This window comes from Pseudomonas sp. D3-27, assembly GCF_051132165.1.
Classification (GTDB): domain Bacteria; phylum Pseudomonadota; class Gammaproteobacteria; order Pseudomonadales; family Pseudomonadaceae; genus Aquipseudomonas.
Genome location: NZ_CP071667.1, coordinates 5205608 through 5263278 on the forward strand (window position 1 = coordinate 5205608; position 57671 = coordinate 5263278).

51 protein-coding genes and 3 pseudogenes (2 of these 54 running past the window's edge) are annotated in these 57671 nt (G+C 61.3%); 26 read left to right on the forward strand and 28 right to left on the reverse strand.

Annotated features, from left to right (window positions below; all coding sequences use genetic code 11):
- The 8 genes from J3P92_RS23310 to J3P92_RS23345 form a co-directional block, all read left to right on the forward strand.
- Positions 1-635 carry the 3' portion of an SPOR domain-containing protein gene (locus J3P92_RS23310; RefSeq protein ID WP_420767034.1) on the forward strand. 70 nt of this gene lie to the left of the window's left edge, so 635 of the gene's 705 nt are visible here — the last part of the coding sequence; its start codon lies beyond the left edge, outside the window; the stop codon is at positions 633-635.
- Between the two features lie 258 nt (positions 636-893).
- Positions 894-1424, forward strand: a complete 531-nt coding sequence (hslV, locus tag J3P92_RS23315) for an ATP-dependent protease subunit HslV (RefSeq protein ID WP_007968352.1) — start codon at positions 894-896, stop codon at positions 1422-1424.
- A gap of 43 nt (positions 1425-1467) precedes the next feature.
- Positions 1468-2805, forward strand: coding sequence for an ATP-dependent protease ATPase subunit HslU (gene hslU, locus J3P92_RS23320; protein WP_039592417.1), 1338 nt, complete (start codon positions 1468-1470; stop codon positions 2803-2805).
- A gap of 167 nt (positions 2806-2972) precedes the next feature.
- Positions 2973-3350, forward strand: coding sequence for a gamma-butyrobetaine hydroxylase-like domain-containing protein (locus J3P92_RS23325; protein ID WP_420767033.1), 378 nt, complete (start codon positions 2973-2975; stop codon positions 3348-3350).
- A gap of 278 nt (positions 3351-3628) precedes the next feature.
- Complete coding sequence (phaC, locus tag J3P92_RS23330) at positions 3629-5308, forward strand: class II poly(R)-hydroxyalkanoic acid synthase (RefSeq protein WP_434649210.1); 1680 nt, start codon at positions 3629-3631, stop codon at positions 5306-5308.
- A gap of 100 nt (positions 5309-5408) precedes the next feature.
- Complete coding sequence (phaZ, locus tag J3P92_RS23335; RefSeq protein WP_039592414.1) at positions 5409-6266, forward strand: poly(3-hydroxyalkanoate) depolymerase; 858 nt, start codon at positions 5409-5411, stop codon at positions 6264-6266.
- Between the two features lie 111 nt (positions 6267-6377).
- Positions 6378-8060: a class II poly(R)-hydroxyalkanoic acid synthase gene (gene phaC, locus J3P92_RS23340; protein ID WP_434649212.1), complete on the forward strand. Its 1683-nt coding sequence runs from the start codon at positions 6378-6380 to the stop codon at positions 8058-8060.
- Positions 8061-8117: 57 nt separating this feature from the next.
- Positions 8118-8738 carry a TetR/AcrR family transcriptional regulator gene (locus tag J3P92_RS23345; protein WP_434649214.1) on the forward strand — a complete coding sequence of 207 codons (621 nt, stop codon included), beginning with the start codon at positions 8118-8120 and terminating at the stop codon, positions 8736-8738.
- 202 nt (positions 8739-8940) lie between these two features.
- Here the strand turns inward: J3P92_RS23345 and J3P92_RS23350 are convergent, their stop codons facing one another.
- From J3P92_RS23350 to J3P92_RS23360, 3 genes are all read right to left on the reverse strand, one after another.
- On the reverse strand, positions 8941-9858 hold the full coding sequence (locus tag J3P92_RS23350) for a phasin family protein (protein ID WP_420767097.1): 918 nt from the start codon (positions 9856-9858) through the stop codon (positions 8941-8943).
- 10 nt (positions 9859-9868) lie between these two features.
- The gene (locus tag J3P92_RS23355; protein ID WP_420767029.1) at positions 9869-10291 is read right to left on the reverse strand and encodes a phasin family protein; all 423 of its coding nucleotides are present in this window, start codon (positions 10289-10291) and stop codon (positions 9869-9871) included.
- A gap of 258 nt (positions 10292-10549) precedes the next feature.
- Positions 10550-10825 carry a polyhydroxyalkanoic acid system family protein gene (locus J3P92_RS23360; RefSeq protein ID WP_420767028.1) on the reverse strand — a complete coding sequence of 92 codons (276 nt, stop codon included), beginning with the start codon at positions 10823-10825 and terminating at the stop codon, positions 10550-10552.
- Between the two features lie 154 nt (positions 10826-10979).
- Between J3P92_RS23360 and ubiE the strand changes: the two genes are divergently transcribed.
- From ubiE to J3P92_RS23420, 12 genes and pseudogenes are all read left to right on the forward strand, one after another.
- The gene (gene ubiE / locus J3P92_RS23365) at positions 10980-11750 is read left to right on the forward strand and encodes a bifunctional demethylmenaquinone methyltransferase/2-methoxy-6-polyprenyl-1,4-benzoquinol methylase UbiE (protein ID WP_420767027.1); all 771 of its coding nucleotides are present in this window, start codon (positions 10980-10982) and stop codon (positions 11748-11750) included.
- Positions 11750-12374: pseudogene (locus J3P92_RS23370) on the forward strand (ubiquinone biosynthesis accessory factor UbiJ). The gene ubiE and the pseudogene J3P92_RS23370 overlap by 1 nt, the downstream one beginning before the upstream one ends.
- Positions 12371-13975, forward strand: coding sequence for a ubiquinone biosynthesis regulatory protein kinase UbiB (gene ubiB, locus J3P92_RS23375; RefSeq protein ID WP_434649216.1), 1605 nt, complete (start codon positions 12371-12373; stop codon positions 13973-13975). The pseudogene J3P92_RS23370 and the gene ubiB overlap by 4 nt, the downstream one beginning before the upstream one ends.
- A 125-nt stretch (positions 13976-14100) precedes the next feature.
- On the forward strand, positions 14101-14499 hold the full coding sequence (gene hisI / locus J3P92_RS23380) for a phosphoribosyl-AMP cyclohydrolase (RefSeq protein WP_434649218.1): 399 nt from the start codon (positions 14101-14103) through the stop codon (positions 14497-14499).
- Positions 14492-14824, forward strand: a complete 333-nt coding sequence (locus J3P92_RS23385) for a phosphoribosyl-ATP diphosphatase (protein ID WP_047699744.1) — start codon at positions 14492-14494, stop codon at positions 14822-14824. The genes hisI and J3P92_RS23385 overlap by 8 nt, the downstream gene beginning before the upstream one ends.
- Before the next feature lie 24 nt (positions 14825-14848).
- On the forward strand, positions 14849-15136 hold the full coding sequence (locus J3P92_RS23390; protein ID WP_420767024.1) for a twin-arginine translocase TatA/TatE family subunit: 288 nt from the start codon (positions 14849-14851) through the stop codon (positions 15134-15136).
- A 10-nt stretch (positions 15137-15146) separates the two neighbouring features.
- On the forward strand, positions 15147-15560 hold the full coding sequence (tatB, locus tag J3P92_RS23395; protein ID WP_434649220.1) for a Sec-independent protein translocase protein TatB: 414 nt from the start codon (positions 15147-15149) through the stop codon (positions 15558-15560).
- Positions 15557-16351 carry a twin-arginine translocase subunit TatC gene (gene tatC, locus J3P92_RS23400; RefSeq protein ID WP_434649222.1) on the forward strand — a complete coding sequence of 265 codons (795 nt, stop codon included), beginning with the start codon at positions 15557-15559 and terminating at the stop codon, positions 16349-16351. The genes tatB and tatC overlap by 4 nt, the downstream gene beginning before the upstream one ends.
- Entirely contained in the window at positions 16348-17055 is a 708-nt protein-coding gene (locus J3P92_RS23405; RefSeq protein ID WP_434649224.1) for a 16S rRNA (uracil(1498)-N(3))-methyltransferase, read from the forward strand. Before tatC ends, J3P92_RS23405 begins: the two co-directional genes overlap by 4 nt.
- A gap of 119 nt (positions 17056-17174) precedes the next feature.
- Positions 17175-19091: a methyl-accepting chemotaxis protein gene (locus J3P92_RS23410; protein WP_434649226.1), complete on the forward strand. Its 1917-nt coding sequence runs from the start codon at positions 17175-17177 to the stop codon at positions 19089-19091.
- 740 nt (positions 19092-19831) lie between these two features.
- Complete coding sequence (locus tag J3P92_RS23415; protein ID WP_014717988.1) at positions 19832-20134, forward strand: transposase; 303 nt, start codon at positions 19832-19834, stop codon at positions 20132-20134.
- Positions 20135-20142: 8 nt separating this feature from the next.
- The gene (locus J3P92_RS23420; protein ID WP_434611621.1) at positions 20143-20967 is read left to right on the forward strand and encodes an IS3 family transposase; all 825 of its coding nucleotides are present in this window, start codon (positions 20143-20145) and stop codon (positions 20965-20967) included.
- 777 nt (positions 20968-21744) lie between these two features.
- On the opposite strand, the gene mdoH is transcribed toward J3P92_RS23420, so the two are convergent.
- From mdoH to hutC, 17 genes are all read right to left on the reverse strand, one after another.
- Positions 21745-24315 (reverse strand): glucans biosynthesis glucosyltransferase MdoH, encoded by a 2571-nt coding sequence (gene mdoH, locus J3P92_RS23425; RefSeq protein ID WP_434649228.1) that lies wholly within the window; start codon positions 24313-24315, stop codon positions 21745-21747.
- Positions 24308-26050 carry a glucan biosynthesis protein gene (locus J3P92_RS23430; RefSeq protein ID WP_434649230.1) on the reverse strand — a complete coding sequence of 581 codons (1743 nt, stop codon included), beginning with the start codon at positions 26048-26050 and terminating at the stop codon, positions 24308-24310. Before J3P92_RS23430 ends, mdoH begins: the two co-directional genes overlap by 8 nt.
- A gap of 350 nt (positions 26051-26400) precedes the next feature.
- Positions 26401-26838, reverse strand: a complete 438-nt coding sequence (dtd, locus tag J3P92_RS23435; RefSeq protein ID WP_434649232.1) for a D-aminoacyl-tRNA deacylase — start codon at positions 26836-26838, stop codon at positions 26401-26403.
- The gene (gene pip / locus J3P92_RS23440) at positions 26835-27806 is read right to left on the reverse strand and encodes a prolyl aminopeptidase (RefSeq protein WP_003196909.1); all 972 of its coding nucleotides are present in this window, start codon (positions 27804-27806) and stop codon (positions 26835-26837) included. Before pip ends, dtd begins: the two co-directional genes overlap by 4 nt.
- A 104-nt stretch (positions 27807-27910) precedes the next feature.
- A complete protein-coding gene (locus tag J3P92_RS23445) occupies positions 27911-28798 on the reverse strand; it encodes an alpha/beta hydrolase (RefSeq protein WP_434651192.1) in 888 nt (295 codons plus the stop codon).
- Positions 28799-28849: 51 nt separating this feature from the next.
- Positions 28850-29797 (reverse strand): choline ABC transporter substrate-binding protein, encoded by a 948-nt coding sequence (locus tag J3P92_RS23450; protein ID WP_434649234.1) that lies wholly within the window; start codon positions 29795-29797, stop codon positions 28850-28852.
- Positions 29798-30091: 294 nt separating this feature from the next.
- The gene (gene hutG, locus J3P92_RS23455; protein WP_434649236.1) at positions 30092-30895 is read right to left on the reverse strand and encodes an N-formylglutamate deformylase; all 804 of its coding nucleotides are present in this window, start codon (positions 30893-30895) and stop codon (positions 30092-30094) included.
- A gap of 11 nt (positions 30896-30906) precedes the next feature.
- Positions 30907-32109 carry an imidazolonepropionase gene (hutI, locus tag J3P92_RS23460; protein ID WP_434649238.1) on the reverse strand — a complete coding sequence of 401 codons (1203 nt, stop codon included), beginning with the start codon at positions 32107-32109 and terminating at the stop codon, positions 30907-30909.
- Between the two features lie 125 nt (positions 32110-32234).
- Positions 32235-33767, reverse strand: a complete 1533-nt coding sequence (gene hutH, locus J3P92_RS23465; protein ID WP_434649240.1) for a histidine ammonia-lyase — start codon at positions 33765-33767, stop codon at positions 32235-32237.
- 130 nt (positions 33768-33897) lie between these two features.
- The gene (gene hutH / locus J3P92_RS23470; protein ID WP_434649242.1) at positions 33898-35421 is read right to left on the reverse strand and encodes a histidine ammonia-lyase; all 1524 of its coding nucleotides are present in this window, start codon (positions 35419-35421) and stop codon (positions 33898-33900) included.
- Between the two features lie 210 nt (positions 35422-35631).
- A complete protein-coding gene (locus tag J3P92_RS23475; RefSeq protein WP_434649244.1) occupies positions 35632-36462 on the reverse strand; it encodes a quaternary amine ABC transporter ATP-binding protein in 831 nt (276 codons plus the stop codon).
- Positions 36459-37310: an ABC transporter permease gene (locus J3P92_RS23480; RefSeq protein ID WP_420767009.1), complete on the reverse strand. Its 852-nt coding sequence runs from the start codon at positions 37308-37310 to the stop codon at positions 36459-36461. The genes J3P92_RS23475 and J3P92_RS23480 overlap by 4 nt, the downstream gene beginning before the upstream one ends.
- 71 nt (positions 37311-37381) lie before the next feature.
- Complete coding sequence (locus J3P92_RS23485; RefSeq protein WP_434627985.1) at positions 37382-38350, reverse strand: ABC transporter substrate-binding protein; 969 nt, start codon at positions 38348-38350, stop codon at positions 37382-37384.
- Between the two features lie 70 nt (positions 38351-38420).
- On the reverse strand, positions 38421-39887 hold the full coding sequence (locus tag J3P92_RS23490) for a purine-cytosine permease family protein (RefSeq protein WP_420767007.1): 1467 nt from the start codon (positions 39885-39887) through the stop codon (positions 38421-38423).
- Between the two features lie 145 nt (positions 39888-40032).
- A complete protein-coding gene (gene hutU, locus J3P92_RS23495; RefSeq protein WP_420767006.1) occupies positions 40033-41721 on the reverse strand; it encodes a urocanate hydratase in 1689 nt (562 codons plus the stop codon).
- A gap of 345 nt (positions 41722-42066) precedes the next feature.
- Complete coding sequence (locus J3P92_RS23500) at positions 42067-42636, reverse strand: HutD/Ves family protein (RefSeq protein WP_434649247.1); 570 nt, start codon at positions 42634-42636, stop codon at positions 42067-42069.
- The gene (gene hutC / locus J3P92_RS23505; RefSeq protein ID WP_305501386.1) at positions 42633-43343 is read right to left on the reverse strand and encodes a histidine utilization repressor; all 711 of its coding nucleotides are present in this window, start codon (positions 43341-43343) and stop codon (positions 42633-42635) included. The genes J3P92_RS23500 and hutC overlap by 4 nt, the downstream gene beginning before the upstream one ends.
- A gap of 145 nt (positions 43344-43488) precedes the next feature.
- Here hutC and J3P92_RS23510 point away from each other — a divergent pair, with 145 nt between their 5' ends.
- Positions 43489-44853 carry a formimidoylglutamate deiminase gene (locus tag J3P92_RS23510; protein WP_434649249.1) on the forward strand — a complete coding sequence of 455 codons (1365 nt, stop codon included), beginning with the start codon at positions 43489-43491 and terminating at the stop codon, positions 44851-44853.
- Positions 44854-44968: 115 nt separating this feature from the next.
- On the opposite strand, the gene J3P92_RS23515 is transcribed toward J3P92_RS23510, so the two are convergent.
- Both J3P92_RS23515 and J3P92_RS23520 read right to left on the reverse strand, forming a co-directional pair.
- Positions 44969-45538: a lipocalin family protein gene (locus J3P92_RS23515; RefSeq protein WP_420767003.1), complete on the reverse strand. Its 570-nt coding sequence runs from the start codon at positions 45536-45538 to the stop codon at positions 44969-44971.
- 43 nt (positions 45539-45581) lie between these two features.
- Positions 45582-45836: a hypothetical protein gene (locus tag J3P92_RS23520; RefSeq protein ID WP_003186715.1), complete on the reverse strand. Its 255-nt coding sequence runs from the start codon at positions 45834-45836 to the stop codon at positions 45582-45584.
- Between the two features lie 285 nt (positions 45837-46121).
- On the opposite strand from J3P92_RS23520, the pseudogene J3P92_RS23525 reads away from it, so the two are divergent.
- Positions 46122-46730 (forward strand): annotated as a pseudogene (locus J3P92_RS23525) (cache domain-containing protein); the annotation flags it as partial.
- Here J3P92_RS23525 and J3P92_RS23530 read toward each other — a convergent pair.
- The 4 genes and pseudogenes from J3P92_RS23530 to J3P92_RS23545 form a co-directional block, all read right to left on the reverse strand.
- A pseudogene (locus tag J3P92_RS23530) lies at positions 46728-47201 on the reverse strand (taurine ABC transporter substrate-binding protein); the annotation flags it as partial. The pseudogenes J3P92_RS23525 and J3P92_RS23530 sit on opposite strands and share 3 nt — an antisense overlap.
- Before the next feature lie 183 nt (positions 47202-47384).
- Positions 47385-48968, reverse strand: coding sequence for a glutamate--cysteine ligase (gene gshA / locus J3P92_RS23535; protein WP_434649250.1), 1584 nt, complete (start codon positions 48966-48968; stop codon positions 47385-47387).
- Positions 48969-49237: 269 nt separating this feature from the next.
- A complete protein-coding gene (locus J3P92_RS23540) occupies positions 49238-49621 on the reverse strand; it encodes a PaaI family thioesterase (protein WP_420766434.1) in 384 nt (127 codons plus the stop codon).
- Positions 49621-51945 (reverse strand): Tex family protein, encoded by a 2325-nt coding sequence (locus J3P92_RS23545; protein WP_434649252.1) that lies wholly within the window; start codon positions 51943-51945, stop codon positions 49621-49623. The genes J3P92_RS23540 and J3P92_RS23545 overlap by 1 nt, the downstream gene beginning before the upstream one ends.
- A 356-nt stretch (positions 51946-52301) precedes the next feature.
- On the opposite strand from J3P92_RS23545, the gene ompR reads away from it, so the two are divergent.
- Both ompR and J3P92_RS23555 read left to right on the forward strand, forming a co-directional pair.
- Positions 52302-53042: an osmolarity response regulator transcription factor OmpR gene (ompR, locus tag J3P92_RS23550; RefSeq protein ID WP_003196691.1), complete on the forward strand. Its 741-nt coding sequence runs from the start codon at positions 52302-52304 to the stop codon at positions 53040-53042.
- Positions 53043-53153: 111 nt separating this feature from the next.
- Positions 53154-54467: an ATP-binding protein gene (locus tag J3P92_RS23555; RefSeq protein WP_039592640.1), complete on the forward strand. Its 1314-nt coding sequence runs from the start codon at positions 53154-53156 to the stop codon at positions 54465-54467.
- Between the two features lie 130 nt (positions 54468-54597).
- Here the strand turns inward: J3P92_RS23555 and rimK are convergent, their stop codons facing one another.
- Both rimK and J3P92_RS23565 read right to left on the reverse strand, forming a co-directional pair.
- Positions 54598-55503, reverse strand: coding sequence for a 30S ribosomal protein S6--L-glutamate ligase (gene rimK / locus J3P92_RS23560; protein ID WP_215003541.1), 906 nt, complete (start codon positions 55501-55503; stop codon positions 54598-54600).
- On the reverse strand, positions 55500-55922 hold the full coding sequence (locus J3P92_RS23565; RefSeq protein ID WP_230633425.1) for an ATP-dependent zinc protease family protein: 423 nt from the start codon (positions 55920-55922) through the stop codon (positions 55500-55502). The genes rimK and J3P92_RS23565 overlap by 4 nt, the downstream gene beginning before the upstream one ends.
- Before the next feature lie 296 nt (positions 55923-56218).
- On the opposite strand from J3P92_RS23565, the gene J3P92_RS23570 reads away from it, so the two are divergent.
- On the forward strand, positions 56219-56623 hold the full coding sequence (locus J3P92_RS23570) for an RNA-binding S4 domain-containing protein (protein WP_420766432.1): 405 nt from the start codon (positions 56219-56221) through the stop codon (positions 56621-56623).
- 227 nt (positions 56624-56850) lie between these two features.
- Positions 56851-57671: the 5' portion of an Hsp33 family molecular chaperone HslO gene (hslO, locus tag J3P92_RS23575; protein ID WP_420766431.1), read on the forward strand. It continues 82 nt past the right edge of the window; the window shows 821 of its 903 coding nt (coding positions 1-821); it begins with the start codon at positions 56851-56853; its stop codon lies off the right edge, out of view.

Here is a 57671-nt window from a genome sequence, read left to right on the forward strand (position 1 = left end):
TTCCGGGCTGGTTGTGGATGGCCATCGGCCTGACCGTCGGCGCTTTCATTGTCTTTCTGATGAAGCTGGAGCCGGGCCAGGGCGATGACGTCAAGCGCGTGCGGCAAGAGCAGCAGAAAGCCACGCGGATCGCCGAGGCCAACAAGACCCCGCCGAGCCCGACGCAACCGGTGAAGCCGAAGTACGACTTCTATACCCTGCTGCCGGAATCGGAAGTCATCGTGCCGCCCGATGCCGTGCCGGAGAAAACCCTGCCGACACCACAAGTGCCTCAGGTGCCGGCCACACCGGTGACCCCGGCCGAAGCCGCCAAGATCGACACCGCCCGCGCCCAGGCGGCCCTGGCCGGCATCACGCCGCCACCCGCGCCGCCCGTACAAAAGGCTGCGCCAGTGACGAAGTTCTTCTTGCAAGCCGGCTCGTTCCGCAAGGAAGCCGATGCCGACAAGGTCCGGGCACAGATCATTTTGCTGGGCCAGTCGGTGTCGGTGGAATCCGGCACGGTGAAGGACGAAACCTGGTACCGGGTACTGGTTGGCCCGTTCAGCAATCGGGAAGAGCTGACCAAGGCCCAGAAACAACTGGCCGGCAGCGGCTTCAGCAACCTGTTGTTACAACAACGCCAGAGCCGCTGATTCCAACGAAGGCATTTATGGCTGCGAGGCTTTTCGTGGCGAGGGAGCTTGCTCCCGCTGGGCTGCGTAGCAGCCCTAAAAGCTTGGGGCCACTGCGCGGTCCAGCGGGAGCAAGCTCCCTCGCCACAAAGAAGTCCTCTGCCAAAAACAGCGAGGGACCACTCATCCCCTCCGCACCCTTGCAGTTGAAAAACCCCACGCCACCCCCATATGAGTTCCATCCGGGCATTTTCGCCCCGCTGCGTGGAGACTCTTCCCTTGACCACCATCGTTTCAGTCCGCCGTCACGGCAAAGTCGTCATGGGCGGCGACGGCCAGGTTTCACTGGGCAACACCGTGATGAAAGGCAACGCGAAGAAAGTCCGCCGCCTGTACCACGGCCAGGTCATCGCCGGTTTCGCCGGGGCCACCGCCGATGCCTTCACCCTGTTCGAACGTTTTGAAGGCCAGCTTGAAAAACACCAGGGCCACCTGATCCGCGCCGCCGTCGAGCTGGCGAAGGAATGGCGTACCGACCGCTCCCTGAGCCGCCTCGAAGCGATGCTCGCGGTCGCCAACAAGGATGCCTCGCTGATCATCACCGGCAACGGTGACGTCGTTGAGCCTGAAGACGGCTTGATCGCCATGGGTTCCGGTGGCGCCTACGCCCAGGCCGCCGCCAGCGCCCTGTTGAAAAAAACCGACCTGTCGGCCCGGGAAATCGTTGAGACAGCCCTTGGCATTGCCGGCGACATCTGTGTCTTCACCAACCACACCCAGACCATTGAGGAGCAGGACCTCGCGGAGTGAGCCCATCCAGGCCCAGACTTCCGCTTGAGGACCGCCAATTATTATGTCCATGACTCCCCGCGAAATCGTCCACGAACTCAATCGCCATATCATCGGCCAGGACGATGCCAAGCGCGCCGTCGCCATTGCCCTGCGCAACCGCTGGCGCCGGATGCAGTTGCCTGAAGAACTGCGCGTTGAAGTAACACCCAAGAACATCCTGATGATCGGCCCGACCGGTGTCGGCAAGACCGAGATCGCCCGTCGCCTGGCCAAGCTCGCCAATGCGCCATTCATCAAGGTCGAGGCCACCAAGTTCACCGAGGTGGGCTACGTGGGCCGCGACGTCGAGTCGATCATTCGCGACCTGGCCGATGCCGCTATCAAGCTGCTGCGCGAGCAGGAAATTACCAAGGTTCGCCATCGCGCCGAAGACGCCGCCGAAGAACGCATCCTCGATGCGCTTCTGCCGCCTGCGCGCATGGGCTTCAACGCCGACTCCGCCGCGACCCAGGATTCCAACACCCGCCAACTGTTCCGCAAGCGCCTGCGCGAAGGCCAGCTGGACGACAAGGAGATCGAGATCGAAGTGGCCGAGATGGCCGGTGTCGACATCTCCGCGCCGCCGGGCATGGAAGAGATGACCAACCAGCTGCAGAGCCTGTTCGCCAACATGGGCAAGGGCAAGAAGAAAAGCCGCAAGCTCAAGGTCAAGGAAGCGCTGAAGCTGGTGCGCGATGAAGAGGCCAGCCGCCTGGTCAACGAAGAAGAATTGAAGGCCAAGGCCCTGGAAGCGGTCGAGCAGCATGGCATCGTGTTCATCGACGAGATCGACAAGGTCGCCAAGCGCGGCAACGTCGGCGGCGCCGATGTGTCCCGCGAAGGCGTGCAACGCGACCTGCTGCCGCTGATCGAAGGCTGCACGGTCAATACCAAGCTGGGCATGGTCAAGACCGACCACATCCTGTTCATCGCTTCCGGCGCGTTCCACCTGAGCAAGCCGAGCGACCTGGTTCCTGAGTTGCAGGGCCGCTTGCCGATTCGTGTTGAACTCAAGGCGCTGTCGCCGGAAGATTTCGAACGCATCCTGAGCGAGCCCCATGCGTCGCTGACCGAGCAATACTGCGCGCTGCTCAAGACCGAAGGCCTGAACATCGAGTTCGCGCCCGAAGGCATCAAGCGCCTGGCGCAGATCGCTTGGCAGGTCAACGAAAAGACCGAGAACATCGGTGCCCGCCGCCTGCACACGCTGCTTGAGCGTCTGCTCGAGGAAGTCTCGTTCAGCGCCGGCGACCTGGCCAGCGCCCACAACGAAGCGCCGATCCGCATCGACGCCGAGTACGTCAACAGCCACCTGGGTGAGTTGGCGCAGAACGAAGACCTGTCGCGCTATATCCTGTAAGCCACCGACAGGTTTCCCCGGACCTGTGGGAGCGAGCTTGCTCGCGATGGCGGCACAACATTCAATCCATGTATTGACTGTCAAACCGCTATCGCGAGCAAGCTCGCTCCCACATGAACCGCGTCGTTTTGCAGATCAACGCGTCCTTCAGAGACGGATCATAGGCCATGACCAAACTCCCCACCGCCATCAACCTGCACAAAGCCTCCAAGACCCTGACGCTCAAGTACGCGCCAGACGAGGAATACCACCTGCCAGCGGAATTCCTGCGGGTGCACTCGCCCTCCGCCGAGGTCCAGGGCCACGGCAAGCCCATCCTGCAATACGGCAAGCTCGGCGTCGGCCTGACCAAGGTTGAACCGGCCGGCCAGTACGCACTGAAATTGACCTTCGACGACGGCCATGACAGCGGATTGTTCACCTGGGACTACCTGTATCAGTTGGCAGTGCGCCAGGAAGTCCTGTGGAACGATTATCTCGCCGAGCTCAAGGCCGCCGGAAAAACCCGCGATCCGAACGAGTCCGTCGTCAAGCTGATGCTCTAGCTCACGGGCTGGCGCTTTAGGGCGAATTTTCTAGACTCATCTGCTTGAATGCCTGCGCAGCATCGTCAATGACTGGCCTGCTTGCGAAAAAAATTAAACTCGGGTAACCAATGGAGCTGGCAAGTTCCCTGCAAAGGAACCGGCGAGTTCCTGGCACACGTTTCCTCATTGCCCTCGATGCGGAATTAATGGTCACCCCGAGCAGCGTACCTGGTATTGGCCTTGCGGCTTCACGGCACGGCCCCGGTACTCGTCTGAAGGACAATGGAGCGTCGTAGATGAGCAACAAGAACAACGATGAGTTGAAATACCAAGCCTCGGAAAACACCCTGGGCTTGAATCCCGTCGTCGGCTTGCGCAGGAAGGACCTGCTGGCCTCTGCCCGGATGGTGCTGACCCAGACCATCAGACAACCCCTTCACAGCGTCAAGCATGTGGCCCATTTCGGCGCTGAGCTGAGGAAGGTCCTGTTCGGCAAGTCCGAGTTGCAGCCCACCAGCGACGACCGTCGTTTCGCCGATCCGGCCTGGAGACAGAACCCGCTCTACAAACGCTACCTGCAAACCTACCTGGCGTGGCGCAAGGAGCTGCACGCCTGGATCGACGACAGCAGCCTCTCGCCCCAGGACATCAGCCGCGGGCATTTCGTGATCAACCTGATGACCGAGGCGATGGCCCCGACCAACTCGGCGGCCAACCCCGCGGCGGTCAAGCGCTTCTTCGAAACCGGCGGCAAGAGCCTGCTCGACGGTTTGTCCCACCTGGCAAAAGACTTGGTACACAACGGCGGTATGCCAAGCCAGGTCGACATGGGCGCCTTCGAAGTCGGCAAGAGCCTGGGCGTGACGGAAGGCGCCGTGGTGTTTCGCAACGATGTGCTGGAGCTGATCCAGTACCGCCCCATCACCGAGCAGGTGCATGAGCGGCCGCTGCTGGTGGTCCCGCCGCAAATCAACAAGTTCTATGTATTCGACCTGAGCCCGGATAAGAGCCTGGCGCGCTTCTGCCTGCGCAGCAACGTGCAGACATTCATCATCAGTTGGCGCAACCCCACCAAGGCGCAGCGCGAGTGGGGCCTGTCGACTTATATCGAAGCGCTCAAGGAAGCGGTGGACGTTGTCACGGCCATCACCGGCAGCAAGGACGTCAACATGCTGGGCGCCTGCTCGGGCGGCATCACCTGCACCGCGCTGCTGGGCCATTACGCCGCGCTCGGCGAGAAGAAGGTCAATGCCCTGACGCTGCTGGTGAGTGTGCTGGACACGACCCTGGACACCGACGTGGCCCTGTTCGTCGACGAGCAGACCCTGGAAGCGGCCAAGCGCCATTCCTACCAGGCCGGCGTACTGGAAGGCCGCGACATGGCCAAGGTCTTCGCCTGGATGCGTCCCAACGACCTGATCTGGAATTACTGGGTCAACAACTACCTGCTGGGCAACGAACCACCGGTGTTCGACATTCTCTTCTGGAACAACGACACCACGCGACTGCCGGCGGCGTTCCATGGCGACCTCATCGAGATGTTCAAGAACAACCCGCTGACCCGCCCCAATGCACTGGAAGTATGCGGCACGCCGATCGACCTCAAGCAGGTCACTGCCGACATCTTTTCCCTGGCCGGCACCAACGACCACATCACGCCGTGGAAGTCCTGCTACAAGTCGGCGCAGCTGTTTGGAGGCAAGGTTGATTTCGTGTTGTCGAGCAGCGGCCACATCCAGAGCATCCTCAACCCGCCGGGCAACCCCAAGTCGCGCTACATGACCAGCGAGGACATGCCGGCCAAGGCCGAGGACTGGATGGAAAACTCCACCAAGCACACCGACTCCTGGTGGCTGCACTGGCAAGCCTGGCAGGCCGAGCGCTCGGGCAAGCTGAAGAAAGCGCCCTCGGTGCTGGGCAACAAGACCTACGTGGCCGGTGAGGCGGCGCCGGGCACTTACGTGCATGAAAGATAGCTGTGAGCCGCAAGCTACAAGCGCCTTAACTTGAAGCTTGAAGCTTGAAGCTTGAAGCTTGAAGCTGCCATTCTGCTTTTTTAACCCCAGGGCTTGAAGCATGCCGCAACCGTACATCTTCCGTACCGTCGACCTGGATGGCCAGACCTTGCGCACCGCGGTACGTCCCGGCAAGCCCCATTTGACCCCGCTGCTGATTTTCAACGGCATCGGCGCCAACCTGGAGCTGGTCTTCCCATTCATCGAGGCCCTGGACCCGGACCTGGAAGTGATCGCCTTCGATGTGCCCGGGGTCGGCGGTTCGTCTACACCGAGCCGGCCGTATCGCTTTCCCGGCCTGGCCAAGCTCACCGCGCGGATGCTCGATTACCTGGACTACGGGCAGGTGAACGTGATCGGCGTGTCCTGGGGCGGCGCCCTGGCGCAGCAGTTCGCCCACGACTATCCGGAGCGCTGCAAGAAGCTGGTGCTCGCCGCCACGGCCGCCGGCGCGGTCATGGTGCCCGGCAAGCCGAAGGTGCTGTGGATGATGGCCAGCCCCCGGCGCTACGTGCAGCCGTCACATGTCATGCGCATCGCTCCACTGATCTACGGCGGCTCGTTCCGCCGCGACCCAAGCCTGGCGGCCCGTCACGCGGCCAAGGTGCGTTCGGCCGGCAAGCTCGGTTATTACTGGCAGCTTTTCGCGGGCCTTGGCTGGACCAGCATCCACTGGCTGCACAAGATCCACCAGCCAACGCTGATCCTGGCCGGAGACGACGACCCGCTGATTCCCCTGATCAACATGCGCATGCTGGCCTGGCGCATTCCCAATTCTCAGTTGCACATCATCGATGACGGCCATCTGTTCCTGATCACCCGGGCCGAGGCCGTGGCACCGATCATCATGAAATTCCTGGAGGAAGAACGTCAGCGCGCGGTCATGCACCCACATCCCGCACCGCTGGGTGGCGGCTGACACCGCCCATTGCGCCTGGCAGGACGCCGGATCACGCAACTACCCGAAACAGCGTCTATGTTGTCTGGTTCGGTGTGTTTGTTTTTAGCCTGATGACGAAGGAGTTGACTCATGCGCGACAAACCGGCGAAGGGCTCCACGCCCGCCCCTGCCAGTTTCATCAATGCACAGAGCGCGGTCACCGGCCTGCGCGGCAGGGACCTGCTTTCTACCTTGCGCAACGTCGCCGCTCATGGCTTGCGCAATCCGGTGCACAGCGCCCGGCATGCGTTGCGGCTGGGCAGTCAACTGGGGCGCGTGCTGCTGGGCGAAACGCTGCACCCCACCAACCCCAACGACAAGCGCTTCGCCGACCCGACCTGGCAGCTCAATCCATTCTATCGTCGTAGCCTGCAAGCCTATCTGAGCTGGCAAAAGCAGGTCAGGAGCTGGATCGACGAAAGCGACATGAGCGAGGACGATCGCGCCCGTGCCCATTTCACCTTCTCCCTGCTCAACGACGCGGTGTCGCCCTCCAATACGTTGCTCAATCCGCTGGCGATCAAGGAACTGTTCAACTCCGGCGGCACCAGCCTGATTCGTGGCATCAGCCACCTGGTGGACGACCTGCTGCACAACGATGGGCTGCCCCGGCAGGTCACGCCCCAGGCTTTCGAAGTCGGCAAGACCCTGGCAACCACACCCGGTGCGGTGGTGTTTCGCAACGAGCTGCTGGAACTGATCCAGTACAAACCGATGAGCGAAAAGCAATTCGCCACGCCAGTGCTGATCGTGCCGCCGCAGATCAACAAGTTCTACATCTTCGACCTCAGCCCCTCAAATAGCCTCGTCCAATACGCCCTGAAAAACGGCTTGCAGGTCTTCATCATCAGTTGGCGCAACCCCGACATTCGCCATCGTGAATGGGGCCTGTCCAGCTATGTCGAGGCGACGCAAGAAGCCATGAACGTCTGCCGGGCGATCACCGGCGCACGGGAAGTCAACCTGTTGGGCGCCTGCGCCGGCGGCATGACCATCGCCGCCTTGCAAGGCCATTTGCAGGCCAAGCGCCAGCTGCGCCGGGTCGCCAGTGCGACGTACCTGGTCAGCCTGCTGGACAGCGAGATGGAAAGCCCGGCAACGTTGTTCATCGATGAACAGACTCTCGAAGCCGCCAAGCGTCGCTCCTACCAGCGAGGCATTCTCGACGGGCGCGACATGGCCCGCGTATTCGCCTGGATGCGCCCCAACGACCTGATATGGAGTTATTTCGTCAATAACTACTTGCTGGGCAAGGAGCCGCCGGCGTTCGACATCCTGTACTGGAACAACGACTGCACTCGGCTTCCGGCGGCGTACCACGGCGATCTGCTGGACTTTTTCAAGCACAACCCGCTGACCCGCCCGGGCGCGCTGGAGGTGTGCGGCACGCCGATCGATTTGCAAAAAGTCACGGTGGACAGCTTCAGCGTGGCGGGCATCAACGACCACATCACCCCATGGGACGCGGTGTACCGCTCCACGCTGCTGCTGGGGGGCGACCGCCGTTTCGTGCTGTCCAACAGCGGTCACGTGCAGAGCATTCTCAACCCGCCGGGCAACCCCAAGGCCAACTACATCGAGAACCCGAAGCTGAGCAGCGACCCCAGGGCTTGGTACTACGACGCCAAGCACGTCGAGGGGAGTTGGTGGCCCCAGTGGCTGGGCTGGATCCAGGAACGCTCCGGCGAACAGCGCGAAACGGTCATGGCGCTGGGCAACAGCAAATATCCGCCTCTGGAAGCCGCGCCCGGAAACTATGTACGGGTGCGCTGAAGGCCTCACCACGGCCGCATCGCGGACCGTGGCACGACTCACCATAAAGAAGACCGGATGAAGACCCGCGACCGTATCCTTGAATGTGCCCTGCAGTTATTCAACGAAAAGGGCGAGCCGAACGTTTCCACCATGGAAGTCGCCAACGAAATGGGCATCAGCCCCGGCAACCTGTATTACCACTTCCACGGCAAGGAACCGCTGATACTCGGATTGTTCGAGCGATTCCGGGCCGAGCTGGCGCCACTGTTGGACCCACCTGCCGATGCACAGCTGGCGCCGGAGGACTATTGGCTGTTCCTGCACCTGATCATTGAACGCCTCGCTCAGTACCGGTTCTTGTTCCAGGACCTGTCGAACCTGGCCGGGCGCCTGCCGAAGCTGGCCAAGGGTATTCGCCAGTTGCTCAACGCGCTGAAGCGAACCCTGGCCTCATTGCTGGCGCAACTCAAGGCCCAGGGGTTGTTGGTCAGCGACACCCAGGCGTTGGGGCAACTGGTGGAACAGGTCACCATGACCCTGCTGTTTTCCCTGGACTACCAGCGGATCCTGGATCGCGAAGGCGACGTTCGCCTGGTGGTCTATCAGGTCATGATGCTGGTGGCGCCACACCTGCCGCCGGCGATCAAGGTCGCCACCGAGCAAATGGCGTTGCGGTATCTGGAAGAGCACGAATAACGAACGGCAGTGGCAGTGGCAGTGGCAGTGGCAGTGGCATACCCATTGTGGGAGCGAGCCTGCTCGCGATGGCTGCGGCACATTCAACGACAATGTGTACCGGCACACCGCCATCGCGAGCAAGCTCGTTCCCACAGTAGGGTTCTATGGCGCAAAAAAAACCCGGCCATTACAGGCCGGGCGTTTTTTTCAGCTCTGTAGATCAGGACTGGGTGGGAGGCGTCGATGGAGTCGGCGTAGATGTTGGCGTGGCCACCGGGGTTGGAGCCGAGGCGGAGTTCGCCGTGCTCACCGGAGCTGTTGCCGGTTTGGCGGCGGCGGTTGGCGCCTTCGGTGCAGCCGCTTTTGGTGCAGCCGGTTTCTTCACGGCCGGCTTCTTGGCCGCTGCGGGTTTCGCTGCTGCCTTGGCCGCAGGTTTGGCCGCCGCTTTTGCCGCTGGCTTGGCTGCCGGTTTGGCGGTAGCCGGTTTGGCTGCGGCGGTTTTCGCCGCCGGTTTAGCTGCGGGTTTAGCCGCAGCCTTGGTTGCTACCGGCTTGGCCGCTGCCTTCGCAGCTGGTTTGGCCGCTGCGGTTTTGGCCGCAGGCTTGGCCGCCACTTTTGCCACAGGCTTGGCCGCCGCCTTGACCAGTGGCTTGGCCGCCGCCTTCGCCGCAGGCTTGGCCGCCGCCGTCTTGGTTGCCGTAGCCTTGGTCGCAACCGGTGTAACCTTGGCCCCGGTGAGTTTTTCGATCTGCCTGGTCAGGGTGTCGACCTTGTTGTGCAGTTCCTTGACTTCATTGCGGCTGGGCACGCCCAGACGGGAGATCGCGCTGTTCAGGCGCTTGTCAAAAGCCCCTTCCAGCTCACCCCATGTGCCCAACGCACGGTCCTTCGCGCCGCTGATGCGCGACTTGGCGGACTCGGCAGAGTCCTTGGCTGCGTCGACTTGCTTGCCGACTGCCGTCTTGGTGAGTTTTTCGGCTTTCTCGCCGTCCTTTACCAGGGACTCGAAGAGTTTGCTGCCGTCAGTGTCGATCTTCGAGTACACGCCTAAACCAGCAAGCCAGATTTTGCGGGAGTACTTTTCAATCTTCCCGGCCCACGAGCTGCCTTCTTTTTCGGTGATTTTTTTGCCAGCCATCCCGTTCTCCTTAATGTTTACGCGCGACACGTTCGAGCAATGCCGTCAGCTCATCGAGCTTAGCAGAGAGTGCCTCAACGTCATGTTTAGACGGAATGCCGATACGATTCAAGGCACTTGCAACACGCGCGTCGAATACTTTCTCGACTTTGTCGAGTTGAACTTCGACCCTGGCCTTGAACGTATTGACCTCGGACTTGGCTTCGATCAGTTCGCTATTGGCCGCTTCAAGTTTCCCGGCAATCTTCTTTTTGCCTTTGGTTTCAACTACTTCGCCAGCCTTTACCAACTCCTGGAAGTACTCGCTGCCTTCCTGGCCGACCTTTGTATAGGCGCCCAGGCCCGCTAGCCAGATCTTGCGCGCATACGTTTTCACGTCGCTCAGCGTGGAAGATTCAACGTCCGTTTTTTTCTTCAGGATAACTTTGGCCATGGTGCACCTCACTCGAAAAAGGTTTGAGGAACTGCCCGCACACGGACGGGCTCAGGCACAAAGTAGTGGCAATAATTAGAAACGGCACCCTAACAACCGACACAAATCCCGAGACATCTGATTTCCAATGTGGGAGCGAGCCTGCTCGCGAATGCAGGGTATCAGCGACATCAGTATTGAATGGCACACCGCTTTCGCGAGCAGGCTCGCTCCCACAGGAGATTTTGCTCAACTTAAGTTTTGCGCGTTTCCAATCAATCAAGCCAACGCCTTATCCAGCGCCTTTTCGATTTCCCCCTTGATCGTGCCGCTCATGGCCGACATCAACATGCCCAACTCCACATCGACGCGAATCGAATCCTCGCCTACATGCACTTCGCCCTTGACCCCGGAGCGCTTGAGCTTCAGCGTGTCGCCTTCCCACGTGGGCTCCAGGCCATAGCTGTCGGACAGTTTCTGCGCCAACTTCTCAGCCTTTTCACGGGCCGCTTCCTTGCCCAAGCCATGTTCACGTTCAACCGTTATACGGGCCATCTGATAACTCCTGCTTGATCGAGACTTGCCTGAACGTTCAGACCCTGCCTGCGTCAAAACGTCCGGGCGATGGTTCATCTTACCTGCAGCCTTGCCAAGACAAAGCCCTCCACCGGGATTAGAATGTCCCGCATTCTTTTTTGGTGACAGCGATATGACTGATCAGCGCAAAGGCAGCGATGCCGAACCCACCACTCACTTCGGCTTCAAGAACGTGCCGGAAAGCCAGAAGGCGGAAAAAGTCGCTGAGGTTTTCCACTCGGTGGCGGCCAAGTATGACTTGATGAACGACTTGCTTTCGGGCGGCATGCATCGTCTCTGGAAGCGTTTCGCGATCGAGCTGTCGGGCGTGCGCAGCGGCAACCGCGTGCTGGATATCGCCGGTGGCACGGGCGACCTGACCAGGAAGTTCTCCCACATCGTCGGCCCGACCGGCCACGTGGTGCTCGCCGACATCAACGAGTCCATGCTCAAGGTCGGCCGCGACCGCCTGCTGGACCTGGGTGTGGCCGGCAACGTCGAGTTCGTCCAGGCCGATGCCGAAAAGCTGCCTTTCCCGGATAACCACTTCGACTGCGTGACGATCGCCTTCGGCCTGCGCAACGTGACCCACAAGGAAGACGCCCTGCGCTCGATGTTGCGCGTGCTCAAGCCTGGTGGCCGGTTGCTGGTGCTAGAATTCTCCAAGCCGACCAATGCGCTGATGTCCAAGGCCTATGACGCCTATTCGTTCGCCTTCATGCCGCTGATGGGCAAGCTGATCACCAACGATGCGGAAAGCTATCGCTACCTGGCCGAATCGATCCGCATGCATCCGGACCAGGAAACACTGAAGTCGATGATGGTCGAGGCCGGTTTCGACCGGGTGACCTATCACAACATGACTTCAGGCATCGTCGCCCTGCACCGCGGTATCAAGCCCTGATGTTGCTCACCGGCCTGCTCGCCAGCGTGGAACTCGGGATCAACCGAGTCCTGCGCCTGGACAGTACGGCGCCGGTGCGCCTGGCGCGCTTGAGTGGCAAGGTGATCGCTGTCGACTGCCGCAACCCGGCATTGCAACTGTTTATCCTGCCCAGCGATGAAGGCCTGATGCTCGCCGCCCATTGGGAAGCCGAAGCCGATTGCACGCTGCGAGCCCCGGCATCGAGCCTGCTGGAGCTAGCGCTGAGCAAGAACAAGACCGCCGTGCTGCACGGCCCGGACGTCGAGCTCGACGGCGACAGCGGTGTGCTGCTGGAGCTGGCGGCGATCCTTCAGGACCTGGAGCTGGACTGGGAATACGAAGTGTCCCGCTGGATCGGTCCGGTGGCGACCCAATTGCTCAGCGGTCACCTGCGCAGCCGCAGCCGCTGGTACCGCCAGGGCTTTGCCAGCCTGGGACAGAATCTGAGTGAATACCTGGCCGAAGAATCGCGTACCCTCGTGGGCCAACGCGAGGCCCAGGCCCGTTTTGATGAACTGGACCAGGTCAAGCTTGACCTGGAACGTCTCGAGGCGCGTTTCGAGCGCCTTTCCCGATCCCTTGAATCCAAGCGATAACGCATGAAGCTGCTTGCCGTCCGCCGTCTGTTGCGCATCCAGCGCGTCGTGATCCGCTACCGCCTCGATGACCTGCTGTTCGCCTTGCCGCTGCCCTGGTTCCTCCTGGCGCTGCGCTTTGTGTTGCCATGGCGCTGGTTCCCCCGGCGTACCCTGGACCTGACTCGCGGCGCACGCTTGCGCCTGGCCTTGCAGGACCTGGGGCCAATCTTCATCAAGTTCGGGCAGATCCTCTCGACCCGTCGCGACCTGCTGCCCGAAGACATCGCCGATGAGCTGATGCTCCTGCAAGACCGCGTGCCGCCGTTCGACTCGAAGTTATCGGTGGCGCTGATCGAAGGGCAATTGGGCAAGAAGATCAGCGAGGTCTTCAGTCGCTTCGATGTCGAGCCCCTGGCCTCGGCGTCGGTCGCCCAGGTCCACGCCGCCCAGCTCAAGACGGGTGAAGAAGTGGTGGTCAAGGTGATTCGTCCTGGCCTGAAGCCGATCATCGCCCAGGACCTGGCGTGGCTGTTCATTCTTGCCCGCGCCGCCGAGCGGTTGTCTGCCGACGCGCGCCTGCTACACCCGGTGGACGTCGTCCAGGATTACGAAAAGACCATCTACGACGAACTCGACCTGCTGCGCGAGGCCGCCAACGCAAGCCAACTGCGTCGCAACTTCGAAGGCTCGCCGCTGCTCTATGTGCCGCAAGTCTATTGGGACTGGTGCCGGCCGAAAGTCTTGGTGATGGAGCGCATCTACGGCATCCAGGTCACCGACCTGGCGACCCTGGCCGACCAGCGCACCGACATGAAACTGCTTGCCGAGCGCGGTGTGGAAATTTTCTTCACCCAGGTGTTTCGCGACAGTTTCTTCCACGCCGACATGCACCCAGGCAACATTTTCGTCAGTACGGTGCAGCCGTGGAGCCCGCAGTACATTGCGATCGACTGCGGCATCGTCGGCAGCCTCACCCCCGAGGACCAGGACTACCTGGCCCGCAACCTGTTCGCCTTCTTCAAGCGCGATTATCGCCGCGTCGCGCAGTTGCACATCGACTCGGGCTGGGTGCCCGCCGAAACCAAGCTCAACGAATTCGAAGCGGCGATACGCACTGTATGCGAGCCGATCTTTGAAAAACCATTAAAGGATATTTCCTTCGGCCAGGTCCTGATGCGCCTGTTCCAGACCGCGCGACGCTTCAACATGGAAGTTCAGCCGCAGCTGGTACTGCTGCAAAAAACGCTGTTGAACATCGAAGGCCTCGGCCGCCAGCTGTACCCGGACCTGGACCTTTGGAACACCGCCCAGCCCTTCCTCGAACGCTGGATGCGCGAGCGGATGAGCCCGAAAGCCTTGCTGGACAACGTCCAGAGCCAATTCGAACAGCTCCCGCACCTGGCCAACATGACCCGCGACCTGCTCGAACGCATGTCCCAACCCCACGCCAACGATCCCGCTCCACCATGGAAACGCCGTCGGGACGACTGGTTCCTGCGTTTGCTCGGCGCGGCCCACCTGGGTGGCGGCGCGGTGCTGGCGGCCGGTGGGCCGTTGAGCCAACTGGGCCATTGGCCCGCCGGCGTCATGGTGGCCGTTGGTTTGTATCTGGTCGTTCGCCGATAGCACGAAACAGCTGCAAGCGATAAGCTGCAAGCCGCGAGCTCAAACGGTTGGACCTATCACTCAACCCCTACACAGAATCGCTTTTACTTGCAGCTGGAAGCTTGAAGCTGCCGTCAGGACCAAAGATGAAAAACTGGCAGGACGAGATCAAATGGGACGCCGACGGCCTGGTGCCGGCCATCGCCCAGGATCACAAGACCGGGCGCGTGTTGATGATGGCCTGGATGAACCGCGAGGCACTGGCGCTGACCGCTGCCCAGAACCGCGCCATCTATTGGTCACGTTCCCGTGGCAAGCTGTGGCGCAAGGGCGAAGAGTCCGGGCATGTGCAGCACCTGCATGAGATGCGCCTGGATTGCGACGGTGACGTCATCATCCTGATGGTCGAGCAGGTCGGAGAAATTGCCTGCCATACCGGCCGTCAAAGCTGCTTCTATCGAGTCTTCGAGAACGGCGACTGGAAAACCGTCGACCCGGTGCTCAAGGACCCGCATGCCATCTATTCAGGACATACCCATGAGTGACACCCTGACCCGCCTGGCCCAGGTGCTGGAAGAGCGCAAGGGCGCAGCGGCCGACAGCTCCTATGTCGCCAGCCTGTACCACAAGGGCTTGAACAAGATTCTGGAAAAGGTCGGCGAAGAATCGGTCGAGACCATCATCGCCGCCAAGGACGCCGCCGTCAGCGGAGACTGCAGCGACGTGATCTACGAGACCGCCGACCTTTGGTTTCACAGCCTGGTGATGCTGGCCCAGCTGGGGCAGCATCCCCAGGCCGTACTGGATGAACTGGACCGTCGCTTCGGTCTGTCCGGGCACGTCGAGAAAGCCTCGCGCCCATCCGCCTGATCAATTCTTGAGAGGAATAACCACATGGGTATTTTTGATTGGAAACACTGGGTCGTCATTCTGGTGGTCGTGGTGCTGGTGTTCGGCACCAAGAAATTGAAGAACCTCGGCACCGATGTCGGTGAGTCGATCAAGGGTTTTCGCAAGGCCATGAACGATGACGAGAAACCGGCCGACACCACGACCAACCAGGCACAACCCGTGCCACCGGCCCAACCGGTCCACCCGCAGGCCACACAGCCTGTGAATGCACCGAACACCATCGACGTGCAGGCCCAGAAAGTCGAAGAGCCAACCCGCAAAGACTCGTGAGCACTGACTAATGTTTGGGATCAGCTTCACTGAACTGCTGCTCGTCGGCCTCGTTGCCCTGCTGGTGCTGGGTCCCGAGCGCCTGCCGGGCGCTGCGCGTACCGCCGGCCTGTGGATCGGCCGCCTGAAGCGCAGCTTCAATGCGATCAAACAAGAAGTTGAACGTGAAATCGGTGCCGACGACATCCGTCGGCAACTGCACAACGAACACATCCTGTCGCTGGAACAGGAAGCGCGAAAAATCTTCACGCCGACCCAGCAGGAGCCGACGCCGGTCCAGCCTGTGGCCGAGCCGACGACCGCACCCCAGGCACCGGCTGTCGAAGCCTCGCCAACGGTGGCTGAACCGGTTAAACCGGTCGATCCGGCGCCTGCGACGACACCGACTCCCAACGATCCCACTTTGCCGCCGCGAGCCCCATGAGCGATATCCCTGAAAACGACCAGCCAATGCCGCTGGTATCGCACCTCACCGAGTTGCGCACCCGCCTGCTGCGTTGCGTCGCGGCGGTTTTCGTTATCTTCGCCGGGCTGTTTGCCTTCACCCAGCAGATCTACACCTTCGTCTCCACGCCGCTGCGCGAGTACCTGCCGGTGGGTGCGACGATGATCGCCACCGACGTGTCGTCGCCGTTCCTGACGCCGCTGAAGTTGACGATGATGGTCTCGCTGTTCCTGGCGATCCCGGTGATCCTGCATCAGATCTGGGGCTTCATCGCACCGGGCCTGTACAAGCACGAAAAACGCATCGCCGTGCCGCTGCTGGTGTCGAGCATCCTGCTGTTCTACACGGGCATGGCCTTCGCCTACTTCTTCGTGTTCCCGCTGATCTTCAAATTCTTCGCCGCCGCCACCCCGGCGGGCGTGGAAATGATGACCGACATCACCAGCTACCTGGATTTCGTCATGACGCTGTTCTTCGCCTTCGGCGTGGCGTTCGAGATCCCCGTGGCGGTGGTGCTGCTGGTGTGGATCGGCGTGGTCGATGTCGCCTACCTGAAGAAGATCCGCCCGTACGTGATCATCGGCTGCTTTGTGGTCGGCATGATCCTCACACCACCGGACATCTTCTCCCAGACCTTGCTGGCGGTACCGATGTGGCTGCTGTTTGAAATCGGCATCCTGTTCGGCGGCCTGGTGCGCAAGCGCCGGGAAGAGCCTGAGGACCAGCACGTCGATGATCACAACGACCAGCCGCCAGCGACCCAAGCGTGAACCTGCTGCTGCTCGAAGAGGCCGATTTCATCGGGCCTGACCGCGTCGTCCTGAGCGACCGTCGGTTGACCCATATGCAGGAAGTCCATCGCTGTATTGTCGGCGACAGCCTGCGGGTCGGCCGCATCGACGGCTTGATGGGCTCCGCCCAGGTGCTGCGCCTGGACCCTCGCGAGGCCGAACTGCAAGTGACCCTCGACCAGCCACCGCCGGCCAAATTGCCGCTGACGCTGGTACTGGCATTGCCGCGGCCGAAGATGCTCAGGCGAGTGTTCCAGACCGTGGCGACCATGGGCGTGCCGCGTGTGGTACTGGTCAACAGTTACCGCGTGGAGAAAAGCTTTTGGCAGACGCCATTCCTGGAGCCCGAAGCCATTCGCGAACAATTGATCCTGGGCCTCGAGCAGGCCCGGGACAGCGTGCTGCCTGAGATCGTCATCGAAAAGCGCTTCAAGCCCTTCGTCGAGGATCGCCTGCCGGCCATCGTCGATGGCACCCTCGGGTTGGTCGGCCACCCCGGCAATCATCCGCCTTGCCCCCGGGCACTGACGGAACCGGTGACCCTGGCAATCGGCCCGGAAGGTGGCTGGATCCCTTACGAGATCGACGTGCTGGGCAAGGCCGGCCTGCAGCCGGTGCAGCTGGGCGACCGGATCCTGCGGGTCGAGACCGCCGTCACTGCCCTGCTGGCGCGGTTGTTCTGACCCTGCAACACGCTGACAGACACCTCGCCACGAAATCTCGGCAAACGCCTACAGAACCCACCAAAGCCGCCGATACAGTCCCCATAAAACCAATATAAACGCTCCAAGGGAGTATCAGCATGTTCCGGTGGCTTGCCCAGGGTCTGGGAAATGTAAGCGTCAATCGCAAACTCGGCGCGGGCTTCGGCCTCGTGCTGTTCCTCACCTTGATGATTGCATTCACCGGTTGGTCCGGCCTGGGCAATGTCATCAGCCGGGGCGACAAGCTGGGGTTCATTGCCAGTCTCAATGACTTGAGCAAGGACCTGAACCTGGCCAGCACCGACTACAACAACACCCGAGGCGAGAAAGGGCCGCAACAGGTCAACGACCTGCTCGGCAAACTCGAAGCCGGGCTGAAGACTGCTCGCGAGTTGATTGAACGGCCGGCGGACGTTGCGCTGGTCGACCAGCAATTGGCCGCCGTCGCCGAATACAGAAGTGCTTTCGAGCTGATGACCAGCGCCACCGTCAGCCGCGAAGATGCCCGCAGCAAACTGGGCGCCAGCGCCGACAACACCGTGGCCCGCGTCGCCGAGGTAGAAAAATCGCTGCTGCAAGGCGGCGATATTGCCCAGTTCAACAACATAGTGACCCTGAGCAAGGCGATCCAGCAGGCGCGCTATCAGGTTCGCGGCTACACCTACAGCGGCAAAAGCGAGGCCCAGCAACCGGCCATCGACGCAATCACCGATGTCCTGAAACTGCTGGCACGCTTGCCAGCCCAGTTGCCCGAGGAGCACGCCGACAAACTTCAGCAGGCCAGCGACTCGATGAATGTCTATCGAGCGGCGGTCAGCCAGTTTCGTGATTCCCAGCTCGACAACGGCGCTGCGCTGCAGCGCATGATCGAGCAAGGCCAGGTATTGATCGATTCCAGCCAGAAACTCACCGTGTCCCAGACCGCCGTGCGCGACCACGACACCGCTCAAGCCAAGACCGTCCTGATCGCAGCCGCCGCCCTGGCCCTGTTGTTTGGCGTGGTCGCTGCCCTGGTCATTACCCGCCAGATTGTCGGCCCGCTGGATGAGACGCTGAAGGTGGCGGAACGCGTCGCCGCAGGCGACCTCACCCACAACCTCACGTCTGACCGCCGCGACGAACTCGGCCAACTGCAACGGGCCATGCAACGCATGACCGTGGGCTTGCGGCAGCTGATCGGTGGCATCGGTGAAGGCGTCACCCAGATTGCCAGCGCTGCTGACCAACTCTCCGCCGTGACCGAGCAGACAAGCGCCGGGGTCAACAGTCAAAAAGTGGAAACCGATCAGGTTGCCACGGCCATGCATGAGATGACCGCCACGGTGCAGGAAGTGGCCCGCAACGCCGAGGAAGCTTCCGAAGCCGCCGTCGCAGCCGACCAACAGGCCCGTGAAGGCGACAAGGTGGTTGGCGAAGCCATCGCTCAGATCGAGCGCCTGGCTAAAGAGGTGGGCAACTCCACCGCTGCCATGGGCGATCTGAAGCGTGAAAGCGACAAGATCGGCAGCGTCCTGGACGTGATCAAGTCCGTGGCCCAGCAAACCAACCTGCTGGCCCTCAACGCAGCCATCGAGGCAGCCCGTGCTGGTGAAGCCGGGCGAGGCTTCGCCGTGGTGGCTGACGAGGTTCGCAGCCTGGCCCAACGCACCCAGAAATCCACCGAAGAAATCGAAGAGCTGATCGTCGGTTTGCAAAACGGTACCGAACAGGTCGCGACCATCATGGACAACAGCCGCAGCCTGACCGACAGCAGCGTCGAACTGACCCGCCGCGCCGGGGGCTCACTGGCGAACATCACGCGCACGGTGTCGGCGATCCAGTCGATGAACCAACAGATCGCCGCGGCTGCCGAACAGCAAAGCGCCGTCGCTGAGGAGATCAACCGCAGCGTGCTGAATGTGCGTGATGTGTCGGAGCAGACAGCGTCGTCCAGCGAGGAAACCGCAGCTTCGAGCGCTGAACTGGCGCGGCTGGGGGTTCACTTGCAAACGTTGGTGGGGCGGTTCAGGGTTTAACTTGGACTAGAGGGCTTGCTCGCGAAAGAAGATATCGAATGTGCCGGCCTCATCGCGAGCAGGCTCGCTCCCACATTTGATCTTCAACGCCGCAGCTCTCACCTACACCGCAAACCCACTGTGGGAGCGAGCCTGCTCGCGATAGCGGTGTCACGGCCAGTGGAGATGTTGAATATGCCGGCCTCATCGCGAGCAGGCTCGCTCCCACATTCAATCTTCAGCGCCGCAGCTCTCACGTACACCGCAAACCCATTGTGGGAGCGAGCCTGCTCGCGATAGCGGTGTCACGGCCAGTGAAGATATCGAATGTGCCGGCCTCATCGCGAGCAAGCTCGCTCCCACATTCAATCTTCAGCGCCGCAGCTCTCACGTACACCGCAAACCCATTGTGGGAGCGAGCCTGCTCGCGATAGCGGTGTCACGGCCAGTGAAGATGTCGAACGTGCCGGCCTCATCGCGAGCAGGCTCGCTCCCACATTTGATCTTCAGCGCCGCAGCTCTCACGTACACCGCAAACCCACTGTAGGAGCGAGCCTGCTCGCGATAGCCGTGTCACGGCCGATAAAGATGTTGAACGTGCCGGCCTCATCGCGAGCAAGCTCGCTCCCACAGTTGATCTTCAGCGCCGCAGCTCTCACGTACACCGCAAATCCACTGTGGGAGCGAGCCTGAACTGGCCTAATGATTTTGGACACTTCAATCGGGCGCTATGATAGCGCCCAAATCTGAGGTGTTTGGATATGCGTAAATCTTATTCGAGTGAGTTCAAGCTCAAGGCTGCCAGCATGGTGCTGGATGAAGGCCAGCCGGTTACCGAGGTCTGTGCCAGCCTAGATATCGGCCCCACTGCTCTGCGCCGCTGGGTCGATCAAGTGCAAAAAGAACGCCTGGGTTCGACCCCGGTAGGGGCCAAGGCGATTACCGCTGATCAGCGAGAAATCCAGAGGCTCAAAGCCCTACTCAGGGAGAAAGACCTGGACATTGAAATCCTAAAAAAGGCCAGTGCTCTCCTGCTTTTGGACGCCAAAGATCATTCACGCTGATCGATGAGCTGGACGAGCAATACGGCGTTAAAAGGTGTTGCCGGGCGTTTGGGATCAACCGCAGTAGTTTCTACGCCTGGCGCCAGCGCCAAGGCAGAGCAAATCCTGAACGGGACAAGCTCAAAGCCGCGCTGGTCAGGCACCACAGGGCGTCCAGAGAGTCGGCCGGCGCACGTACTTTGTCCAAGGAGCTAAAAGCCAAAGGGCATCGTATCGGACGTTATATGGCTCGCAGTTTGATGCGCGAAGCTGGCATCGCTAGTCGTCAGCGCAGGCGCCATAAGTACAAGTCGCCGGGCGTTGAGGCATTGGTGGCGCCGCACGTGCTCAAGCGAAAATTTGATGTAACGGCGGTTAACCAGGTGTGGTGTGGCGACGTGACTTACATCAAGGTCGGCAAGCGGTGGATGTACTTCGCCGCCGTTCTGGATCTGTACGCTCGGAGGATCGTGGGTTGGTCGTTCTCGATGATTTCTGATGCCAACCTGACCTGCGAAGCGCTACGCATGGCGGTTGAGCTACGCGGCCACCCCCAGGATGTGTTGTTTCATTCAGACCAAGGTTGTCAGTACACCAGTCATAAATTCCGAAACGAGCTTGTGAAACACGGGTTTAGGCAAAGTATGAGCCGTAAAGGCGAGTGCTGGGACAACGCCCCCATGGAGCGTTTCTTTGGTAGTTTGAAATCAGAGTGGGTTCCTGAAACGGGCTACAAACTGGAACATGAGGCCCGGGCAGACGTGCAGCGCTATGTCTCGCGCTACAACATCAGCAGGCCTCACAGCTACAACGACTACCGGTCGCCGGTCGCGAAGGAAAGGTTGGCGGCGTGAACCTTAATCGGTGTCCAAGATTACTTGACCAGTTCAGCCTGCTCGCGATAGCGGTGTCACGGCCAGTGAAGATGTCGAACGTGCCGGCCTTATCGCGAGCAGGCTCGCTCCCACATTTGATCTTCAACGCCGCAGCTCTCATCTACACCGCAAACCCATTGTGGGAGCGAGCCTGCTCGCGATAGCGGTGTCACGGCCAGTGAAGATGTCGAACGTGCCGGCCTTATCGCGAGCAGGCTCGCTCCCACATTTGATCTTCAGCGCCGCAGCTCTCACCTACACCGCAAACCCATTGTGAGAGCGAGCCTGCTCGCGATAGCGGTGTCACGGCCAGTGGAGATGTTGAATATGCCGGCCTCATCGCGAGCAGGCTCGCTCCCACATTTGATCTTCAGCGCCGCAGCTCTCACGTACACCGCAAACCCATTGTGGGAGCGAGCCTGCTCGCGATAGCGGTGTCACGGCCAGTGAAGATGTCGAACGTGCCGGCCCCATCGCGAGCGGGCTCGCTCCCACATTTGATCTTCAGCGCCGCAGCTCTCACGTACACCGCAAATCCATTGTGGGAGCGAGCCTGCTCGCGATGGCGGGGTCACGGCCAGTGGAGATGTTGAATATGCCGGCCTCATCGCGAGCAGGCTCGCTCCCACATTTGATCTTCAACGCCGCAGCAGTCATGTACACAGCAAGGCAATTGTGGGGGCGGGCTGCTGGAAAAACTGAGTTTGCGCCCAACAAAAAGCCCCGCTTCCTTTCAGAAGCGGGGCTTTTTGTTTATCAGGCCAACTGAGGCTGTACGCTAACCGGCTGAAGCGGCAGCAACGGTGCATGCGGATCGGCCTTGACCGACTCACGCCATGCCGCCAGCCACTCGGGATGCGCCTCGTTCCAGACCTGCTCATGCAGGCGGGACAAGGCCACCGGGTCGCTCAGCAGCGCCAGTCGCTCGGCATTGCTGAGACCGGCCGGGCCAGCCTTCAGTGCGTGACGGACGCGTTCGACCCGTAGCCATTCAATCGGTTCGGCCTGGCCGTGACGGGAAGTCGCCAATGCACACGCCAAGGCATTCTGTTGCGGATCGACCACCGCCCGGATGAAGCCGTCGTTCAGCGCGTGCCAACGGTTTTCGTGGGTGTACTGGTCAGTCGACAGCAGCTCCTGAGGCGGTGCGTATTCCTCGGGGATCAGGAACAGGCTTTCATCACGGGACTTCAAGCCCAGGCCCACGCGACTGGAAATCACCGAGACCGGGATCGACAGCATCAGCGAGCCGACGATCGGCACGAGCCACCACAGGAAGCTTGGGTTCAGCCAGATCACCAGCAGTGCCCAGAAGAAGCCCAGTAAGGTCTGCGGGCCGTGGCGCTTGATGGCTTCGCTCCATGGCGTGGAGTCGTCGTCGCGCTTGGGCGAGTTCCAGGTCGCGGCCCAGCCCAGGAAAGCGGCAAGGACGAAGCGGGTATGAAAGATCATGCGCACCGGCGCCAGCAACATGGAGAACAGCATCTCCAGCAGCATCGACATCGTGACCTTGAACTTGCCACCGAACTCTTTCGCGCCTTTTGCCCAGATCAGCACGATACTCAAGAGCTTGGGCAGGAACAGCAGCACGATGGTGGTCGAGAACAGGGCGATGGCCTTCTCCGGGTGCCATTGCGGCCAGAGCGGATATAGCTGGCGCGGCTCCAGGAAGTATTGCGGCTCCATCAGCGTGTTCACGGCCAATAGCGCGGTGGACAGCACCAGGAAGAAGAACCACAGCGGCGCCGACAGGTAGGACATCACGCCCGTCAGGAATACCGCGCGGTGCACCGGGTGCATGCCCTTGACCAGGAACAGCCGGAAGTTCATCAGGTTGCCGTGGCACCAGCGACGGTCACGCTTGAGTTCGTCCAGCAGGTTCGGCGGCAACTCCTCATAGCTGCCTGGCAAGTCATAGGCAATCCACACGCCCCAACCGGCGCGGCGCATCAGCGCCGCTTCAACGAAGTCGTGGGAAAGGATCGCACCCGAGAACGCCCCTTTACCCGGCAACGGCGCCAGGGCGCAGTGGTCGATGAACGGCTTCATGCGGATGATCGCGTTGTGGCCCCAATAGTGCGACTCACCCAACTGCCAGAAGTGCAGGCCGGCGGTGAACAGTGGACCATAGACGCGGGTGGCGAACTGCTGCATGCGTGCATACAGCGTGTCCATGCCCGAGGCTTTTGGCGCGGTCTGGATGATGCCGGCGTCCGGCGTGGCTTCCATCAGACGCACCAGGCTGGTCAGGCATTCGCCGCTCATCACGGAGTCTGCATCGAGCACGACCATGTACTTGTAGTCACTGCCCCAACGACGGCAGAAGTCGTCGAGGTTGCCGCTCTTGCGCTTCACGCGGCGACGGCGACGGCGATAGAAGATCTTGCCGAAGCCGCCGGCTTCCCGGCAGACATCCAGCCAGGCTTGCTGTTCGGCGACGCAGATATCGGTCTCGTTGCTGTCGCTGAGCACGAAGAAGTCGAAGCGATCCAGGTCACCGGTGGCCGCGACGGATTCGAAGGTGGCGCGCAGCCCGGCGAATACCCGTGGCACATCCTCGTTACAGATCGGCATCACCAGCGCGGTGCGAGCGTCTTTCGGAATCGGCTCGTTGCCGGCGCTGGCACCGGAGATACGGTACTTGTCATGACCGGTGAGCAGTTCGAGAAAGCCCATCAGCGCGGTCCAGAAACCGGCCGACACCCAGCAGAACAAGATCCCGAACATGATCAGGATGCTGGTTTGCAGCGCATACGGCAGCACTTGCGTGGCCGTTTGCAACAACGGCTGGTGCAGCACTTCGTCCAGGTCCACCAGCGACCAGCCCTGGTACGGCATGATGCCTTTCATGTACCAGCCGGCGACGATGGTCTGGCCGAGCATCAGTATCAGCAGGATATAACGACGGATCGACCCCACGGTGCGCCAGCGAGCGTGCGGCAAAACGCGCTCGTCCTGGGGCGGCTTCGGCGGGTTGGTGCGACCGGTCAGGCGGCGCCATGCACGCACCAGGATATTGGTACGCCATGGCTCCGGCACGACCTTGGTCCGGCGAATCGGCGGCGTTGCTTTCAAGCACACCCGACCACTGGAATCGAGCGCCAGCATTTCGGCGTCCTCGAGTTCCTCGGCGGTGCTCAGCGTCAGGCGACGGCCTACCGAGGCTTGGGCCGCCTCGGTGGGTGCATCGAATGTCGGCGAAGCCAGGCGTTCATGCAGTTCGCTGAAGGACTTGCAGCCCGCCAGCTCGGCGCGCTGCTCGTCGGTCATCGGCAAATGGGCCAGATACTCGCGAAGAGATTCTGGTTGTACGGGAGTATTACTCATCGGCAGGCAACTGATAGCTCCAGGTCTCGGTCAGGACTTGCTCAGTCTGTTCCGGTTCCTGCGGGGTTGGGGTCGGCTCGGCGGCGGCGGTGGACGCCTTGACGGCCTTGGCTTCTTTTTGCTCGTTGGCTTGCTCGTTGGTTTTTTCTTTCTCGCTCTGCTGCTTGGCAACCTTGTCGGCCTTGGCCAAGGTGGTCACGGAATGCGAGGCGGCCGGCAGTTCGACCGGCACAAGCGGCCGGACCAGGGCGGCACGCATTTCGGTGGCCTTGCTCGGGTCCTTGATCTTCAGGCGCAGCGTCAAGCGCCAGCCCTTGGTTTCCGGGTTGTAGCGCACGCTGTTTTCAACGATCTCGGCGTTGTCGCCGACGCTCACCTGGCTACGCACTTCTGCGTTTTCCGGCAGCGCTTGCAGGGACGGGCCTTCAAAATCGACCAGGTAGGCCACGCTGCCATCCGGCTGGCGGATCAGGTTGGACTGTTTGACGTCGCCGGTGGAACGCAGGGTCTGTTTGACCCAGGCGCTGTCTGGCGAGTGCAGGCTGGCTTCATCGAGGGTCCAGTGCAGGCGATAGGCGAAGTCCAGAGGCTGGCCTGGCTCAGGCAGCTTTTCCGGGCTCCAGAACGCAACGATGTTGTCGTTGGTTTCATCGGCAGTCGGGATCTCGACCAGGTTCACGGTGCCCTTGCCCCAATCGCCTTTCGGCTCGATCCAGGCGCTTGGACGCTTGTCGTAACGGTCGTCCAGGTCCTCGTAGTGGCTGAAGTCACGGCCACGTTGCAGCAAGCCGAAACCACGCGGGTTTTCCACCGAGAAGCTGCTCACGGCCAGGTGTTTCGGGTTGTTCAAGGCTCGCCAGATCCACTCGCCGTTGCCGGCATGAATGGACAGGCCGCTCGAGTCGTGGAGCTCGCGACGGTAGTTCAGCACTTTGGACGGCTGGTTGGCGCCGAACAGGAACATGCTGGTCAACGGGGCGATGCCCAGCTTGTTGACGCGATCACGCAGGAATACGCGCGATTTCACGTCGACCACGGTGTCGGTGCCTGGACGCAGCGTCAGGCGATAGGCGCCGGTAGCCCGTGGCGAATCCAGCAAGGCGAAGATCACCAGATGCTTGTCGGTCGGTTTCGGGCGCTGGATCCAGAATTCGCGAAAGCGTGGGAACTCTTCACCCGACGGCAGTGCGGTGTCGATGGCCATGCCACGCGCGGACAAGCCGTAAACCTGGCCTTTGCCGATGACGCGGAAGTAGCTCGCGCCCAGCATGGTCATGATCTCGTCTTGCTTGTCGGCCTTGTTGATCGGGTACAGCACACGGAATCCCGCGTAGCCCAGCTGTTCGGTCGCCTTGGGATCGAACTTGACGTCACCGAAATCAAAGCGCTCCGGGTCATATTTGATCTCATCGACGGTGGTCGCGGTGATCTCATTGATTTTCACCGGCGTGTCGAAGTGCATGCCCTGGTGATAGAACGACAGCCGGAACGGCGTCTTCTGGTCGGCCCATTCAGCTTTTTCAGTGCGGAAACGAATTTTCTGATAATCGGCGAACTTCATTTCGCGGAATTCATTCGGCAAATTGCTGCGCGGGGCTTCGAACTTCTGCCCGGCCAGTTCTTGTGCCTTCGCCGATACATCATCCAGGCTGAATGCCCACAGTTGGCCGGCGCCAAACAGGCACAACAGGGCCGAGCCCGCTACCAGAGCGTTTCTAAACCGTTTGGCAGTCATTTTTGGTGCATTACAGGGACTAACAATCACGAGCAACCCTCGCCGAAAACTGATCAAAAAACCAACGGCCAGATAAAGTATCTACACGGTAACGGCGCTGAAAAACCGTTCCTGCGGACCACTCTTGCCAAGTTGGCGAGCATTGTTCCGACTCCGACGGGGCAAAATGATTCCCCAAACGGTTCAGGACAAGTCTCTACCTAAGTCAAATGGACCAGCGAACGCTGGTCCCCCGTAGCGCGCGATTATCTAGTAGGCCGCGTGACAACGCATCAGGGCTAGCAAAGTATTTATCGAGAAAACATCCTGTTTTGCCTCGAAACCGGACCGAAAAGATGTTTCAAACGCTTTCAGGCCTGTAACAGAAAGGTTACCGGGCCATCATTGACCAGATGCACTTGCATGTCGGCGCCGAATCTACCTGATGCCACGGTGCCATGCACCTGTTTCGCCTGGCTGAGCAAATAGTCGAACAACTCTTCACCGAGAGCGGGAGGCGCGGCGGTCGAAAAACTCGGGCGCAAGCCGCTCCTGGTGTCCGCCGCCAGGGTGAATTGCGACACCAACAGCAAATCGCCCTGCACATCCACCAGGGACAGGTTCATCTTCCCGTCGGCGTCGCTGAACACCCGGTAGTTAAGCAGCTTATGCAGGAGTTTGTCGGCGTGGGCAGGGGTATCCCCGGGCTCGACAGCCACCAGCACCAGCAAACCATGGTCCACCGCACCGACAATTTCCCCCGCGACTTCTACCCGGGCGCCGCGAACCCGTTGCAGCAACCCTTTCATGCTTCTTCGGGCGGCAGATCAAGCAGGCGTCGGGCCATTTGCGCGGCCGCGCGTACCAGCGCATCGGTGATCCCTGGCTCCGAGGCTGCATGGCCGGCGTCGCGAATCACCTGCAACTCGCTGTTGGGCCAGTTCTGGTGCAGCTCCCAGGCGTTGTCCAGTGGGCAGATCACATCGTAGCGGCCATGCACGATGACGCCGGGCAAATGGGCGATCTTGCCCATGTCGCGGATCAACTGGTTGGGTTCAAGAAATGCATTGTTGGTGAAGTAGTGGCATTCGATCCGGGCAATCGACAGCGCGCGCTGTGGCTCGGAGAAGCGGTCGACCACCAGCGGGTTCGGGCGCAGGGTCGCGGTACGGCCCTCCCACGTCGACCAGGCCTTGGCCGCGTGCATCTGGGCGATCTGGTCGTTACCGGTCAGGCGCTTGTGAAAGGCGCTGAGCAGGTCGTCGCGCTCATCCAGTGGGATCGGCGCGATGTAGTCCTGCCAGTAATCCGGAAACAGGCGGCTGGCGCCGGCCTGGTAGAACCACTCGATTTCCTGGGGACGGCAGAGAAAGATCCCACGCAAGATCAAGCCATGCACCCGCTCCGGATGGGTCTGGGCGTAGGCCAGGGCCAACGTTGACCCCCAGGAGCCGCCGAACAGCACCCACTTCTCGATGCCCAGGTGTTTGCGGATGCGCTCCAGGTCCTCGACCAGATCCCAGGTGGTGTTGTTTTCCAGGCTGGCGTGAGGCGTGGAACGACCACAACCGCGCTGGTCGAACGTGACGATGCGATACAGGTTCGGATCGAAATAGCGGCGGCTTTGCGCATCGCAACCGGCCCCCGGGCCACCATGAATGAACACCACCGGCAGGCCTTCTGGCGAGCCGCTTTCATCGACGTAGAGCGTGTGGGTGTCATCGACAGCCAGATCGTGCCGGGCATGGGGTTTGATCTGCGGGTACAAAGTCTGCATTGCGCGCTCCGTAAGGGGTCGAGTCATCCCTGTGGGGACTTCTATTTAGTCTGCCGTCCGGCATCATAAACCCGAATCACCTCAATGAGCATGCCCCCGCACAGTCAAAGCGTGTCAGCCAGGTATGCCAGCAGTGTGCGATACATCTGATCGACCTCTGGCACCAGCCCACGTGCGCGCAGGCAACCGTGGACCAGCCCTTCCCCCCGATACAGGACCGACACGCCCCCTGCGACATTCAATCGCTCGTGATAAAGAACGCCGTCATCACGCAGGGGGTCCCATTGCGCGACGGCGACAAAGGCAGGCGCCAAACCGCTCAGATCGTCGGCAAGCAACGGGGCGGCGTAGGGCATGGGGGCGGCACCGTGCAGGTACATGGCGTCGTAGCGTTGCAGGTCGCTGCTGCTCAAGAGAGGTGCGTCGAAACACTCCTGGCGCGACGGCAAATGCGCGGGGCCGCCTAGCGCCGGGTAAATCAGCACTTGGGTTCGCGGCTGAGGCTGGCCTGCATCACGCAGGGCCAGGCACAACGCGGCGGCGAGATTGCCTCCAGCGCTGTCGCCAGCCAGCGCTTTGCGTCGTGGATCAATGGCGAATGGGACGTCTGCCAAGTGATGCCACACCGCGAGGCAGTCTTCGAAACCGGCCGGATAGGGATGCTCCGGGGCGAGCCGGTAGTCCACCGCCACGACCAGCACATCAAGGCTTTCAGCCAGCTCCATGCAAATGAAGTCATGGGAATCCAGGTCCCCTACCACCCAACCACCACCGTGCAGGTAAAGGATGCACGGCCAGCCGGCCAATGGTGGCGCGACGCGCGCGTGATAGGCGCGGATGGCCACGCCAGCCAATTGCAGGTCCTCGACCGCAAGCGTTGACGGGCGCGACGGGGTGAACGCCCGACACATCTGGCTGTAGGCCTCGCGCGAGCCGGCGAGGCTGTCGTCCGGGCTCGTGAAGCTCAGGGTCTTGTCGACGAAGGCAGTCATTGCCTGGGAAAGTGGGTAGGCCACGGGGTTCTCAATGTCCAGGAGCTTGCATCAGTTCTTGAGACTCGCCTGCACCGCTGCAATTCCATCCTTGCCGTCGAAGCTGGTCACGGCGGCCAGCCAACGCTGCAGATCCTCGGGGTGCTCGCGCAGCCATTGCCTTGCGACGTCCTGGGGAGTCTTGCGCTCCATGATCGGCACCATCAGCTGACTTTCCTGGGCAGCGGTAAACGTCAGGTTTTCCAGCAGCCGCTGGACGTTGGGGCAACGCTGGGCGTAGTCCGGCGCGGTCACGGTGGAGACAGTCGCGGCACCTTCGTTCGGGCCATACACGTCTTCGCTGCCCGTCAGGTAGGCGATGTTCATGTTGATGTTCATCGGGTGCGGGGTCCAGCCAACGAAGACCACGAACTCCTTGCGATTCACCGCCCGTTGCACCGCCGCCAACATCCCCGCCTCGCCGGATTCGATCAGTTTGAAATCCTTGAGGCCAAAGTGATTGGTCTCGATCATGGTCTTGATGGTGGTGTTGGCGCCACTGCCCGGCTCGATGCCGTAGATCTTGCCGCCGAGCTCATCCTTGAACCGGGCGATATCGGCAAAGCTCTTGAGCCCTGCCGCCGCCACGTAATCGGGCACGGCCAGCGTGGCCTGGGCGTCGGCCAGGCTAGGTTTGTCCAGGACCTTCACTTGGTTGGCCGCCAGGAACGGGGCGATGTTCTTGTCCATCGCCGGTTTCCAATAGCCCAGGAAGATATCGAGTCGCTTGTCGCGGATGCCGGCGAAGATGATCTGTTGCACGGCGCTGGTCTGCTTGCTTTCGTAGCCAAGGCCGGTGAGCAGTACGTCCGCCATGCCACTGGTGGCAATGACGTCGGTCCAGTTGACCACGCCCATGCGCACGATCTGGCAAGACGCAGGCTCGGCGGCCATCGCGCCGGAGCTTAATAGAACGGTACCGCAGAGGAACGATAGACAGCGTTTGGACAGTCTTTTCATCGCGTGGGTCTCGTGCGGCAGTGGATTGTTGTAGGTCGGCGTCTAGATGCACCGTGCCTGGAACATTACGCAGCGTCGAGGGGGCGAAGGTGAACTGTGGCGACTTGGTTTTGCACGGTGGCGACAGTCCCCATTCCAGGGAGTCAGCGCCCATAAACCTGTGGCGAGGGGATTTATCCCCGCTGGACTGCGTAGCAGTCCCAAAATTCTGAATCCGTGTGGATCATCTATCTTTGGGGCCGCTTCGCGACCCAGCGGGGATAAATCCCCTCGCCACAGGTATTGGGTAGGTCTTTATTTCTTGTAGGCCTGCCGCCCCCACGCCAGGAAACCTTCGAGCAATTCCCTGAGCACCACCTGGGTCGGCGCCGCCAGGTCGGGCCGATAGTTGAACGGTTCGAACTCTTCCATGTAGGTGCTCTGGCATAGCTCCAGTTGCACCGCATGGATGTCCTGGGCCGGGTTGCCGTAATGGCGGGTGATGTGCCCGCCCTTGAAACGCCCGTTCAGCACGTGGGTGAACTGATCATGGCGGGCGCAAATGCCTTCGAGTTCGCTCGCCAGCGTCGGATTGCAACTGGCGCCGTTGAAGGTGCCCAGGTTGAAATCCGGCAGCTTGCCGTCGAACAGGTGCGGGATCACCGAGCGGATCGAGTGGGCATCGAACAGCAAGGCATAGCCGAACTCGGCCTTGAGCCGCGCCAGTTCTTGCTGCAGTGCTTGGTGATAGGGCATCCAGACCTGTTGCAGGTACGTCGCCCGCTCTTCGGCGGATGGCTCCAGACCTTCACGAAACAACGGCACGCCATCAAACAGCGTCGCCGGGTACAAGCCGGTGGTGGCACCGACGTACATCGGTTTGTCATCGGAGGGCCGGTTCAGGTCAACGACGAACCGTGAGTATTCGGCGGCCAGGGTGCTGGCGCCAAGCTCATCGGCAAACTCATAGAGCCGCGGAATGTGCCAATCGGTGTCCGGCAGGCTTTGGGCTTGCGGGATCAATCCGGCCTGTACCGCCGGGGTCAGGCGCAGGCCGGCATGAGGCATGCTGATCAACAGCGGCACGCGCCCTTGCTTGAAATTCAGAACCTTCTCCACAACCGTTCTCCTCAATCGATTTCCACGCCGTGACGCACGACGCGTTTTTCCAGCTCGCCACCGAGCCAATAGGACAGGTCAGCGGGGCGATCGATGTCCCAGGCGACAAAGTCCGCTACCTTGCCCGCTTCCAGCGAACCATGGGTCCCGGCCATGCCCAAGGCTTGAGCCGCGTGGATCGTCGCCCCAGCCAGGGCTTCTTCCGGGGTCATACGCAAACAGGTGCACGCCATGTTCAACATCAAGCGCAACGACAATGCCGGCGAGGTGCCGGGGTTGAGGTCGCTGGCCACGGCGATTTTCACGCCGTGCTTGCGCAGGGCATCCATGGGCGGCAGCTGGGTTTCACGCAGGAAATAAAACGCCCCTGGCAACAACACCGCCACGGTGCCGGACGCGGCCATGGCCTTGGCGTCGTCCTCGGTCATGAACTCCAGGTGATCGGCCGACAGCGCCTGGTAGCGCGCCGCCAGGCTGGAGCCATTGAGCGACGACAATTGTTCAGCGTGCAGCTTCACCGGCAGGCCCAATTGCTGCGCGGTGATAAACACCCGCTCGACCTGCGCCGGGGAAAAGGCCAGGTACTCGCAAAAAGCGTCAACGGCGTCCACCAGCCCTTCAGCCGCCAACGCGGGCAGCATTTCAGCGCAAATGTGCTCGATGTAGTCATCGGCGCGATCCTGGTATTCCGGCGGCAAGGCATGGGCCGCCAGGCACGTGCTGCGCACACTGACCGGAAGCTCGGCACCGAGGCGGCGGATGACGCGCAGGATCTTGCGCTCGCTGGCCAGGTCCAGGCCGTAGCCGGACTTGATTTCCACCGTGGTCACGCCATCGCGCATCAGGCTCTTCAGGCGTCTGGCGGCGCTGGCGAACAGCTCGTCCTCACTGGCGGCGCGGGTGGCGCGCACGGTGCTGGCGATGCCACCGCCGGCCGCCGCTATTTCGGCGTAGCTGACGCCTTGCAGGCGCTGTTCGAATTCACCGCTGCGGTTGCCGCCAAACACCGTGTGGGTGTGGCAGTCGATCAGCCCCGGCGTGACCCAGGCGCCCTTGAGGTCGTTGACCGCCGGATAGTCGCCCATCGGCAGTTCGGCACGGGGCCCGATCCATTGAATGTGCTCGCCCTGGGTGACGATGGCGGCGTCTTCTATGATCGAGTAGACGCCCTGGGCCATGGTGGCGGCGTGGCAGTTTTGCCAGAGGGTTTTCATCCCGGTTTCCTCGTCGCGTTCAAAATCGAATCGCGAGCAGGCTCGCTCCCACAAGGGTCAGGGTGTACCCAAATGAATGTTCAACCCCTACCCCTGTGGGAGCGAGCTTGCTCGCGATGAGGCCCTTACAGACTCGGCAACAACTGCGCCGTGACCAGCTCGTTCAGGCAGCGACTCGCCAACAATTCACTCGCTGCATTGATATCCGGGGCAAAGAATCGGTCCTTCTCATAGAACGGCACTTCTGCACGCAACAGACCCCGGGCCTGTTCCAGCTTGGCGGAGGTCTTCAAACCGCCGCGCAGGTCCAGCCCTTGGCACGCCGCCAGCCATTCCACCGCCAGGATCCCGCGGGTGTTCTCGGCCATTTCCCACAGGCGCTTGCCAGCGGCCGGGGCCATGGAGACGTGGTCTTCCTGGTTGGCCGAGGTCGGCAGGCTATCCACCGAATGAGGATGGGACAGCGCTTTGTTTTCACTCGCCAGCGCCGCCGCTGTCACCTGGGCAATCATGAACCCGGAGTTCACACCGCCATTGGCCACCAAAAACGGCGGCAGCTGCGACATGTGCTTGTCCATCATCAGCGAAATGCGTCGCTCGCTCAGGGAGCCAATTTCGGCAATCGCCAGGGCCATGTTGTCCGCCGCCATCGCCACCGGTTCGGCGTGGAAGTTGCCACCGGAAATCACATCGCCCTCGGCGGCGAACACCAGCGGGTTATCCGACACGGCGTTGGCCTCGATCACCAGCACCTCGGCAGCCTGGCGGAACTGGGTCAGGCAGGCGCCCATCACTTGCGGTTGGCAACGCAGGGAGTACGGGTCCTGGACCTTGTCACAGTTCTGGTGCGAATCGGAAACTTCGCTGCGCTCGCCCAGCAGGTCTCGATAGGCCGCGGCGGCATCGATCTGGCCTTTCTGGCCGCGAGCCGCATGGATGCGCGCATCGAATGGCGAACGCGAACCGAGCACCGCTTCGACAGTGAGGCTACCCAGGGCCAGGGCGCCAGCGAACAGGTCTTCGCCTTCGAAAAGGCCGCGCAAGGCAAACGCGGTGGACACCTGGGTGCCGTTGAGCAGCGCCAAGCCTTCCTTCGCGGCCAGGGTCAGCGGCGCGAGGCCAGCAACTTTCAAGGCGTCGACGGCCGGCAGCCATTCGCCCTTGTAGCGGGCCTTGCCTTCGCCCAGCAGCACCAGGGACATGTGCGCCAGCGGTGCCAGGTCACCGGATGCGCCCACCGAACCTTTCAACGGAATGTGTGGATAAACCTCGGCGTTGATCAGCGCGATCAGCGCATCGATCACCTGCCGACGAATGCCCGAGAAACCTCGGCTCAGGCTGTTGACCTTGAGCACCATGACCAACCGCACCAGCGCATCGCTGATCGGCTCGCCCACACCGGCGGCATGGGACAGCACCAGGGAACGCTGCAGGTTTTCCAGGTCCTCGCTTGCGATGCGAGTCGAGGCCAGCAGGCCGAAACCGGTGTTGATGCCATAGGCGGTGCGGTTCTCGGCAAGAATCTGTTCCACGCACGCAACGCTGGCTTTGATCTGCGCCGACGCACTGGCATCAAGGCTCAGGGTGACCGGTTGCTGGTAGATGTCGCGCAATTGAGCCAGGCTCAATTGGCCGGGAATCAGGTTTAAGGCAGTCATTTATTGCTCCTTTTGAGAGTTTTGTTTTTTCATTCGCCAGTCGCTCCGGAATGCTCCGTTATCCGTCACCTTCGCTTTTTGGGCGATGCCTAGGGGCTATAGGTGCCTTGGCACGCTGGCGCTTTTTTGATCAATGCAAATTCGGTAATACGTTTTTCAGGAGGTGCGGGTCGCTGAGCAGCCCGGCGGCACTGGCGATGTCCGGCGCCAGCCAGCGGTCCTGGTCGTAGGCCGGAACGCGCTCGCGCAGCAGTTTCCAGGCGATGTCGGTGCCGGCGCCGAAGCGCTGCGCCTTGAGAAACTCGAAGGCCTGGGCCGCCAGCAGGTACTCGATGGCGAGGATCTGCGTGCAGTTTTCCAGCGCCCGGTGCAGCTTCAAGGCCGCGTTGGTGCCCATGCTCAAATGGTCTTCCTGCAACCCGGAGGTGACGAAATTGTCCAGCACCGCCGGTTGCGCCAGTTGCTTGTTCTCCGCGCACAGCGACGCGGCAACGTATTGCACGATCATCATTCCCGAGTTCACGCCCGGGTTGGCGACCAAAAATGCCGGCAAGCCGCTGACGTGAGGATTGATCAGGCGGTCGAGGCGACGCTCGGCGATCGAACCGATCTCGGCCATGGCAATCGCCAGCAGGTCCGCCGCCAACGCCACCGACTGGCCGTGTGGATTGGCCTGGGACATGACCCGGAAACTCTCCGGCGTACCCAGCAGCATTGGGTTATCGGTGACAGCGTTGAGCTCGGTTTCGATCTGTTGCCGAGCATGCTCCAACTGATCGCGAGCGGCGCCGTGAACCTGGGGAATCGAGCGGATGCTCAAGGCATCCTGGGTGCGGATACCCAGGCTCGAAGCAATGACTTCGCTGCCATCGAGCAACGCGCGCAGATTCGCACCAACCTGTTGCATGCCCGGGTGTGGCTTGAGGGCGATGATCTCGGCATCGAACGCGGCAATCTGCCCGCGCTGGGCCTCGAAGCTCATGGCACCGATCACGTCGGCCCATTGCACCAGCCGCGTGGCATCGGCCAGGGCCAGGCAACTGAGCCCGGTCATGCACGGCGTGCCGTTGACCAGGCACAAACCGTCCTTCGCTCCCAACTGCACCGGCTGCAGGCCTTCTGCGGCCAAGGCCTGTTGCGCCGGGACGATCTGCCCGCGATAGCTGACTTGCCCAACGCCCAACAGCGCGATACCGATGTGGGCCATGTGGGTCAAGTAACCCACTGAGCCCTGGGACGGCACTTGTGGCGTAATGCCGCGATTGAGCAACGCCAGTAATGCCTCGACCACCCGGCGATGGATACCGGACTTGCCTTGGCTGTAGTTGTGGATAGCGGCGCAGAGAATCGCCCGGGTCTGCTCGTCGGCGAGTGCCGGGCCGACGCCACAGGCGTGGCTGAGCAGGGTGTTGCGCGACAATTGGCTGAGCTGTTCGTCCTGGAGCGAGACATTGCACAAGGCGCCCAGGCCGGTGTTGACGCCATAGGCACGCTCGCCGCTTTCGACGATGCGCTGGACGATGGCCTGGGCATTGTCGATCCGCGCCCAGACCTGGGCCGACAGCTCGAGCGTAGCGCCGAAGCGGGCGACGGCGACTACGTCCTGCCAGCGCAGGGGGGCGCCGGTGATGATGATTTTTTCAGCCTGGGACATCTCAAACCTCATTCCAAATTCTCAGTGCGCTGTCTCTTGGGTTGAAGGCATCACTCCCGTGGCGAGGGAGCTTGCTCCCGCCCGGCCGGGCTGGCGCTCCAGCGCGTAGGGGCCGCCTCTTTTGGGTCTGCTACGCAGCCCAGCGGGAGCAAGCTCCCTCGCCACAACAGCCTGCCAGCCCAAAATAGCTGTCCGCCGGCCACATCAGCCTTACACCACCGCAGCCCGGCGCTGCACGAACCGATCGACATACTCATCCGCCGGCGAGTGCAGGATCTCTCGCGGCGTGCCGACCTGAATCAGCTTGCCGTCCTTGAGGATCGCAATGCGGTTGCCGATGCGCACGGCCTCGTCGAGGTCGTGGGTGATGAAAACGATGGTCTTGTGCAGGGTCTTTTGCAGCTCCAGCAACTGGTCCTGCATTTCCGCGCGGATCAGCGGGTCGAGGGCGCTGAAGGCTTCGTCCATGAGGATGATGTCGGTATCGGCCGCCAAGGCACGGGCCAGGCCGACGCGCTGGCGCATGCCGCCGGAGAGCTGGTGCGGGTATTTGTTCTCGTAGCCTTTCAGGCCGACGGTGTTGATCCAGTGCAGCGCGCGCTCGGCGCACACCTGCTTGCTTTCGCCGCGCACTTTCAAGCCATAGGCGACGTTGTCCAACACGCTCTTGTGGGGAAGCAGGCCGAAGCTCTGGAAGACCATGCTGATCTTGTGCCGACGAAATTCGCGCAGGGCGTCCATGTCCAGCTGCAGGATGTCTTCGCCGTCCACCAGGATGGCGCCGCTGGTTGGGTCGATCAGCCGGTTGAAATGGCGCACCAGGGTGGATTTTCCGGAGCCCGACAGGCCCATGATCACGAAGATCTCGCCGGTGCCGATGCTCAGCGACAGATCGTTCACGCCGACCACGCAGCCGGTCTCGGCCAGCACCTGGTCCTTGGTCTTGTTCTGGCGGATCAGCGCCAGGGCTTCCTTGGAGCGGTTGCCGAAAATCTTGAAGACATTTTTGACTTCGATCTTGCTGATGACTTCGTTGCTCATTTGCTCACCTCGTGCCGCGGACGACCATAGGCCTGGGTAATGCGGTCGATGACCACGGCGAGAATCACGATGGCCAGCCCCGCTTCCAGGCCGCGCCCGACGTTGAGGGTCTGGATGCCCACCAGCACGTCTTCACCCAGGCCACGGGCGCCGATCATCGAGGCGATGACCACCATCGACAGGGCCATCATGGTGGTCTGGTTGATCCCGGCCATGATGCTCGGCAGGGCCAGGGGCAGCTGCACGCCGAACAGCTGTTGCCAGCGATTGGCGCCAAAGGCGTTGATGGCCTCCATGACCTCGCCATCCACCTGGCGGATGCCCAGATCGGTGAGGCGAATCAACGGTGGCGCGGCATAGATCACCGTGGCGAAAATCGCCGGGACCTTGCCCAGGCCAAACAGCATCAACACCGGAATGAGGTACACGAAGCTGGGCATCGTCTGCATGATGTCCAGCAACGGCATCAGCACCGAACGAAGGCGGTTGCTGCGCGCCGAGAGGATGCCCAGCGGGATGCCGATCATCACCGAGATCAGCGTCGCCACCAGCATCAGGGCGAGGGTCTGCATCAGTTTGTCCCACAGGCCCACCGCACCCACCAGGAACAGCAGGCCGACGATCACCGCCGTAGCGACGACCTTGCGGGTGGCGTGCCAGGCAACGCCGCCGACGATGGCCAGCATCAGCCACCAGGGTGCCATGCGCAGCAGGCCTTCAAGGCTGACGATGGCCCACAGCAACGTGTCGGAGATCTGCCGGAACACATCGCCATAGTTGGTCACCAGGGCGTCGACCCAACCGTTGACCCAGTCGGCGATGGAGAAGGTAAAGCTTTCGGGAAACATAAGAGACTCTCGATCAGGTGGATGCGGTGAACGTCCCGGCCCGCCCTTTGGCTGGCCGGGAAATATTCGACCTACAGAGCCGCGTCGATTTTCTTGGCTGCGTCTTCGCTGACCCAGGCATGCCAGACTTCAGGATGTTCCTTCAGGAAGATCTTCGCCAGTTTCGGCGACTCGATCCGCTCTTTGGCCATGCGGCCGAGGTTCTGGTTCAGGATATCGATCGGCAGGTTGACCTTTTCCAGCACAGCCACCAGCTCCGGGGCTTCGTCGTGGAAGGTCTTGGACAGGCCGACCTTGATGCTCACGCTTTTATCCACGCCCGGTTTTTCTTCCAGTTTCACCAGGTCCACCTGGCCCATCAGCGGCGTCGGCGACCAGTAGTAGAACAGGATCGGCTCGCCACGCTTGTAGCTCGACAGCACGGCTGCATCCAGCGCCGGGCCGGTGCCCGGACGGAAGTTGGTATAAGTCTTTTCCAGGCCGTAGCTCTTCAGCATTTCGCTGTTGTCCAGCTCGCACGTCCAGCCGGCCGGGCAGTTGTAGAAGCGACCCTTGGACGGTTCCTCAGGATCCTTGAACACGGCGGCGTACTGGCCCAGGTCGGCGATGTTCTTCAGGCCTGGCGCCTTGGCTTCCAGCTTGCGCTTGGCATCGCCTTCGATCACGTAGCGTGGCACGTACCAGCCTTCGATGGCCCCCACCACCGGCGCACCGACGCCCACCACCTTGCCGGCCTTCTCGGCCTTGTTCCACACTTCGCTGCGGCCGACCCACTCTTCGGCGAATACCTGGATGTCGTTGCTGCTCAGGGCATTTTCCATGGTGATGGAGTTGCCGGGCAGGCTATCGGTCTTGCAGCCGTAACCCTTGTCCAGCACCACTTGCATCACGTCGGTCAGCAGCATGCCGCTTTCCCAGTTCAGGCCGGCGAACTTCACCGGTTTGCCCGACTCGCACCAGCCTGCCGCTTGCGTGGCGCCGGCACTGGCCAGCAGGCCCATGGACAGCAATGTGGTCAGCAGGGTCTTGTTCGATTTCATTATGTGACGCTCCTAATCAGTTGGATTGGCTTACGGCAGTCAAGAGGCATCCAGCCCTGTCAACGTCCCATCAGACCGCTTGGATGCGGCCCGCCCTGCTCGGTTGTGCGTCAACCGCGTCCTGCTCGACCGGCAGGATCAATTGATCGGGTACGGCGCTGTGCCATTTTCTAGCGATGACGTAGTACAGCACCGCCGGAACCACCAAGCCGATGATCCACGAGATATCCACACCGCCCATGGCCTCCACCAGCGGACCGGTATAGAACTTGGTGGCGATGAACGGCAACTGGACCAGTACGCCGAAGACGTAGACGCTGATACCCAGTGCGTTCCAACGACCGTAGCGACCGTTCGGATCGGCGAGTGCCGGCACGTCATAGCGCTCACGGGTTATGCAGTAGTAGTCCACCAGGTTGATCGCGCTCCAAGGCGTAAAGAACGCCAGCAGGAACAGGATGAAGGACTTGAACGCACCGAGGAACGAGTGCTGGCCGAGCAGCGCGATCAGGGTCGCGGCGCCGACAATGAACAGCACGAACACCAGGCGTTGCACCCGCGTTACGTTCAGGTGACCACGGAAACCGCTGATGATGGTCGCAATGCACATGAAGCTGCCGTAGGAGTTCAGCGTGGAAATGGTGACCTTGCCGAACGCGATGCTGAAATACAGCAGCGCGGCGGTAGCGCCGGTGCCACCCAGGCCAACGATGTAGGCCACTTCGTGGCCGGCGAACTGCCCGTTGGCCGAGGCGGCGGCAAACACACCGAGGATCATCGCCACCTGCGCGCCGATGACTGAACCTGCGCCTGCGGCAAAGAAGGTTTTCACCGAGGACGTCTTGCTCGGCAGGTAACGCGAGTAGTCCGCGACGTAGGGGCCGAAGGCGATCTGCCAGGAGGCCGCGAGCGACACCGCAAGCAGGAAACTGCTCCAACTGAAGTGGCGGATCTGCAGGAGTGCGCCCACATCCGTATGGCTGATCAGGCGAGCGAACAGGTAAACGAAGGCGATCACACCGATGATGCTGGCGACACGGCCGATCCAGTGAATCACCCGATAACCAAGCACCGTGACCAACACGATGACACTGGCGAAAATGAGGATGCCGACACTGTCGCTGACGCCAAACAACTGGCCCAGCGCCTGGCCGGATAGCACGGTGCCCGTTGCGGTGAAACCCAGGTACATCAGGCACACCAGCACGATCGGGATGGCCGCGCCATATACACCAAACTGCACCCGGCTGGAGATCATCTGCGGCAGCCCGAGCTTTGGCCCTTGGGCGGCGTGCAACGCCATGACACCACCGCCGAGCAACTGGCCGATCAGCAAACCGATTAACGACCAGAACACATCACCCCCCAACACCACCGCCAACGCACCGGTGACAATGGCGGTGATCTGCAGATTGGCCCCCATCCAGAGGGTGAACTGGCTAAACAGATGACCGTGTCTTTCCCCTTCCGGGATGTAGTCGATCGAGCGCTTCTCGATCAACGGCTTGCTGCTATCGCGTGTGCTGGTGACAGCCATGGTTCAACCTCTGTGGATTGTTCTGGTTCGAACGATGCTCTTATTTGTGGGAGCGAGCCTGCTCGCGATGAGGCCGACACATTCGATACATGCGTTGGCTGACAGGCCGCCATCGCGAGCAGGCTCGCTCCCACAGTTTTTGCACTTACTTGCCAGTGATCATCGGCAGGTTGAGGCCCTGCTCCTTCGCGCAATCGATCGCGATCTGGTAACCGGCGTCGGCGTGGCGCATCACGCCAGTGCCCGGGTCGTTATGCAGTACGCGAGCAATCCGTTCGGCCGCTTCGTCGGTGCCATCGCAGACAATCACCATGCCCGAATGCTGGGAGAAGCCCATGCCGACGCCGCCGCCGTGGTGCAGCGAAACCCAGGTCGCGCCGCTGGCGGTGTTGAGCAATGCGTTGAGCAGTGGCCAGTCGGAAACGGCGTCGGAACCGTCCTGCATGGATTCGGTTTCGCGGTTCGGGCTGGCCACGGAACCGGAGTCCAGGTGGTCGCGGCCGATGACGATCGGCGCCGACAACTCGCCGCTGCGGACCATCTCGTTGAACGCCAGGCCCAACTTGGCGCGTTGGCCCAGGCCAACCCAGCAGATCCGCGCCGGCAAGCCTTGGAAGCTGATGCGCTCGCGGGCCATGTCCAACCAGTTGTGCAGGTGGGCGTCGTCGGGGATCAGTTCCTTGACCTTGGCGTCGGTCTTGTAGATGTCCTGCGGGTCACCGGACAGCGCCGCCCAACGGAACGGGCCAATGCCGCGGCAGAACAGAGGACGGATGTAGGCCGGGACGAAACCCGGGAAGTCGAATGCGTTTTCCACGCCTTCTTCCTGGGCCATCTGACGGATGTTGTTGCCGTAGTCGAAGGTCGGCACGCCCATTTTCTGGAATTCGAGCATCGCTTTGACGTGGACGGCCATCGATTGCTTGGCGGCCTTCACCACGGCGGCGGGTTCAGTCTTGGCGCGGGCACGGTATTCGTCCCAGGTCCAGCCGGCAGGCAAGTAACCATTGAGTGGGTCGTGGGCGCTGGTCTGGTCTGTGACCATGTCCGGGCGCACACCACGACGGACCATTTCTGGCAGGATTTCAGCCGCGTTCCCACACAGTGCGATGGAAATCGCCTTGCCTTCGGCGGTGTATTTCTCGATGCGCGCCAGGGCGTCGTCCAGATCCTTGGCTTGTTCGTCGACGTAACGGGTTTTCAGGCGGAAATCGATACTCACCTGCTGGCACTCGATGTTCAGCGAGCACGCACCGGCCAAAGTCGCGGCCAACGGTTGCGCGCCGCCCATGCCGCCGAGGCCGGCGGTCAGGACCCAGCGGCCCTTGAGGTTGGAGTCGTAATGCTGGCGGCCGGCCTCGACGAAGGTTTCATACGTGCCTTGCACGATGCCCTGGCTGCCGATGTAGATCCAGCTGCCGGCGGTCATCTGGCCGTACATGGCCAGGCCCTTGGCGTCGAGCTCGTTGAAGTGTTCCCAACTGGCCCAGTGCGGCACCAGGTTGGAATTGGCGATCAGTACGCGCGGGGCGTTGCTGTGGGTCTTGAACACGCCCACCGGCTTGCCGGACTGCACCAGCAGGGTTTCATCGTCATTCAGATGGGTGAGGCTTTCGACGATCTTGTCGTAGCACTCCCAGTTGCGCGCCGCGCGCCCGATGCCACCGTAGACCACCAGCTCCTTGGGGTTCTCGGCCACTTCCGGGTCGAGGTTGTTCATCAGCATGCGCAGCGGCGCTTCGGTCAGCCAGCTCTTGGCGGTCAGCGTGTTACCGCGAGGGGCACGGATTTCAACGTCACGGTATTTTTCAGGTTTGCGGGTAGCGTCGGTCACAGCAAAAACTCCTCAGCGATCAATCCAGACCAGCCCGGGCAGTGGGCAGCGATTAAGCGAACGTAGCGTTGAATGCAGAGGACTCATACGCATACGTCTTTGCTTGTATGTACAAGCATATGCAATCAAGCGGCCAACTTGTTGAAGGGCTAATCAAGAAAAATTGAAGAATCGGCGAGAAGCCTCGTAATAGAAGGGCCGCCAAGCTGCATGAAATTTTTGGAGGAGGTTTTTGGGAAGCAATCAGAAGGGCATAAAAGCGTGGTATTGCGCCACGCTGGGGCGTTCGGTAACAAGTTGGTGCGCCAGAAGGAACAACGAACACACCTTTTTTGGCGAGGCGCCTTAGTGGGCCGTCAGCTCGATCACGCAGCATTGGCCGTGGGTGGTGATGTCCAGCAGCCCAGCGTTACCGCTCAGTTGCAGGCAGTCATAAAGCCCCAGTGCCTCGACAGTTTCATCCATCTTGACCCTCAGCGTCGGAGCGGCACTGAACACCAATACCGTTCCCGCCTCGCTGAAAAAACGCTGCTGGCCGCCCAGCCATTGCAGCCGCGCGCGGTAACGTTGCGGCGCGTAGATCAGGTTGAAGTCGCGAATCGGCCCCTCCAGCAGCGTGCACTGCACTTGGCTCTCGCCGCTGAAGGCAAAGGGATCCAGCGAATGCAGCGGCCGCGTGGCGTGGCCATCGACAGTCAGCGTCATGCCGCCACCTTGCAAGACCGTGATGATCCGTTCGTAGCCAGCGAAGGTGGAAAAACCACCCGATTCACCGATATCGGCAATGGACAGGCGCCAGCCGAAACCTTCCAGGCCGGTGCCGGCATCGCGGGTGATTTCCTCGGTGCTGCCACCGCCGTTTTTCCACGGCATGGACGGGTAATCCGCTGCGCGTAAAACCTTCAATTGGCTCATTTGTGGAAACGCCCTTCCAGACTGTGACGCGAGCCCGGATGGATCAGGCGTGCGGCGGTCACCGGCTGGCGCCCTGACCAGGTACGGCGACGGATCAACAGGCACGGCTCGCCCCGCTCGATCTGCAACAGCTTGCATTCACTCGGCTCCGCCAGGATCGCCTCGACCACATGCTCACCTTCGGTCAGCGGCGCAACCTGGTTCAGGTAGGCATAAGGCGTTTGTTGAGTGAAGTCCTGCTTGAGGTAATCAGGCGCCACCAGCGCGTTGACGAAACGGTCCTCGATTTGCACAGGAATGTCGTTTTCGAAATGCACGATCAACGAATGGAATACCTTCTGGCCTTCGCGCATGTCCAGGGCCAGCGCCCGCTCGGAACCGGCGGCCTCTTCTTCCAGGGTGATGACCTTGCACGTATGGCGATGACCACGGGAGGCGATTTCATCCGCAATGTTATGCACTTCGAACAGTGCGGACTGGCTCTTGGGCTCGGCGACGAACGTGCCGACGCCTTGCATGCGCACCAGCAGGCCATCAGCGGTCATTTCCCGCAGGGCCCGGTTGATGGTCATGCGGCTGAAGCCCAACTGGCTGACCAGTTCGCTTTCCGATGGCACACGGTAATGGGGCGGCCAGTTTCCACTGTCGATCTGCTGGGTGATCATTTGTTTGACGCGGGCGTACAAGGGCGCCGGACTGTCACCCATGGTTGCGGCCAGCGGCGGTTTGGCAGGCGGAGTCGGCACGGCGTATTCCTGTTCTGCGAATGTTGATGACTAGCTTGCCGGAGTTTACCGGGCAGGCAAACGTCTGTATATGTATATACAAATTACACGCAACGAGGTTCAACCGATGTCCGCCTTCTTTGCCGAGCGTGCGCTGCTGCCTGATGGATGGGCCAATGATGTACGCCTCGAGGTCAACGCCGAGGGGGTCTTGACCCATGTCCAGGCCGATTCCCACGCAAACGGCGCCGAACGGCTCGGCGGTCCCCTGCTCCCGGGCATGCCGAACCTGCATTCCCATGCGTTCCAGCGGGCCATGGCCGGGCTGGCGGAAGTGGCGGGCAATCCCAATGACAGTTTCTGGACATGGCGCGACTTGATGTACCGCCTCGTCGGCAAAATCAGCCCCGACCAGCTCGGCGTCATCGCACGGCAGCTTTACATCGAAATGCTCAAGGCCGGCTACACCTCGGTTGCCGAATTCCATTACGTACACCATGACACCGACGGCAGACATTACGCCGATCCGGCCGAACTGGCCTTGCGTATCAGCCAGGCCGCCGGTGAAGTGGGCATTGGCTTGACGCTGCTGCCGGTGCTTTACAGCCATTCCGGTTTTGGCGGCCAAGAGCCCAACGACGGGCAGCGCCGGTTCATCAACAGCACCGAAAACTACCTGAAGCTTCAGTCACGCTTGCAGCCGATCCTGGCCGGGCAACCGTCCCAGGCGTTGGGCCTGTGCTTCCACTCGCTGCGCGCCGTGACACCCGGGCAGATCCACGATGTGCTGGCCGCCAGCGACCGCGATTGCCCCGTGCATATCCACATCGCCGAACAGCAAAAGGAGGTTGACGACTGCCTGAGCTGGAGCGGCGCGCGTCCGCTGCAATGGCTGTATGAAAATGCCGAGGTGGATCAACGCTGGTGCCTGGTTCATGCCACCCACGCCAATCCACAGGAAGTCAGCCTGATGGCCAAGAGCCGGGCAATTGCCGGTCTGTGCCTGACCACGGAAGCCAACCTGGGTGACGGAATTTTTCCGGCCGTGGATTTCCTAGCCCAAGGCGGGCGGATGGGCATCGGCTCTGACAGCCACGTGTCGTTGAGCGTCGTGGAGGAATTACGCTGGCTGGAATACGGCCAGCGGCTGCGGGACCAGCGCCGCAACCGGTTGTACCGAACGGATCAGCCGATGGTCGGGCGTACCCTGTATGACGCCGCACTGGACGGTGGCGCCCAGGCGTTGGGCCAACCGATCGGCGCATTGGAAGTCGGCAAGCGCGCCGACTGGCTGATGCTCGATGGCAATGATCCTTACCTGGCCACGGCGACCGGTGACGGCATTCTCAATCGTTGGCTGTTTGCGGGCGGCGATCGCCAGGTGCGCGATGTGATGGTCGGCGGAAAATGGCAGGTTCGCGACGGCCGTCATGCCGGCGAAGAAGAAAGCGCCCGAGCGTTTACCCGGGTGCTGCGCGAACTGCTGGGCTGACGACAATTCAATGTGGGAGCGAGCTTGCTCGCGATAGCGGATTTTCCATCAACATCTATGTTGACGGTAAAGGCCTCATCGCGAGCAAGCTCGCTTTCACAGGTGTTCTACTACATCAGTCCGAAGTCTTGGCCATCTGCCGGTCCGACGCACGCCAGACCAACCGCGTCGTGTCGTAGCCCTGCTGGCGCGCCTTGCTCAGCAGTTCTTCGCGCACATCGACATTGACCGTTGGCGTGCGCGACAGCAACCACATGTAACGCCGGCTCGGATCGCCAACGATGGCGGTCTTGTAGTCATCGCTGACATACAAGACCCAATATTCTCCCTTCGCCACACCCGGCAGGATCCGCGAGAACCAGGTGTCGAATTCGACCCAGAGCTTGTCGGTCTTGCCTGGCACCTGCGGGTAAGCGGTGCCCCGGGCTTCTTCCCACTTCCAATCGGAAGTCAGGCAGCGGTTGAACACATCCACGTTGCCGTCGGGCTTGAGTGTGTAATGGGCTTCGGATTGCGCGCAGTTGCGCTGGAAATACATCGGTAGGCGGGCCAGCTCGTACCAGGTCCCTTGGTAACGCTTGAGATTGACACTGTTGACGGTCTTGGGCGCCAACGGGTCTACGCCAGAAGTGGCACAGCCGGCCAATACCAGGCCAGCCAAAAGCACAAAAACTAACCGCATCATTATTTTTTTCTCCCGTGGGCGCTTGGCCCCGGTTTACTTCAGGTTACTTCAGGCCTTGGCCGGAAAACATCAACACTTTGTCACCGGCGTACTGCACGCTGATAAAGCTTTTCTGGTCGCCCCAGGTGCAGCTGGACATGCCGAGCGCGCCCGAACAGTCAGTCGGCTTCCCCAGCAACGTCTCGACTTCGGCCTTGGGCATGCCCGCCGACAGCTTCGAGTAGTTTTCCTGGTTGACCTTGCTGCATGCGGTCAATACGACGCACATGAACAGCAGGGCGATAGATCGCAGCGACATGGTGTAACTCCTGGAGCGGAAGGGAGGTGGCAGGGTGCCAACCTGAACCTTAGAAGAGAAAACCCCTATCTGGTTCCCCGACGCCCCCAGTATTTATTGGTTGTCCCGAGGGTAATCGACGGTTGAAACAATCGAACTGTGACGCCGTCGTGCCTTTCGTCGGGATGAGTCCATCGACGCCTGATGCGCCGGGCCTGCGGGCCGATAAAAAGTAACAGCGTAAAATCCTGTGTTATGGCAAATTGACGCCCCTTTTTGACCCGTCCCTCCGCGGTAGCGTTCTTAATGACCAGAAACATGAAATTCAGCCACAAAATCCTGTTGGCTGCCGCCCTTGTGGTGGCCGTCGCATTCGCCTGTTTCATCCTGTTCAACGATTACCGCCAACGACAAAGTCTGTATTCCAGCACCGAGACCTCCATGCAGGAGCTCGGCAGCCTGACCAGCCGCAATATCCAGACGTGGGTAGAAGGCCGGATCCAACTGCTGCAATCGCTGGCCCAGCAAATCGCCATCGATGGCAGCAGTGCCGACAGCCTGAAACGCGCGGTGGGCCTGCCTGCCTACACCGGCAATTTTCAGCTCAGCTATTTTGGCGGCACCGACGGCGTGATGTTTTCGGTGCCGGCCGGCAATCGCGCCGCCGACTACGACCCGCGCGCCCGTGGCTGGTACAAGGCCGCCAACAGCGCCCAACAGACCATCGTCACCGAACCCTACATCGCCGCGTCTTCGGGCAAGCTTGTGATCACCGTTGCCACGCCGGTACAGCGCCAGAGCCAGATGATCGGCGTGACGGGGGCGGACATCGACCTGACCAGCGTCAGCGCCATCATCAACTCGCTGAACTTCGGCGGACATGGTCATGCGTTCATCGTCAGCGCCGATGGCGAGCACGGTGACTTTCGATGGGTCGATATTCCAGTGTTTCAGCGCGGCGAGCAGGCTGTAATGGCCGGTGGAAACAAACGGCACGGCGATCTTCTTGCCGATCAGGTCTGGCGGGGTCTTGATGCCGGAGCCGTCACGGGCCACCAAGGCTTCGGCGGCGCCGATCTGCGTCGCGATGAGGAATGTTTCTACTGGCACCTTACGAGTGATCGCGGCGGTCAGCGGGCTGGAGCCGAGGTAGCCGATCTGCACATCGCCCGAGGCGATGGCGGCGATGATATCGGCGCCGTTGTCGAACTTGCGCCAGGCGATCTTGGCCTGGGTGGCTTTTTCATACGCGCCATCGGCTTGGGCCACTTTCGCCGGGTCCACGGTGGTCTGGTAGGCGACGGTCAGGTCGGTTGCCTGAGCGAAAAAACTCGCCGCGGCCAGGGAGGCGGCTGCGAGAAGGCGAAGGGGGAAACTCAAAGACATGGTAAAGCTCCTCAACAAGCCGCCGGAGAGTCGGCGTTGGAGGAGACTAAATGATCTAAGAACTCTAAAATAAATAACTTTTTCGCATTAGCTTATCTGCGAAAAAGTCTATCGAGAAGCCACGAAACCCCTGTGGCAAGGAAGCAAGCTCCCTCGCCACAGAATGTTCTTGCGAGCGGCGAATCAGTTACTGATCGCTAGAATGCTCGCCTGGTACGACCCCACGAACACGTCGAAATCACCCACTTCGTTCTGCTCCAACTCGGTTTGCTGGACCAGGGATCGCCGAGCATTTTCCTCGAAGGCAATTATTTCATCGGCCGACAGTGGCTCTGCGCGGAAAAACTCGGCGTGGGCCTTGCTCTGGCGCAGGGAGAACTGGGCGAAGCTTTCCTTGTGTTCGGCCATGGCCGCCAGTACCCGGGCGGATGGCGTGAGGGATGGGTCGCGGACTTTTGCCAGTTGGGCGTCCAGCGCCTGGCGGTGGTCATCACCACCTTGGCTTTGGTCGAGCAGTGCCGCCAGCGGGGCGATCTTGTCCAGCAATTCCAGGGCCCAGGCTTGCATGTCCACCGATTCACCCTGGCGCTGCAATTGCAGGCCTGGCTTGCGGCCTTCCTTGACCACCGTCAGGAAGTTGCTGGTGGCGTTGCTGCACTCGTTGTTTTCCAATTGCGGGCTGTCGTCGAGGCCGCAATACAAGAGGAACGCATCGAGGAACCGCGATTCGGTCAGGTCGATGCCCATCGGCAAGAACGGGTTGATGTCCAGGCAACGTACTTCGACGTACTGGATGCCACGGGCCATCAGCGCCTGGATCGGTCGCTCCCCGGTGTAGGTCACGCGCTTGGGGCGGATGTTGGAGTAGTACTCGTTTTCGATCTGCAGGATGTTGGTGTTGAGCTGCACCCATTCGCCGTTCTGGTGAGTGCCAATCTCGACATACGGCGCATACGGCGTTGCCACAGCCTTGCGCAGGCTATCGGTGTAGCTTGCCAGGTCGTTGTAGCAAGGCGTCAGGCCGGCCTGGGCGTTGCTCTGGTAACCCAGGTCGCTCATGCGCAGGCTGGTGGCGTAGGGCAGGTACAAGGTGTCCGGGTCCAATTGTTCCAGCTGATGCGGTCGGCCACGCAGGAAACCGGCGTCGAGGGCCGGCGAGGCGCCGAACAGGTACATCAATAGCCAGCTGTAGCGCCGGAAATTGCGGATCAGGGCGATATAGGCCGACGACTGGAAATCCCGGTCGCTCAGATCGCTGGCTTCGTCCTGGCGCAGCAGGGGCCAGAGCTTTTCCGGCAGGGAAAAGTTGTAGTGGATCCCGGCGATGCATTGCATGGTCTTGCCGTAACGCAGGGCCAGACCCTTGCGATAGACATACTTGAGCCGACCGATGTTCGAGGTGCCGTAATAGGCGATCGGAATCTCCTCCTCAGCCGGCAGCGGACACGGCATCGAAGGGCTCCACAGGTATTCGTCGCCGAGCTTGCTGTAGACAAACCGGTGGATCCTGTCGAGGCTGCGCAGGGTATCAGCCGGGTTGGCCAGGGCCGGGGTGATGAATTCCAGCAGCGACTCGGAATAGTCGGTGGTGATCTGTTCGTTGGTCAGCGCCGAGCCCAGGGCTTGCGGGTGCGGCGTCTGCGCCAGGCGCCCGTTGTCGGTGACACGCAGGCATTCACGTTCGATACCGTGCAGGCACTGCTCGAGCAGGGAGAGGTTGGCGCGCTCGCGGAGCAGGGCCAGGCGGCGGTTTAAAAGGTCGCTCAAGTTGAATTCCTTCACGCGTCAGTCGCCCCAATATGGGGGTGGGCAAGACGGTCTACAAGGGTGAAGTTAAAACTGGCGTTTTCGCCTGGTTTACATACGGTCAAAGAAGATCGCCGCCGTCCCTCGTGGGAGCGAGCTTGCTCGCGATAGCGGTATATCAGTCAACTAAATGTGACAGGTCCATCGCCATCGCGAGCAAGCTCGCTCCCACAGGAAAGCCCGACACCGCATTCGTGGCGTCGAAATTAACTCAAATCGATGACCAGGAGCTATAGGACAGCGAACGTGCCTTGCGCTTTTGCGACCAGCTTGTCGCCTTGCATCACATCGGCCTCGACCACCAATGTGCGCCGGCCCGGGTGGATGACCCGGGCGGTGCACAACACCTCGCCGTCGGACACGGCGCGGATGTAGTTGATCTTGCACTCGATGGTCGCAGACTGCTGGTCGAAGCCATGGACACTGGAGCAGGCCAGGCCCATGGCGATGTCCACCAGGCTGAACAGCGCGCCACCGTGCAGCTTGCCGCCGCGATTACGCAACTCGGGGGCCAGGTCCAGGGTGACTTGCGCCACCCCGTCCCCAAGGCTGTGCAAACGGCAGCCGAGCAGCTTGAAAAACGCGCTCTCCACCAACCCGGCTGGCGCGTCCATCAGCGTTTCTTCAACTGCTTGGCGTTGGCGAACAGCGAGGCCATGGCGTTGTTCGCCGGGGCCGCCGTGGCGGTTTCCTTGCGGGGCGCGGTGTTCTGCGACTGGCGTGGGGCGGCGCCTGGGCGAGCACCGCGGGCACCGTCGACCTTCTCACCCGGCGTGTCACTCATGCGCATCGACAGGCCAACGCGTTTGCGCGGGATATCGACTTCCATGACCTTCACTTTCACCACGTCGCCGGCCTTCACGGCTTCGCGCGGGTCCTTGATGAATTTTTCCGACAGTGCCGAGATGTGTACCAGGCCGTCCTGGTGCACGCCGATATCAACGAACGCGCCGAAGTTGGTCACGTTGGTGACCACGCCTTCGAGGATCATGCCCGGTTGCAAGTCCTTGAGGTCTTCGACGCCTTCCTGGAATTCGGCGGTCTTGAACTCCGGACGCGGGTCGCGGCCCGGCTTCTCCAGCTCTTGCAGAATGTCGGTCACGGTGGGCAGGCCGAAGGTTTCGTCGGTGAATTTCTTCGGGTCCAGGCGCTTGAGGAACGCGGCGTCGCCGATCAGCGAGCGGATGTCGCGGTCGGTCTGGGCGGCGATGCGTTGCACCAGCGGATACGCTTCCGGGTGGACCGCCGAGGAGTCGAGCGGGTTGTCGCCGTTCATGACGCGCAGGAAGCCGGCGGCTTGTTCGAAGGTTTTTTCACCCAGGCGCGGGACTTTCTTCAACGCGGCGCGGGTCTTGAACGCGCCATGTTCGTCGCGGTGGGTGACAATGTTCTGCGCGAGTGTCGCGTTCAGGCCGGAAATCCGCGCCAGCAGTGCCACCGAAGCGGTGTTCACGTCCACACCCACGGCGTTCACGCAATCCTCCACCACGGCGTCCAGGCCACGGGCCAGTTTCAGTTGGGACACGTCGTGCTGGTATTGACCGACACCGATGGATTTCGGATCGATCTTCACCAGTTCCGCCAGTGGGTCCTGCAGGCGACGGGCGATCGACACCGCGCCACGGATCGACACGTCCAGGTCCGGGAATTCCTTCGAAGCCAGTTCCGACGCCGAATAAACAGAAGCACCGGCTTCGGAGACCATGACCTTGGTCATTTTCATGGCCGGGTATTTCTTGATCAGTTCCGCTGCCAGCTTGTCGGTCTCGCGGCTGGCGGTGCCGTTGCCGATAGCGATCAGGTCCACCGAATGCTTGGCGCACAGGGCGGCGAGCACCGCGAGGGTCTGGTCCCATTTGTTGTGCGGCACGTGCGGGTAGACCGTGGCGTGGTCCAGCAACTTACCGGTTGAATCGACGACCGCTACCTTGCAACCGGTGCGCAGGCCCGGGTCCAGGCCCAGAGTGGCGCGGGGGCCGGCCGGCGCGGCCAACAGCAGGTCGTGCAGGTTGTGGGCGAATACGTTGATCGCCTCGGTCTCGGCGTTATCGCGCAACTCACCGAGCAAGTCGGTTTCCAGGTGGGTATAGAGCTTGACCTTCCAGGTCCAGCGCACCACCTCGGCCAGCCATTTGTCGGCGGCGCGGTTCTGGTTCTGGATGCCGAATTGCTGGGCGATCATGCCTTCGCACGGGTGCATGGTGCCGGGCAGTTCTTCGCCGACCTTCAGCGCGGAGCTGAGAATGCCTTCGTTGCGGCCACGGAAAATCGCCAGGGCACGGTGGGACGGCATGCTCTTGAGCGGTTCGTCGTGCTCGAAGTAGTCGCGGAACTTGGCGCCTTCCTCCTCTTTGCCGGCGATGACGCGGGCGCTGAGGGTCGCCTCCTGCTTGAGGAAGTTACGCAGCTTTTCCAGCAGGTTGGCGTCTTCGGCGAAACGCTCCATGAGGATGTACTTAGCGCCTTCCAGCGCGGCCTTTACGTCCGCCACGCCTTTTTCCGCATCGATAAAACGCGCGGCTTCGGTTTCCGGGGCGAGGGTCGGGTCATTGAACAGGCCGTCGGCCAACTCGCCGAGGCCGGCTTCCAGGGCGATCTGGCCCTTGGTGCGGCGCTTTTGCTTGTAGGGCAGGTACAAGTCTTCGAGGCGGGTCTTGGTGTCGGCCAGCTTGATGTCGCGTTCGAGTTGCGGGGTCAGCTTGCCCTGCTCCTGGATGCTCGCCAGGATGCTGATGCGCCGTTCGTCGAGTTCACGCAGGTAGCGCAGGCGCTCTTCCAGATGACGCAATTGAGTGTCATCGAGGCTGCCTGTCACTTCTTTCCGGTAACGGGCGATGAAAGGGACCGTGGAGCCTTCATCGAGTAGCGCGACGGCCGCTTCGACCTGTTGTGGGCGGACGCCGAGTTCCTCGGCGATGCGGCTGTTGATGCTGTCCATAAAACCACCTGACAAATTGTGAAATCAGGCTCGCCACCGCAGAAGCCGGGCTCGGCGAGACTGGTTGAGCGGCCTGGCGTGCGCCGCTGCCTGGGTCAAAAGGCTGCCTGTTGACCCGTGAAATCAAAAAAATGCTGCCTGGCCAGGGGGAAAAAGTGTTTCGCCGGTGTAACGATCCGGCCCTGTCCTGGCACAAAGGCCGCGCATTATAACCAGCGTTCCACCGTTAGGGTGCGTCGCGCCCGTGGGCTTGATCAGCGGATTGCTGGAGATAGGCGAAAAATCTGCTAACAATGCACACGGTACGCACAACGGCAGCTAGGCCATAATGCGCGCCGAGATCAAAGGAGCTTCCTATGAGCAGCACCGCACAAACTGCTGAAGGCGAAAAAATTCTGATTGTTGACGACGATCCAGGGCTGAGCAGCCTGCTGGAGCGCTTTTTCGTCAGCAAGGGTTACCGAGCCCGCACTGTACCGAACACGGAGCAAATGGACCGTCTGTTGGCCCGTGAGGTTTTCAACCTCGTCGTCCTCGACCTGATGCTGCCCGGTGAAGACGGCTTGACCGCCTGTCGTCGCCTGCGCGGCGCGAACAACCAGATCCCGATCATCATGCTGACCGCCAAGGGCGACGAGCTGAGCCGTATCAAGGGCCTTGAACTGGGCGCCGACGATTACCTGGCCAAGCCGTTCAATCCGGACGAGCTGATGGCGCGGGTCAAGGCGGTCTTGCGTCGCCAGTCGGCGCCGGTGCCGGGCGCGCCGGGCAGCGAAGACGAAAGCGTCACCTTCGGCGACTATGAACTGTCGCTGGCCACCCGCGAGCTCAAGCGCGGCGACGAGGTACACATGCTCACCACCGGTGAGTTTGCGGTCCTCAAGGCTTTGGTGATGAACGCTCGCCAGCCGCTGACCCGAGACAAGCTGATGAATTTGGCCCGTGGCCGGGAATGGGATGCGCTGGAGCGTTCCATCGACGTGCAGATTTCCCGCTTGCGCCGGATGATCGAGCCCGATCCATCCAAGCCGCGTTATATCCAGACCGTCTGGGGCGTAGGCTACGTATTCGTGCCGGATGGCGCCGCCAGCAAGTGATCGGCGATTTGTAGGAGCGGGAAGCCTGGTTGATTGAAGTCTTTTCCAGGCGACTCGCGGTCCGTCATTGTGCGAGCATCGCTCGCTCCTGCAAGTGTGTAGCGGCTATTCATGAAAACCCCCGTTTGGTTCCCCCAGAGTTTCTTTTCCCGCACCCTCTGGCTGGTGCTCATCGTCGTGCTTTTTTCCAAGGCGCTGACGTTGGTCTACCTGCTGATGAACGAAGACGTGCTGGTGGACCGCCAATACAGTCACGGCGTTGCCTTGACATTGCGGGCCTACTGGGCGGCCGACGAAACCAATCGAGCAAAGATTGCCGAGGCGGCAACATTGATCCGGGTGGTCGGAGCCGGCGTGCCGGAAGGCGAGCAGCACTGGCCATACAGCGAGATCTATCAGCGGCAGATGCAGGCCGAGTTGGGCGCCGACACCGAGGTGCGATTGCGCATGCACTCGCCGCCGGCATTGTGGGTGCGCGCTCCAAGCCTTGGGGATGGTTGGCTGAAGGTTCCGCTGTACCCCCATCCATTGCGGGGCCAGAAGATCTGGAACGTGCTGGGCTGGTTCCTGGCGATCGGCCTGCTTTCGACGGCTTCGGCGTGGATCTTCGTCAGCCAGCTCAACCAACCGCTCAAACGCCTCGTGTACGCCGCCCGGCAATTGGGCCAGGGGCGTAGTGTACGGTTGCCGATCAGCGATACGCCCAGCGAGATGACCGAGGTGTACCGAGCGTTCAACCAGATGGCCGAGGATGTCGAGCAGGCCGGACGCGAGCGTGAGCTGATGCTTGCAGGGGTCTCCCATGACTTGCGCACACCCCTGACCCGGTTGCGGTTATCGCTGGAGTTGATGGGCGAGCACACCGACCTGACTGATGAAATGGTCCGCGACATCGAAGACATGGACGCGATTCTTGACCAGTTCCTGGCATTCATTCGCGACGGTCGTGATGAGTCGGTGGAAGAAGTCGATCTCAGCGACCTGGTTCGGGAGGTGGCTGCACCCTATAACCAGAACGAAGAGAAGGTCCACCTGCGCCTGGAGCCGATCCAGCCGTTCCCGCTACGTCGCGTATCGATGAAGCGCCTGCTGAACAACCTGATCGGCAACGCCCTGAACCATGCAGGCACCGGTGTGGAAGTGGCCGCCTACGTTTCGGGCGATACCAGCGCGCCCTACGTCGTTCTGAGCGTCATGGACCGAGGCGCCGGCATCGATCCGTCGGAATTGGAGGCCATTTTCAATCCGTTCACCCGAGGCGATCGCGCCCGGGGGGGAAAGGGCACGGGACTGGGCCTGGCGATCGTCAAGCGCATCGCCTCGATGCACGGCGGCAACGTCGAGCTGCGCAATCGCGTGGGCGGCGGACTGGAAGCGCGGGTGCGGCTGCCGTTGGGCTTGATGTTGCCTCGGGATGCGGTGTAGCGGAATCGCTCGGAAGGCGCAAAACCTGTGGGAGCGAGCTTGCTCGCGATGCGGTGGCTCAGCCAAATTTATGTTGGCTGACACACCGTCATCGCGAGCAAGCTCGCTCCCACAGTAATTTATAAATGGATTACCCCTTGCCCTTGGTCCGGGTCATGTTCGGCCCGCCGTTTTTCTCCAAGTGCTCGATGATGATCCCTGCCACGTTCTTGCTGGTGGTGGTCTCGATGCCTTCCAGGCCTGGCGAGGAGTTGACTTCCATCACCAGCGGTCCGTGATTGGAGCGCAGGATGTCCACGCCAGCCACCGCCAGCCCCATGACCTTGGCTGCCCGCAGGGCGGTCATGCGCTCTTCCGGCGTGATCTTGATCAGGCTTGCGCTGCCGCCGCGATGCAGGTTGGAGCGAAACTCCCCTGGCTTGGCCTGGCGCTTCATCGACGCGATTACTTTGTCGCCGACCACGAAGCAACGAATGTCCGCGCCCCCGGCTTCCTTGATGTATTCCTGGACCATGATGTTCTGCTTCAGGCCCATGAATGCTTCGATCACCGACTCCGCCGCCGTTGCGGTTTCGCACAGCACCACGCCAATGCCCTGGGTGCCCTCCAATACCTTGATAACCAGAGGCGCGCCATTGACCATGGCGATCAGGTCGGGAATGTCATCTGGAGAGTGGGCGAAGCCGGTCACGGGCAAGCCGATGCCACGCCGAGACAGCAATTGCAGCGAGCGCAGCTTGTCTCGCGAGCGGGCAATCGCAACGGACTCATTGAGGGGATACACCCCCATCATTTCGAACTGGCGCAATACCGCGCAACCGTAGAAGGTCACCGACGCGCCGATACGCGGGATCACCGCATCGAAGCCTTCCAGCGGCTTGCCGCGGTAATGGATTTGCGGTTTGTGGCTGGCAATGTTCATGTAGGCGCGCAGGGTATCGATCACCACCATTTCATGGCCACGCTCGGTCCCGGCCTCGACCAGGCGGCGGGTGGAATACAGACGCGGGTTTCGCGACAGCACAGCGATCTTCATGCAACACCTGTGGCAGAGGTAGTGGATACCGGGAATGCCGGCTTGTCTTGAACGTATTTGATGCCTGGATTGACCACCAACTGGCCGTCGATCAAGGCCTTGGAACCCAGCAACAGGCGATAACGCATGGATTTGCGGCAGGCGAGGGTGAATTCGACCCGCCAGAACCGATCGCCCAACGCCAGCGTGGTGCTGATCACATAGCGGACCTGGGCGTGGCCGTTGGAGCTCTTGATGGTCTTGCGCGCCACCAAGGGTGCTTCGCAGCGGCGATGGCGCAGTTGCACGACGGTGCCGAGGTGCGCGGTGAAGCGCACCCATTTTTCGCCGTCACGCTCGAATGGCTCGATGTCGGTGGCGTGCAGGCTCGAGGTGCTGGCGCCGGTGTCGATTTTTGCCCGTAGCCCGGCGACTCCCAGATCAGGGAGCGCCACCCACTCGCGCAGACCGACAACGGTCAGATGGTCGAAAGTCTTCAATAAAAAACAACCTGAAATTGGCGCATCGGATTGCGGGCCCCGCGAATCGCGGTATTCACGCAGAATAATCACAAAATGACGACAGTTATCTACGTACTTGTTTGCATGTGTAACCGATGCCGACGCATGCCATGCGGACAGGCGGTTCGGCGGGCATTCTATCCGTCGGGACGGATTCGTGCGCCCGACAAAAACGGTAGTACAGTTCCAGCCATAGGTTAGAAAGAGGAATCCAAGTGGCACAAAAAAGCGAAGAGGATGACAAGGTCCGTCTCGATAAATGGTTGTGGGCGGCACGATTCTATAAAACCCGTGCCTTGGCCAAGGCTGCCATTGAAAGCGGCAAGGTCCATCACCGGGGCGAACGATGCAAGCCTGGCAAAGAGCCACGTATCGGTGATGAATACGTCATTCGAACAGGCTTCGACGAAAAAACGGTGGTCGTCGAAGCTTTGTCCATCGTGCGTCGCGGCGCGCCGCAGGCTCAAACGCTATACCGCGAGACCGAAGCCAGCGTCGCCAAGCGCGAAGCGGCAGCCGCCCAACGCAAGGCCGGTGCCCTGGGTGTGAGCACCGATGGCAAGCCCAGCAAGAAACAACGGCGAGACCTGTTCAAGTTCCATGGGAGCAACAGCGAGTAAAGCATCGGCCACACCGGAGCTTGCTCCCGCTGGGCTGCGTAGCGGCCCCAGAATCTTGCGGTCGCTACGCAACCGAGCGGGAGCAAGCTCCCTCGCCACAACAGCGCTGCACATGCGGATAGATGTTCAGTCTTCCCACAAAGCAAAATCATGGCTTGCTTGGAACCCATCCTGAATGCCCATAAAATGCCAGCCATCCATTGCCATCACCTCAGAACCAGACTCCTATGACTGATTTACCGGATACCGACTACACCCAACGTTTCATCTTCGATGACAGCGACGCCCGTGGCGAGCTGGTAGCGTTGGAGCGTAGCTACGCCGAAGTCCTCGCCAAGCACCCCTATCCGGAGCCGGTCGCGCAGTTGCTCGGCGAGTTGATGGCCGCCGCGGCGCTGCTGGTGGGTACCTTGAAATTCGATGGCTTGTTGATTCTCCAGGCCCGTTCCGAAGGCCCGGTGCCATTGTTGATGATCGAGTGTTCGAGCGAGCGTGAGATCCGAGGCCTGGCCCGTTATCACGCCGAGCAGATCGCCCCCGACGCGACACTCTCCGACCTGATGCCCAATGGCGTTTTGGCCCTGACGGTCGACCCGAGCCATGGCAAGCGCTACCAAGGCATTGTCGATCTCGACGGCGCAACGCTGGCCGAGTGCTTCACCAACTACTTCGTCATGTCCCAGCAGACCAACACACGCTTCTGGCTGTACGCCGACGGGCGGCGTGCCCGTGGCCTGCTGTTGCAGCAATTGCCGGCCGACCGCATTCGTGATTCGGAAGAACGTGATGCCAGCTGGCAACACGTCACCGCTCTCGCCAGCACCTTGAGCGCCGATGAGCTGCTGGGCCTGGACAACGAAACCATCCTGCATCGCCTCTACCACGAAGAACAGGTTCGCCTGTTCGAAGGCCAGCCGTTACGCTTCAAATGCAGTTGCTCCCGTGAACGTTCCGGCAATGCGTTGGTCAGTCTGGGTCTGGAAGATGCGCAGCAATTGGTGATCGAGCATGGCGGCGCCATCGAAATCGATTGCCAGTTTTGCAATGA

Excerpts from the sequence above, each read along its gene's own strand:
- pip (WP_003196909.1), bottom strand. The coding sequence starts at position 27,806 with ATGCAGACTTTGTACCCGCAGATCAAACCCCATGCCCGGCACGATCTG.
- ubiE (WP_420767027.1), top strand. The coding sequence starts at position 10,980 with ATGACTGATCAGCGCAAAGGCAGCGATGCCGAACCCACCACTCACTTC.
- rimK (WP_215003541.1), bottom strand. The coding sequence starts at position 55,503 with ATGAAGATCGCTGTGCTGTCGCGAAACCCGCGTCTGTATTCCACCCGC.
- J3P92_RS23515 (WP_420767003.1), bottom strand. The coding sequence starts at position 45,538 with ATGATGCGGTTAGTTTTTGTGCTTTTGGCTGGCCTGGTATTGGCCGGC.
- J3P92_RS23430 (WP_434649230.1), bottom strand. The coding sequence starts at position 26,050 with ATGACTGCCAAACGGTTTAGAAACGCTCTGGTAGCGGGCTCGGCCCTG.
- J3P92_RS23480 (WP_420767009.1), bottom strand. The coding sequence starts at position 37,310 with ATGTTTCCCGAAAGCTTTACCTTCTCCATCGCCGACTGGGTCAACGGT.
- J3P92_RS23490 (WP_420767007.1), bottom strand. The coding sequence starts at position 39,887 with ATGGCTGTCACCAGCACACGCGATAGCAGCAAGCCGTTGATCGAGAAG.
- hutI (WP_434649238.1), bottom strand. The coding sequence starts at position 32,109 with ATGAAAACCCTCTGGCAAAACTGCCACGCCGCCACCATGGCCCAGGGC.
- ompR (WP_003196691.1), top strand. The coding sequence starts at position 52,302 with ATGAGCAGCACCGCACAAACTGCTGAAGGCGAAAAAATTCTGATTGTT.
- J3P92_RS23390 (WP_420767024.1), top strand. The coding sequence starts at position 14,849 with ATGGGTATTTTTGATTGGAAACACTGGGTCGTCATTCTGGTGGTCGTG.
- phaZ (WP_039592414.1), top strand. The coding sequence starts at position 5,409 with ATGCCGCAACCGTACATCTTCCGTACCGTCGACCTGGATGGCCAGACC.
- hutH (WP_434649240.1), bottom strand. The coding sequence starts at position 33,767 with ATGACTGCCTTAAACCTGATTCCCGGCCAATTGAGCCTGGCTCAATTG.
- J3P92_RS23555 (WP_039592640.1), top strand. The coding sequence starts at position 53,154 with ATGAAAACCCCCGTTTGGTTCCCCCAGAGTTTCTTTTCCCGCACCCTC.
- dtd (WP_434649232.1), bottom strand. The coding sequence starts at position 26,838 with ATGAAAGGGTTGCTGCAACGGGTTCGCGGCGCCCGGGTAGAAGTCGCG.
- J3P92_RS23415 (WP_014717988.1), top strand. The coding sequence starts at position 19,832 with ATGCGTAAATCTTATTCGAGTGAGTTCAAGCTCAAGGCTGCCAGCATG.
- J3P92_RS23540 (WP_420766434.1), bottom strand. The coding sequence starts at position 49,621 with ATGGACGCGCCAGCCGGGTTGGTGGAGAGCGCGTTTTTCAAGCTGCTC.
- J3P92_RS23355 (WP_420767029.1), bottom strand. The coding sequence starts at position 10,291 with ATGGCCAAAGTTATCCTGAAGAAAAAAACGGACGTTGAATCTTCCACG.
- J3P92_RS23510 (WP_434649249.1), top strand. The coding sequence starts at position 43,489 with ATGTCCGCCTTCTTTGCCGAGCGTGCGCTGCTGCCTGATGGATGGGCC.
- mdoH (WP_434649228.1), bottom strand. The coding sequence starts at position 24,315 with ATGAGTAATACTCCCGTACAACCAGAATCTCTTCGCGAGTATCTGGCC.
- phaC (WP_434649212.1), top strand. The coding sequence starts at position 6,378 with ATGCGCGACAAACCGGCGAAGGGCTCCACGCCCGCCCCTGCCAGTTTC.
- J3P92_RS23410 (WP_434649226.1), top strand. The coding sequence starts at position 17,175 with ATGTTCCGGTGGCTTGCCCAGGGTCTGGGAAATGTAAGCGTCAATCGC.
- tatC (WP_434649222.1), top strand. The coding sequence starts at position 15,557 with ATGAGCGATATCCCTGAAAACGACCAGCCAATGCCGCTGGTATCGCAC.
- J3P92_RS23520 (WP_003186715.1), bottom strand. The coding sequence starts at position 45,836 with ATGTCGCTGCGATCTATCGCCCTGCTGTTCATGTGCGTCGTATTGACC.
- J3P92_RS23360 (WP_420767028.1), bottom strand. The coding sequence starts at position 10,825 with ATGGCCCGTATAACGGTTGAACGTGAACATGGCTTGGGCAAGGAAGCG.
- hisI (WP_434649218.1), top strand. The coding sequence starts at position 14,101 with ATGAAAAACTGGCAGGACGAGATCAAATGGGACGCCGACGGCCTGGTG.
- J3P92_RS23445 (WP_434651192.1), bottom strand. The coding sequence starts at position 28,798 with ATGACTGCCTTCGTCGACAAGACCCTGAGCTTCACGAGCCCGGACGAC.
- ubiB (WP_434649216.1), top strand. The coding sequence starts at position 12,371 with ATGAAGCTGCTTGCCGTCCGCCGTCTGTTGCGCATCCAGCGCGTCGTG.
- J3P92_RS23545 (WP_434649252.1), bottom strand. The coding sequence starts at position 51,945 with ATGGACAGCATCAACAGCCGCATCGCCGAGGAACTCGGCGTCCGCCCA.
- J3P92_RS23500 (WP_434649247.1), bottom strand. The coding sequence starts at position 42,636 with ATGAGCCAATTGAAGGTTTTACGCGCAGCGGATTACCCGTCCATGCCG.
- J3P92_RS23485 (WP_434627985.1), bottom strand. The coding sequence starts at position 38,350 with ATGAAATCGAACAAGACCCTGCTGACCACATTGCTGTCCATGGGCCTG.
- hutC (WP_305501386.1), bottom strand. The coding sequence starts at position 43,343 with ATGGGTGACAGTCCGGCGCCCTTGTACGCCCGCGTCAAACAAATGATC.
- hslU (WP_039592417.1), top strand. The coding sequence starts at position 1,468 with ATGTCCATGACTCCCCGCGAAATCGTCCACGAACTCAATCGCCATATC.
- J3P92_RS23450 (WP_434649234.1), bottom strand. The coding sequence starts at position 29,797 with ATGAAAAGACTGTCCAAACGCTGTCTATCGTTCCTCTGCGGTACCGTT.
- J3P92_RS23350 (WP_420767097.1), bottom strand. The coding sequence starts at position 9,858 with ATGGCTGGCAAAAAAATCACCGAAAAAGAAGGCAGCTCGTGGGCCGGG.
- J3P92_RS23385 (WP_047699744.1), top strand. The coding sequence starts at position 14,492 with ATGAGTGACACCCTGACCCGCCTGGCCCAGGTGCTGGAAGAGCGCAAG.
- hutH (WP_434649242.1), bottom strand. The coding sequence starts at position 35,421 with ATGTCCCAGGCTGAAAAAATCATCATCACCGGCGCCCCCCTGCGCTGG.
- J3P92_RS23345 (WP_434649214.1), top strand. The coding sequence starts at position 8,118 with ATGAAGACCCGCGACCGTATCCTTGAATGTGCCCTGCAGTTATTCAAC.
- tatB (WP_434649220.1), top strand. The coding sequence starts at position 15,147 with ATGTTTGGGATCAGCTTCACTGAACTGCTGCTCGTCGGCCTCGTTGCC.
- phaC (WP_434649210.1), top strand. The coding sequence starts at position 3,629 with ATGAGCAACAAGAACAACGATGAGTTGAAATACCAAGCCTCGGAAAAC.
- J3P92_RS23475 (WP_434649244.1), bottom strand. The coding sequence starts at position 36,462 with ATGAGCAACGAAGTCATCAGCAAGATCGAAGTCAAAAATGTCTTCAAG.
- J3P92_RS23325 (WP_420767033.1), top strand. The coding sequence starts at position 2,973 with ATGACCAAACTCCCCACCGCCATCAACCTGCACAAAGCCTCCAAGACC.